The sequence below is a fragment of the Methanobrevibacter sp. genome (assembly GCF_015062985.1).
Lineage (GTDB): Archaea > Methanobacteriota > Methanobacteria > Methanobacteriales > Methanobacteriaceae > Methanocatella.
Map to the genome: position 1 here is coordinate 1 of NZ_SUTI01000014.1, position 44724 is coordinate 44724.

The window sequence follows — 44724 nt, forward strand, 5'->3', positions numbered from 1 at the left end:
TAAAATGTCCTTTGCTCAACCGGGTCATTGTCCCATTTTGACAAATTTAATATATTTGTTATGACCAACTTTTATATGAGCATTTGATACGAAAAGTGTCGGACAGAATTAAAAAAGTGTAGGATAAAATTACATGTCAAGTATGAGTAGCGTTGCCGGTTTGTCAAAATATATTAAAACATTGCCTGGAACTAAATATTCCATAATAGGAATGGCTTTAATCAGTTTTTTATTAGGAGCTGCTATTTTTTTAATTGATTTAACGCCCGGTATTGGATTTTTACAGGATTGCTTTTATGGTGGATTATATGGATTAACCGTCTTTGGAATTACTTCAATAATGAGCGGAGCCCTAAATCAGCAAGTCATTAGCGTTCTTCATGGAATCAACTTAAAAATAAAACATTCCATGTTTTTATCTGCACTTTCAATGACAATATTGGGAATTATAATAATCATGGGGGGTGTAATCTCCCAAATAATTCATAGTGACCTCTTCTTAAATTCAATGCTATTCGGCTGTGTGATAATCTATGGATTCAATACATTGGTTTTCTGGGCAACATCAAAAGTAAGATTTTCAATAGCCGCAACTGCCGGTTTAATCCAGCCTGCACTCATATTGGCAATGTACACACTTATAAAATTCTTATTTATAGATACAAGTTTTATCGGATCTACAATTCTTCAAATTACATTCAAAGCTATAGTTGCTGCAGTAATATTCGTAATGGCGATTTATGCATTCATTAAAATCATTGCATCCCCTTTCAGTAAAAATCTGGGGATTGGAGTTTTAGACTTATTGAGTTTATTTATTGCACACATGAATGAAGGTTCAAATTCCCTTGAAGGCCTATTTGAAAACATGAGCGAGGCAATTGATACCATCGTTACATTCATCAGTTTCAAGACTGAAAATGGAATAAAGGCGTTGTTCATTTCACCTTCAGTGCATCCCGGACCGTTAGGTGATCTTGGAGGTTCAAATATGCCGACTTTGCTTGCAAATAAATTTGATCATTTCACGATGGTTGCTCATGGCCCATCCACTCATGATTTCAATCCAATTGCCGTTTCTGAAATTGATAAAGTTGAACAATCCGTAAAAAGAGGTTTGGAAAGAATAGAATATTCAACAGATGCAAGCCGTTTTGTAAGGTACAATTCCGAAAAGGCGAATATTGGTGTTCAATTCTTCAATAAGGGAATGGTTATTCTCTCAACATTTGCTCCTGAAGCTGTGGATGACATAGAATTCGGTGTGGGTCTTACAATGATGGCTCAAAGCAGAAGCAGATGTAACGTTGAAGATTCCATAATTGTTGATTGTCACAATTCATTTTCTCCGGAAAGCGGAGAAGTGCTTCCCGGAAATTCAGAAGTATTCCAGTTAATCGATGTTATTGATACCATAAATCCCGACCAAAGCAAATATGACATTAAAGTGGGCTGCTTTGAAGACAACATGGAAACACTTGACAAACATGATGGAGTTGGTGAAAGCGGTATTAAAACAATGATTATTGAAGTGGACAACCAAAGAACCGCATATGTTCTTTTTGATTCAAATAATATGGAAATTGGATTCAGACAGGAAATAATTGATGCTGTAAGCGATCTGGATATTGATGAAATAGAAGTCATGACAACTGACACTCACACTGTCAATACAATTTCAAGGGGATATAATCCAATTGGAATTGTAAAAAGGCCCGAAATTATTGAATACGTTAGATTAAGTATCACAGAAGCGATTAAAGATTTAGAAAAAGTAGAAGTTGGAACTGGAACTGAAAAAATTAAAAATCTCAACACCTTCGGACCAAAAAATTCAACAGAATTGATTTCAACAATAAGCTCCGTTGTTGCTGTGAGTAAGATTATAGCTCCAGTTTTATTAATTACTGCATTGTTAATAGTATTTATATGGTTATTCTTTGGGGGACTATAAATACATTACAAATAATGTATATGCAATAACCCATGTAAAGAAGAATGGTGAAATTCCATCCCATAACCATTGGGAAAATCCAGAAATTTCATCACCAGCCATCTTTTGAGCGATTTGACCGATGAAATATAAGATAATTACTGCAATAAAGAATGCGAATATATCATTTTTAAATCCAAACCACCCTTTGGTTAAACCAGTTGATAAAAAAGCAGCGACAAGTGCTGCAACAATATGAATACTTGTAACTTTAATAGTTGTGTCCATTGATATCCTCCATAAAATTAAATATATTAATATAATTTTAGTTAGTTATAATATATTAAGGTATTGAAAAAAGGTGTTTGATAATGAAATCCATGTCTAATGTAGACATTTATGCAATAAGTGATGAATTAAATAGATTGTTAAGTGGCGCTAGAGTTGATAAATCATTCCAACCTACAAAGGATATTGTAGTTATGAGATTCCATGTTCCGGGAACCGGCAGAATAGATTTGGTAATGCAATGCGGATCCAGAATACATACAAGCCAATATCCACTTGAAAATCCTATCACTCCCCCTACTTTTCCGATGCTGCTGAGAAAAAGGATTAAGGGAGCTCACGTGGAAAGTATCAAGCAGCATAACTTTGACAGGGTTGTCGAGATTAAAGTTAAAAAAGACAAATATTACACCATAATAGTCGAATTATTTGACAAGGGAAACATAATCTTATTAGATGATGAGAATAACATCATTTTACCTTTAAAAAGAAAAAGAATGTCCGATAGAGACATAAGCTCTAAAAAAGAATATGCATTTCCTGAAGAAAGAGGAATTAATCCAATTAACGTTACTGAAGAGGAACTTAAAAGCTTATTTAATGAAACAGACAGCGATATAGTAAGAACTCTTGCAATGAATGGTCTTGGAAGTTTATATGCCGAAGAAATCATTTTCAGAACAAATGAAAAGATTGATTTGGATAAGAACACCCCAACTTCCCAACTAAGCGATGACCAGATATCCGGAATTTACAGCAGCCTCAAGGAACTGTTTAATGACCTGAAAGAAGGCAACGTCAAACCTCAAATTGTGAAAAATTCTTCCAAAGAGGACGTTGTGGCGCTTGATTTGATAAGTTATGCTGATTTCGAAAAGACATATTACGAAAACTTTAATGAAGCATGCGATGAGTTCTACTCCAAGAAAGTTAATACAAACATAAAAGATATAAAAGAGGCTGCCTGGAATAAGAAAGTAAATAAATTTGAAAAAAGATTGCGTTTACAACAAGAAACCCTCGATAATTTTGCAAAAACAATTGAAGATGGGCAACATAAAGGAGAAGTAATCTATTCTAATTACACTACCATAGAAAACATAGTTAATGTTGTAAACACAGCAAGAGGAAAGGACTATTCTTTTAAGGAAATTGGAAAAATATTGAAAGACGCGAAAAAGGAAGGTATGGAAGAAGCCCAAATTTTTGAATCCATTGATAAAATGGGCGTTTTAACTTTAAACATAGATTCCACCACATTGGTTATCGATCCTAAATTAACAATACCTGAAAATGCTGAAGTCTATTATGAAAAAGCTAAAAAGGCTAAAAGAAAAACAAAAGGCGCATTGATTGCAATAGAAAATACCAAAAAACAACTCGAAGACATCAAAGCCAAAAAGGATGTTGCCATGGAACGCGTTTCAATACCTAAAAAACGTGAAAAGAAGAGTCTCAAATGGTATGAAAAATTGAGATGGTTCATAACATCAGACAACGTTTTGGTTGTTGGAGGCCGAGATGCAAACAGTAACGAAAACATTGTGAAAAAATATTTAGAGCCAAATGATATTTATTTACATGCAGATATACATGGTGCAAGTTCTACTGCAGTAAAATTAAATGGCCAAAAATTAAATGACAATATCCTAAAAGAATCCGGGGAGTTTGCAGCTTCATTTTCATCTGCTTGGTCAATGGGTTTCACATCCCAAGACGTATTTTGGGTTCATCCCGACCAGGTTTCCAAAACACCTGAAGCAGGGGAATTTTTAGCCAAAGGATCATTCGTTATAAGAGGGCATCGTAACTTCATAAGGGGTGCTCGCGTAAAATTGGCTATTGGAATTGTTGATTATGAAGGAAAAAGAATAATGATTGGTCCAATTGATGCTCTTGAAGCACACTGCGATAATTTTGTCGTATTGAAACCTGGTTTTACAAAAAAAGAAGCGATAGCCAAAAAAATATTAAATAAAATAAATGAAGATGATCTATTAACTCTTGATGACATTATAAGGGTATTGCCGTCTGGGAAATGCGACATCGATGAAGAATATCATCAAAGAAAAAAATATGAAAAAAATTAATCCTGATAATTTTCAGGATTATATTCAAAATACTCGTCAGGATTCATCACTACAACATCAATGTTCGGATTAAACTGACTGACAAAATTGGCGAAAATTGCAGGATCCTGTTCAATAGGTGGAAATGTATTGTAATGCATAGGTATGACTACTTTTGGATTTAACCACATTGAAGCCAACGCTGCCTCAAAAGGACCCATAGTAAACTTATCACCGATAGGAACCATTGCCACATCAGGCTTGTAGATTGAACCTATAATATCTTTCATGTCCCCAAATAATCCCGTATCTCCTGCATGGAATATTTTTGTTCCGTCTTCAAAAGTAATTAGGAAACTTGCTGCAATTCCACCAGGAACTATTTCTTCCACCATATCAATGTCAGAAGAATGTTTCGCCTCAAGCATAGTGAATTTAATATTTCTAAAAATAAAAGACCCTCCAATATTAACACTAATGTTCCTAATTCCCTGTTTAGCTAAGAAGAGTGAAATCTCATGGATACATGCTATAGGAGCATTAGTACTATTTGAAATTTCCAATGCATCCCCAAAATGGTCTGAATGACCATGGGTGAGCAAAATAATGTCAGGATTTAATTCTTCAACAGGAACCTGACATGCAGGGTTATTGCTGATAAAAGGGTCAATTAATATTTTAACATCATCATCACTGATAATTTCAAATGCAGAATGACCAAGCCATCTTATTTCCATTTAAGCAACTCCTCCGGAAACACCCATGAGAATATTATCATCTAAATTAGATGCGATATTCCATGTTCTTTCAAAGTCAGCTCTGATATTTGAAATAGAGGTCCTGTCATTATATACTGCACCGTATTCCAAATCGTTTTCACCTTCTGAAATAATCATGGCATGTGTATCATCAGTGATTAAATTAACAGTATGAACTTTAGGAACTGTTTTAATGTGAACTCCTTGCCTTAAAAGAGAAGAGACTAAAAACATGTAAGACATATCAGAAACATCAAATTCATCAATGATTACTCTAGAATAAATTGTAGGAACTTGAGATAAGAATTTATCTGATAAAGTACTCAATGAAGGAATTTCAAGCATAATCTCTTTATTAACACCTGTTGCCAATTGATCAAAAGCTTCTTGAGAAGAAATTAAATTGCCATCAGCAATTACATAACTTCTAAGTGATTTTGGAACGGGTAAACTTTCGGGATTATTGATATCAATCCTGATATCTCTGTTTTCAGCAACATCTGGAGTTACTTCATTGTGAACAGGAATGATTTCTTCAACAACATTTGTATCATCTTGTAAAGCACGTTGAATATCATCGGTTTTGTCATTTTCAATAACAAAAGGAGGGATTTCCTCAACAATATACTCTGTTCTACGTTTTTTAGGGGACCTAGTAACTTTTAATGGTTTACCATAATTAGGGGTGAAAGTTAACTGTTTATCAAAATCGAAATCACTTTCTTCCCTTCGAACAACATTTAAAACTGCTTTAGGGTTATCTTCATATGATTCCCTGTAATAATCATCGGAATCGACACCACCTAAATCTTCAAGTACTAAGTCTTCATATTCCAAATCATCTTTATAATCATTAAAATCCCTACGGACTTTTAAAGGACCTTTTGAAGTATTCTCTTTCCTTTCAAAACCTTTAAATGATGGCGCATTAATTTCACCAGACTCTAAAATCTCTTTAAGTAAACTAGTAGTCTTATCTGCATTAGAATCGACGAAATAACTAACAATTAGAATAACACCAACAATTGAAATGATTAAACCGACTATTAAAAGAAGATCCAATAAGTTATAAACACTTGTCTCATATGCAATGAGAACACCTACTACAAATAAAATAAAACCTGAAACTAATTTTATTGTATTTCCCACGATTTCACCCTCATAAATTTATAATCACTCTTATTTAACTACTATATATTATTTAACTTACTATTTATAAACTTAATGGAAAAAAACACGATATTTAGTAGAAAAAAAATTACAGTAATACTTTTTTATAGAATAGTAATATTAATATATCAAAAAATCTAGAAGTATAATTGGTGAAAATCATGAAAGATATTAAAAAGATTATCAACGAAAATTCAGGTCAGGGCGCCGCTGAATACATTTTACTATTTGGCGGAGTATTAGTTATAGCATTGCTAGCATTGACCATCTACAGATCATATATGGAAACAAGCGATGTTAGTTTAAAAGCAAAGGACGACATCATAGATGTCAGAAACACCATACTCGACAACAGGACCCATGTTTAGAATGAAACTTGACAATAAAGGACAGGGAAGCGCTGAGCTAATCCTCATTGTTGGAGGAATAATTGTTGTAGTGCTTCTTGTAGGAAGTTATATCTCAGATATAACTGAAAAAACACAAAAAAATATTCAAAACCTATTAAAAATGGAAAAGGAACATCTTATAAACAAAATATGAAAATAGGGGGCCAAAACTCTCTATTTTCCAATTGATGAATAAAAAAAAAAGTTTCTATTTTTCAAGATTTAATGACATTCCCCTTTGATTGATTTCACCACGCCTAATTCGTGTTGAAGATATTGGAGTACCATCATATGCCAATACAAAACTAACGACAACAATATCTAAAGGATCCATACCCTTAGAAACCCTAATCTTGTTTATCTCGATTGCAGTGGGCTCAGTCTCTTCACTAACGACAATAGCTTCAAAATCACTGTCATAAATAGTAGTCCCATAAGGGTCGTTTAACGGAATGACTTCAAAATCTGATTTGTCGGCGAAAAAAGACTTTAAATTATCCATTCTTTCTTGACAGGAATCAATATCGCCTTTTAAACCTCCAAATTCATCAGAAGTTACGCCTATTTCTATTTTATTGCCGATATTAAAAGCAGTTTCCAGCAATTTCTTATGCCCATCATGAAACTTATCAAAAGTTCCTCCAACAGCAACCTTATCATATTTCTTAGAATTCATAATATTGTCCTAATAATTTCTAATAAATGATTTATCAAAACTATTATAAATGATTAGCTATGAAAAAAAGAGAAAATATAAATAATTAATTAAAATTTAAAAAAAAAATAAAGAAAAAATTAATTAGAATGAAAGACTTGAATAATAGCCGTGAAGACTATAAGAATTTGTATTCCAATTAACTATATTTCCAAATGAGTTTCTAGAACTTGTTGTATCACTTACTACCCATTTATTGTTTACCAATACTTGAGCCCATACATGACCGTAAGTACTTCCACTGCTGAATCTACATGTTCCGTGAACATATCTTGCAGGGAGTTTTGCAGCCCTATACAATGCTATGGATAAATGTGCTTGATCCACACAATTTCCTGATTTGGCATTCAAGGTACCTACTGCACCATGTTTGGTATCATAGTAGAAACTATATGATATGTAATCCCTTACATAATTGTAAATGGCTTTAGCCTTATCGTAATCACTGGTTAAACCTTTTGTTAATTTAGCGGCCAATTCTTTAATTTTGGCATTGGTAACTTGACAGTTAGTAGTTGCCGCAAGATATGGTGCTAAATTAGTAATTGTGTTTGTAGTACCGGTAGCAGATGAACTGTCCCCGCTAAGTGATTTGATAACCACATAGTTAGGCATGACATCTTCTGTTCCATAAAATGCTACAACACGAGCAAATGCATAAGTCAAAGCATTGTAACCTACAGTTCCAAGGTCAGATGATGCAGAATTAGGCATTACACCAGTTGAATCTATAGTTTTGATGACGCTTTTAGCAACAGAAAGATAATCGTATAAATTACCTGCGGAATATGCAGTATCAGGTTTTTTAGGATTTGCTACCTCTTCAATAGAAATAGCACTAGTTTTACCGGCTTTTAAATTAACAATTGCTTTAGAAGCCAAGTATACATATTGTGCAGTGGTCACAGTAGTAGATCCCACTGTTACGGAAGTTGGCAATTTATGATTCTTTTCAATATAGCTTTTTACAGTTTTGGATGCACTAATAATTTGACTAAGTGTAACTGTATTTAAAACATGAATCTTAGATGTACCACTAAATTTGCCATTTGCATATTTGATTGTATGGTCACCTTTAGATAGCACGCCCAAATTGAGTTTAGCAATACCGCTAGAATCTGTTTTTGCATTATAGGTTTTTCCATCGAGAGTAAATACAACATTAGTATTTTTCATCGGATTCTCTTTATAATCTAATAATTTAACTGAATAAGTAGCACTCTTTCCAGCAGTTACAGTAAGATCTTTACCTACAAATTTAGTTCCATTAACTATAACATATTTGCTTACAGTACTGGACTGGTAAAGTTTATTATCAAGAACAGCTGTAGTAGGATAATATCCGACCACCAAACCAATATTGAATGTTGCAACACCTTTGTCATCAGTTTGTTTGGTATATGTCACACCATGAATTGTGAACTTGACAGATACTCCTTTAAGAGGTTTTCCATTACTGTATTTTGCGGTAACCTTATAAGAAGAACCGTCTTTATACTCCATGATTAAATTACCAGCAGACAATTGTGCAGTTTGTTTGCTGACAGTTATCTTGTTAGAACCAGTATTGTAATACTGATTACCATTACCTGAAACTTGATAACTAACAGTAGATTGACCAGGTTTTAAGGTTGGTAAGGTTAAAGTTGCAACACCTTTTGAGTTTGTCTTTTCAGAGTAAGTTTTTCCATTGAGTGTGAACTTAACAAGTACGCTAGGAACAACTTTACCGTTCTTGTCTTTAACTGTAACAGAATACTTACCTTTGTCGCCCCAAGTTAATTTTACATCTGAAGATTGCACCTTACTTGTTGGATCTTGAACATATATTTTAGCAGAGGAAGAAGTTCCACCGAACAGATGGTCTCCGTTATATTTAAAGCTAATGGTATAGGTTCCTTTAGAAAGAACAGGAACTGTAAATGTTGCTCTTCCATCAGCATCAGTTTTAACTGCTACCTGTTTATTGTTAAAAGTAAAGTAAACAGTTTTTCCTTGAAGTATGGTGTTATGTTTAGATTTTAAGACAACAGAGTATGTATATTTTTTATTTGGTACTAAATAGGTGCTGTCCTTATGTTCAAGAACAGATCCATCTTTTTTAGATATAACCTTATTGGATGATTTTTCCATAGAATAAGGGTTGGTTGTTGTAATATCATAAGTACCAGGTGCTAAATTAACATTTAAATAAGCATAACCTTTTGCATCAGTAGTTTTTGTATAAGTTACGCCATGAACAGTCAATTTAACTGTTGTATTTGCTAATGCTTCATTATTTTTCCAATATTTTACAGAATACACGGATACATATCCATAGTATTTCTTAACATCACTTCCAGTGACAGATGATAAAACTTTTACTTTATCTGAAAGGTATGCGTTTTTATATTTGGAACTGCCCGCATATTTTACTGCAAAACTATAAGTTCCAATCGGAAGAGCAATAGTTTTCACTAAAGCAATACCGTTACTATTAGTTACCGCAGAATAAGTTTTTCCTTTAATAATGAAAGAGATTTTTTCATTTTTAATAGCTTTACCACTATCATCTTTCAAAGTTACTTTAAAATAAGTATTTGACTTGCCATAATGAGTGTCAGATACAGTTAACTTTGTTGATACTTTTGCAGTAGCTGCAAGAAAACTATCATTGCCATTTGAAGCGGATAAAACATCATTACCGCTTGAAGCATCAATAATTTTATCAGAGCCTACAGTAGTATTGGAAGATTGGACTTGCCCGTAAGAATTCTCAGCGCCGACTTTTAAAGAGTCTGCTGCGGAATTACTAACCAAATCATCATCATGAGAATTAACATTTATAGTCTCTGAGATAGAATCCTCACTAGAAACTTCTAATTTAGTTTCATCCAATAATGAACTAGCATTATCAGATATTAAATTTGAATCTTCTGTATTTGAAACTTCACTTAAATCTACTGCGCTTGCTGCCCCCATTAAACAAAAAATTAATAGCACAACAGAAATAAATAAAGCTCTATTTTTTATCGAAATTTTTCCACCTCTTGGTTCTCATTACGAAAATTTATACGAAAATATGATATATACTAAAAATTATAGTAATTCATAATGAGTGGATAAAGATATATAATTTTATCTTATATAAATGTTTTTAAAACTTTAATATTAAAAAAACGATTTAAAATGCAATAAATCAAGTAAAATAACTTTAAAACATATATAAATTGAAAATAAAAGAAAAATTATATTGAAATTAAATGATACAAGCTCAAATAGCTTGAATTTAAATTAGATAAAAAACAATCTCATAAAAAATAAAATTTTAATCCAAGAAACATTTATCTTCAAAATCAATGGAAATTCATATTTAACAGTGCAAATTGATTAAATATTATTTTGTTTAGAAAAAATTAATTAATTTGAAACAATTACATTAAAAATAAAGGCAGTATATTGAAAAATGAAAAATGATTAAAAAACCGAAAAAAGTTGATTGCATGTTATATGAAAAAAATATTTTTAAAAAAAACCATAAAAAAATGGATATTAAATTCGGATTGGCTTATCCGAACATTTATAGAACTGCAATGTCATCTTTAGGATACAATATACTTTATAATCAAATTAACGAAAGGGACAATACCCTATGTGAAAGAATAATTTTTCCAGATACAAAATCCTTGGAATCAAATACTCCAAGCAAATATTTTGACATATTAAGCTTTTCTCTTCAATTTGAAGAAGACTATTTTAACGTACTGGAAATGCTGAAAAATTCAGAAATCCCTCTGAAAAGAAAAGACCGGACAAAAGATGATCCGCTGATTATTGCAGGTGGACCGTGTGCAACAGCAAACCCTATGCCACTATCTGATTATATAGACATTTTCATAATCGGCGAAGGTGAAAACATAATCAATGAATTTCTAGACATCTATCTCGAATCAGATGATAGGAATCTGGAGAAGTTTTTAGCATTGCCCGGCATCTACATTCCAGAGTATGACAACATGACAAAAATAAATATTGTGGAGGATATGAATGATGCCTACCATATCACCCAGCCAATCATGAGCAAAAGCGATGATGAAAACTATCAAAGCATATTCAACAATACAATAATGCTGAATGTTTCAAGAGGATGCACAAGAGGATGCAGATTCTGCATGTCAAGTTATCTTTACAGACCCATGAGACAGGCAGACTATAAGAAGTTGATTGATGTCGCGATAAAAAATCGTGAAAATACAGGCCTGAACAAAATTACACTGATAGGTGCTGCAGTTTCAGATTACCATAATCTTGATAAATTGATTGACGGTTTGGAAAAAGAAGGTTTTCAAATTTCAACACCTTCACTTAGAATTGAATCAATAACCAAAGAAAATTTAGAAACTCTCAAAAGAAGTGGCCTTAAGACAATCACTATTGCACCCGAATCCATTGACCGATTGAGAAAAGTGATAAATAAGGAGATACTGGAAGAGCAAATTTTTACAGTAATAAAAAATGCTGTTGAATTGGATTTTAAGATCAAGTTATATTTCTTAATTGGCATTCCAGGAGAAACTTCAGATGACATTGAAGAGTTATGCAGCTACATGAAAAAGATAGCTGATATGCATTATAACATTAAAAATGTAAAATTTAGCATAAATCCCCTTATTCCGAAACCTCACACACCACTACAATGGGAACCCTATGATTTTAAGGATATAAAAAATAAAACCAGATATATTAAGAAGGAAATGAAGGGATATAACATTAAGTGTGAAAGTCCTAAAAAAGGAATGATTCAATATATATTGTCTTGTGGAAATAGAGGCATTGGTGCAATTATTGAAAAATCCTTAATAAAACAACCAACATTAAAGGAATGGAAAGAAGTAATGCCAAAATACACAATCGATGATGAATTGCCCTGGGACAATATTGATGTTGGTGTAAATAAAAGATTTTTAAAAATAGAAAACAAACGACTGAGAAATTTGAAACAAACACCATGGTGTGAAACACAACCGTGCTATAATTGCGGTGCCTGTGAAAAATAATTTCTAGAAAAAAATAAATTTACTATAATAATTATATAATAATATTAGAGAGGTAAAATTTATGATAAATCCAGCAAGCAGAACAAAATCAATCGAATTATCATTAATTAGAAAAATGTTTGAAGTGACAAACCCTGATGCAATAAACTTAGGGATTGGCGAACCTGATTTTGATGTTCCTGAAAACATTAAGGAAGCTATGAAAAAATCAATCGATGAGAATGATACTCATTATACTCCAAATAAAGGATACATTGAATTAAGGGAAGAGATTGTTAAAAAATTTAAAAATGAAAATGGAATTAACACCACTCCTGAAGATGTTATAGTTACTGTTGGAGCAAGCGAAGGATTATTCCTATGCGCTCAGGCATTTGTTGAAAAGGGAGATGAAGTCCTCCTTCCAAATCCAAGTTTCCTTTCATATGAAGCCTGCATAAAATTGGCCGACGGGAAAATAGTTCCTGTAGACTGTAAAATGGAAAATGAATTTAAATTAAAGGCAGAGGATGTTGAAGAAAAGATAACCGATAAAACAAAAGCGATTATTTTAAATTCACCTTCAAATCCGACAGGGGCAGTTATGGAAAAAGAAGACATAAAGGCAATAGCTGATTTATCAATGGATAAAAACTTCCTAATAATATCTGATGAGATATACGAAAAAATCATTTATGACAAAAAACATTATTCCCCAGCGAAATACAGTGACAATGTAATCACCCTGAACGGATTTTCAAAAACATATGCAATGACTGGCCTAAGAATAGGCTATTTGACTGCAAATGAAAATAACATTGAGGAATTGCTTAAGATTCATCAATATAACATCGCCTGTGCAACAACAACCGCACAAAGGGGAGCATACGAAGCATTAACCGGCCCTCAAGATGAAGTTAATAAAATGGTGGGAGAATTCCAGAAAAGACGTGATTTAATTGTAAGTCGCTTGAATGAAATGGGATATGAAACAGTGAATGCTGAAGGTGCATTTTACGTATTTCCAAAAATTGAGGATGAAAACTTTGTAATGAAAGCTGCCGAAGCCGGAGTGATAACTGTTCCGGGAGTTGCATTTGGATCAAACGGCAAAGGACATGTGCGCATGTCATATGCAAATTCTTATGAAAACATTGAAAAAGCAATGGATATTTTAGAAGAGCGTGTGGTTAATGGATAATTATAGGTATGATGGCGGGAAAAAAGCATCACTTGTAGCCATCGTTGCAAATTGCATCTTAACTGTCTTAAACGTTATAGTTGGAGTGATGTCCGGAAGTTATGCATTGGTTTCTGAAGGAGCGCATACATTATCTGATGTCACAACTTCAATTATTGCATTTGCCGGATTTAAGATAGGTCAAAAGCCTGCTGATGAAGAGCATCCTCTAGGTCATGGGCGAGCAGAAGCAATCAGCGGATTAGTTATAGTGCTGTTCTTAACTATGGTTGCTTATGAAATAATGACCGGTGCAATAGAAAAGATTATTAACCCGGCACTTATCACAATACCAGACATTTATGCGGCGATAATGGCCATATTTGGAATATTCATCAATTATGGAATCAGCAGCTACATTATCCAAATCGGGAAAGAAATCAACAGCCCTGCAATTGTTGCAGATGGCCAACACCAAAAGACAGATATTTTCTCATCAATAGCCGTTTTAGTTGGAGTAGTGGCTTCAAATATGGGATATCCAATACTTGATCCTATTGTAGGATTAATAATCGGATTGCTGATTTTGAAAACCGCTTTTGAAATTGGAAAAGAGAATATCGATAATATCATGGGTAAAGTTCCATCAGAAGACTTGATTAGAAGAATCGAAAGAATAGCTAATAATACTAAAGGAGCCCACAATGCTCACAACATTAAAGTGGATTATATGGGGGCTTATGCGACTGTAACACTACACATTCAAGTTAATGGAGATATGACAGTTGATGACGCGCATAAGATTATTCATGTAGTGCAGAACAACCTTATGAAAAAAATACCTATTATCAAATCAGCTACCGTTCATGCATGTCCGCTTGGATTAGACTATGACCATGACCAAGAAATAGATGAATAAAAAAAAAACAAAGCGCCGGGACGGGGATTTGAACCCCGGAGGTCATATGACCATCGGATTAGCAGTCCGACGCCGTACCAGGCTGGGCCATCCCGACAAATATAAAAACAAGATAATAAATTATATGTAAAAACTTATTTATAAACTTAATTATTTACTTAAATGGCATGTTCAAAAGTGGACTAATCTCAAAAATATAAGTGATCTAAAAAACTCAACTCCACCCCGGGATTCTACAAGCATTGAAATGTTAATAGTAAAGCTGCTCCCTTCCGGGCCTGACCCGTTCCTATATCGAAGATGACTTATTTTTACCCTCCAGTAAAAATTTCATCACCACCAATCCTGCAGGACGAGGTTTCTATGTTGTTTCTTCTAGGCTTACATTCTCTTAAAAAGCCGCCTTTTGAACTTCGACTGCACCAAAGGGGGTGTGTGCTTACAGAGGACCCCTAACCCTCCAGTCTAGCCAGTATTAATTTATAGATTTAATATTATATAAATGTTATCAATAACTCACTTACTAGAACTGAAAGCAATTACAGTAATAAAAATTAAAAGTAAATATTATTATTTTCTAGGAAAAGAAATTTTTACAGTAACCGATTTAAAAAAGAGTATAATAAAAAAAATAGGTAAAAAATTAATTAAATTGGAATAGCTCTTGAATAATATCTCCATCAGAGATTATACCAACTAATTTCTCATTTTCAACAACAGGAAGTTGATTTAAGATACCTAAAGAAGAAACACCTTCTTTCATTACATTAATTGCATCTTCAAGAGTATCCTCAGGAGAAACAGTTACAACAGGTTGAATCATTATCTCTTTTACAGATGTACCTAGTTCATATTTATCCAAAATTAAATTGTGACCCACATCAGTTGCAGTTATTATTCCAACAAGTTTATCGTCGTCAACTACTGGAAGGGAACTGATTTTATGTTTCATCAATTTTTCAAATGCGCATACCACATCAATATCTGAAGTTGCTGTTATGACATCAGTTGTCATTATCTCTTTCACTTTCTTGTTTAACATTATCTATGCCTCCGAATTTTTCTAGAATATCACTTACCATGATATCTATTGTTTCAGTTATGTCTACATTATTAATTATGCGAGCATCATTAATTTTAGCCTGTTCAACTAAAAATTTTTGGGTTTTTCTTATAGCTTCAAAATTATCCATATATCTCTCAAGCGGTCTTTTTACCCAAGGTTGCCTGCATCTTGAATAAAACCTTTGCTTATGGGATTCTTCATCATCAACAGTCAATGTGAAAACTATAATATTATTGTTCTCCATCAAGTCTTTTCTGATAAACCCCGGAACAACATGAACTCCTTCGATAATTGTACTTATTCCCTCTTTTGCTGATCTTTCGATAATGGCTTCAATACCTACATTAACTACATCAACATGACTGATAAATCCTTCAATAATTGGATCCTCCCTTAATGACGGAGTTCTAATGCTTTCATGGGCATCAAAACTGGACTTATGTATGACCGGACTCAACTCTTTAGAGACAATTTTGCGCATTACTTCACGAATCATGTCTGTACTAATGAGATTTTTCAATCTGAGCCGGTTAGCAAGTTCAAATGCCATGGATGATGTGCCTACTCCTGAAGCCCCACCAATTAAAATGATTAATGGCTTTTTGGAAAGTCTAAGGGACCTCCAATTTTTATATTTTATTGCAATGCTTGAATCAACATTCTCCAAATGATGTAAAACAACATCAGCCAAATCACGACTGGAGATTTCCTCAATATTTTTATTAATCAATTCATCTTCTATGTCACTAGCTAACTCATATGCTCTTTTAGACCCGATATATGCAACATTTAGTGAACGAGACATAATTCCTTTAGAAAAAGGCTCTCTGTATTTTTCACCATCAACATTACCAGTAACCCAAATCATGATATCCCCCTAAAAAGCATATTTGTATTTAAAATTAATGTTTAATAAAATTTGTTATTTATTTTTAAAAGAAAAAAAGATTAAATGAATGATTATTCATTTAATGAAATAATACTTATATCATAATTGGAGCCATCTTGAATGTCAATTAAAACAGCACCATTATCTTTAAGCATACCTGGATTTGCCACATCTGTAGTTTTACCAATTTTACCAAGTGATTTTGCTTCATGAATATGACCACAAAGGTTGATTTCCGGTTCAAATTCATGTATAGATTTTAAAATTCCAGGGCTTCCTACATGTTCACCGTTTGAGACTCTATCAGCATCAGTATTGAAAGGTGGAGCATGAGTAACTAAAATTCTTACTTTAGGAACATCAGCATTATATACATAATCATAATTAGCTAATAAATCATAAACTGCCCTATAAATTTTATCATCATCCATTTCACCAGGAGTATCGAATGGAGTAGGATTGGAACCTCCAAATCCGAATAATATAGCGTCACCATAAGCAACAATATTATTGTGTAGACAGAACGCTACATCATTAATGGCATTACAAATTCCATTAGGATCACAATTTCCCGGAATAGCTATTACATCAACATTACAGTCAGCTACTTTATTGATAAATGTTTCAACAAAGTCTAAAGGACCAAAATCTGTAATATCTCCGAGAATTAAGACTAAATCAATATCATTGTTATTTAAATAAGCATATAAATTTTCGTTTTCTTCACCATGCACATCACTAATAGCTAAAATTTTAGTCATAAAATCACCTTAATCTTCTAAAAAGAAAGATCCCATTTCTTTTAAACCTGCTTGTAGATCTTCCTTATCACCATGTAATTGAACAGTAACGTCATCATCAAATTCAATGATTAAACCGTTCCATTCTGCAATTTCCTGAACTCTTTCTTCAGCAAGAGGCACTCTTAAATTAATCCTACCAGTAGTTAATCCTGGAGGAGTATTGGCGAGGAATCTTGACTTGGAATTTGCAAATTCGAATACTTCTTCCCCTTGCATTACCTTTTTTAATAAATCAAGCCAATAGTCCGCGTACTCTTCGCCTTCCTCTTCAGCTATAACTAAAAGAGTTGCTTGAATATTATTTAAAGACATTTCAGCATTTGCCAGTCCATTAATCAAATCGGGATGGGATGGATCTCTTTTATAAGAACTAATTGAAGACCTGATTAAACCCATCTCCGGGTTAATTCCATTAGGGAGTTTATATCCTTTCTTATTTAAATCTGCAATAAGATGGTTTAGAACTAACCAATTCTGTTCAGATGGCAAACTCATAAATGTCCACCTATAATTTTTAAAGTAGTATGATTTATTTTAGCGTCAGCTTCTTTTAATTCATGCTCGATTTCATCAGTACTTTCATATGAATCTAAGAACAAAACATGGTGAGTTGAAGTACCAGCTATGTTTAAAATAGCTATTTCATCACTAGCTTTGAGTTCTCTTTTATCAATAGTTGCTTTAAATTGAACATAAGGTTCATATTCTTCTGGAAGGTCAGAATATTTAAATATTCCATCTAATGTTGCTACAAACATAATTACACCTCTTATATATTATAAGTTATTTTATTAAATTAATAATATATAAATATGATTACAAATTATTCGTATTATATGAAACAAAAAAAATTGTCGTAAAAAAATAGTTATCAAAAATGATAACTAATACCGAATTGTGTTTTCAATGCCTAAAAAATAAAAAAGAAAGGATTGAAAATCCTTAAATTTATTCACCTAATGCTTTTTTGATAGCAGGGGTTGCATCAATTTTTTGAGCATCGAAGGTTAATTCTTCAGCTGATAATCCCATAGCTAATCCGTATAATTGAGCTAAGTGGAATACAGGAAGTGCAAAGTCAGTTCCGTATCTTTCGTTTACTTCAGTTTGACCTTGGTCAAATTGTAAGTGACAGAATGGGCATACGTTAACAATTGCATCTACACCAGCAGCGGTCATGTGGTCGAGTTTTTCTTTAGTGAAACTAGTAGTTACATCTAAATCTCTGGATCTTAAACCTCCACCAGCACCACAACACATCATTTTGTCTTTGTAGTCAACTGATTTAGCACCAGTAATTTCTACAAGATCATCTAAGATGGATGGGTCTTCAGCATTTTCTTCAATACCAATAGTTTTGGTTGGTTTTAAGAAGTGGCAACCGTAGTGAACAGCAACATTTAAGTCTAAAGGTTTTTCAATTAATGAAGCTAATTTTTCGTAACCGACATCGTCTCTTAAGATTTGAGCGAAGTGTTTTACTTCAATAGTACCTTTGTATTCTCTTCCGATTTCAGCTAAGTTAGCATTGATTTCAGCTTTTTTCTCTTCATCTTCTTTTAACATGTGGTTACATTCGAATAATGAACCGAAACATCCGTTACATTCAGTCATGATGTCAGCACCTAAGTCTTCAGCAAGAGTTAAGTTACGAGCTGCAATGGTAGCCCAGGTTTCTTCATCAAAAGAACCGAATACACCAGGAGCAGGACAACATGATGCTCCTTCCATGTCTTTTAATTCAATATCTAATGCTTCAAATAATTTTCTGGTAGCTTTTTCAACACCAGGATAACGGTTGTTCATAATACAACCTAAGAAATATGCGATCTCCATATTATAACTCTCCTCATAAATCTATTCTTTTAATCCGCCGGTTGCTTCATCATAACCAATCAATTCATCGAAACCGGTAATTTTACAAATTTTCTGTACTTCTTCTAAAGCTTCAGGATAAGCGTGAGTTGTAGGTGGAATTTCTGGAAGTCCAATTTTAACTCTTAAAGCTTTAGTAGCATCGTTAATAGGTACACCGTGACCAGTATTCATTACAAATACACCAGTCATTTTGTGTGGTTTTGCCATGTATCCAGCGTGAGCTGCGATGTTACGTGCTTTTTTGATAATTTCCACAATTTTAACACTTCTGAGACATCTTTCTTGGCAAGTGTAACAGGTAGTACACATCCATAAAGCGTCATCAGTGATAACTTCTTCTTTTAATCCTAATAAACATTTTCTGACAATTTGTCTTACTTTGTAAGGAGTTCTTCTTCCAGATGGGCAACTTCCACTGCAGGTACCACATTGGAAACAGTGTTTAACAGTTTCAATTCCAGAATCAATGAACTCAGCAGTGAAATCTGGATCACGATTACAATCAGTTAATAATTCTGTATCAGTCAATAAAGTCATATTATCTCTCTCTTTATTATTTTCATCTATTTTTTCTTTAACATCTTCTTCAATGATTTCAACAGCCTCTACAACTTTTTCTTTGATCTCATGAAGTTTTTCAACTTGTTCATCTAAAGGTTTTCCTATAGATTCATCAACTTTTTCAATTGCTTCATCTAAAGGAATATCCTCTATTTTATGAAGTTCCTCATCAACTCCATCTGCTAAAGTTTCGATGTCAGTTATATCGTCTTTAGGTTCTTCTTTTACTGGTTCTTCTCTGGAAACAGTAGTTTTAGTACCTGAGACGACATCATCATTTACAATTTGTGAAGATGTAACTTCGACATCATTAGATGTGTTTGAAACATCAGCATTGATGTCTTTTACTTCTTTTTCATTATCTCCTGTAAATAAGGATTTAAGACGATTTATTATAGACATTGAAAACACACCTCGGATAATCATCGGACTATTCCCTCAAATCCTAATTATAATTCTTTAAAAGAACATATATAAAGGTTACTAAAAAATCAGATGGTGTAACCTAAATGATTACACAAAATAAAAAATTTTTATAAACCTAAAAAACAAAAAGTAATATAAAAATGAAAATAGGAAGACATAAATGATAAAAAAATTCGAAATTAAATCACATGATGGTCCTGGAAGAATCGGAAAAATAGACGGTGAACCTACACCAAGAATATTTTTTAAAAGGGACCTGAAAATTGCCCCGACTGAGGGATCAGCATATAACATTGACCGTGAAATTGCCGAATTCAACCTGAAAGAAACATTAAGATTGGCTGAAGCTAATGTTGATGACTGCGATATTGCAGTGATTCAAGGTTCAAAATACGTTGACTTGCGAATAGACTGCTTAAAACAACTGGAAGATATAGGATACAATGGTTTTATAATAGCAAATGGAGATGCATTGCTTACAAACCCAAAGGAATTGGTTGAATTAATCGTTTCACTTAAAAAAGAAGCTAAAAAATCAAGTTATTTCATATTCCCATTTACAGAACTTTCATTTATGCCTATTTTAACCTACATGGGAATCGATGGATTTCTAGCGGACAGCACAAATTACTACAGTCATTTAAATGTCCTGCAAACACCAACAAAAGCTTATGATTTGAATGAATATCCTATTTATGATGACATTTCCCAAAAGGACTTGGAAAAAAAGAATATTGAAAATATGGAATTTGTAATAAGGGAAATCCATGCACACATGAAAAACAGATCTCTGAGAAATCTTGTAGAGGAACGTTCAGGAACAACACCTCAAAACATCTCAACTTTAAAAATACTTGACAGGGAGCATATGGATTATCTTCTTGAATACACCCAATTATTTTAAGATTTCAAATGTTGAAATAATATTTTTGAATTCCCTTTCAGATTCTCCGGAAATATCCAGTGTTCTAAGTTCAAAAATGTAGATATCTCCTTTTTCAATGAAAACATAAGTATGGATGTCAAAGTTAATTTCAGGAGTGTCCATATTGGCATGAAGTTTAATGGCATCTTTACCCGCAATCTGTGTGAAATCTGAAGCGATTATTACACCACCATCATCAGAAATCGCATCCTCCATGAATATCTTATAGTCATCAAGGTTTGTTGCGGTCGGAAACATCACAGCATTAATCAAATTATCCTGACCTTTAGATAATGTTGCAATGCAGTCCGGATTGGATAAAATATCTGCCTTTTCCACATCCCATTCATTCGGGTATTCGAAAGTGATTCTGCCAGTGTTGAATGTTTTCATGGATTAATCCTCATTTTTGGGAGTAATTTCAATTGTTTCTGGCTCTTCTTCATCAATAGTGTCAATATATTTGGAGAATGGTTCAGGGAGTTTAGGCATCACTTCTTTTAGGATTTCAGCAGCATCAAGTTCTAAAGCCTGTCCCGCAAGCAACTGTTCAACGTCAAAGTCAAATTCGAATGGTTTTAGCAAATCATCTACTGGCACTCTTAAATTGATTTTTCTCTTATTCAATACCATTTTAAGAGTACTTGTGTTTCTAATCTGTTCATTCATGTCTTCAACAGTGCTTTTTATCTCATATGCTATAGCTTTGTTCTTCTCATTAACCTCATGTTTGGATTTTTCGATTGATTTTTCCAAACCTTCAACAAGCTCGGCATTTCTTCTATTGATGTTATCCCTTGCTTCATCAATGACAACATTGATGGCGTTTAGGATGGATTTGTTTAACTCCACATTATATGCCAGAATCATCTTGTTTTTATAATCAAGTTCCTTAAAAATAGCCACTCTTTCATCATCAATTTTGGTGATTTTTTTGTTTAACTCATGAATTTCATCTTTAGCTTTTATAAGTTCATCTTTATCACTGATTTGTTCTTTAAGAGAACCTACATCATCAAAGAATGAAACCTTAAGAGTTTGAATTTGGTCTTGTAAATTTGCAATTTCAGCATCTTTTGCTTCGATGGTATGATGAAATTCATCAAGTTTTGCATCTGAAAATTGATTATCCATCAATTTTTCATAATCTTTTTGGGATAAAACTTTAACTAAATCATCATCTTCAAAAGGATCTTCTTTCTTAAGACTAACTTGCTTTTGTTGAGATTCCTTTTCAACAGTGTTACCATCCTTATCTTTACTGGTGTATTTTTTTGTATACACCCTTACAGTTCTGAATTCCTCACTTTCCATTATTGACACCCACTCTATAATAATAAATAGATTAGTTTTATTTAAATAGTTAATGATTAAAAAAAGAAAAAAAGAGAAAAAATTATTTGATATCCTCTTTTTCTATCCATAATAACATTGCCTCTTCGACAGCTTTTGAATACCATCCAGTTTTAAAAAGCATCTTACTGGAGGCTAATCTTCGAAAATTCAAGTCAATGTCATTATTGATGCTGATAGTAACACGCTTGTTTTTAGACATACAATTAGATTGTGCATACTGGTTAATAAACGTTTTAGTGTTTTTTTAGAGCATTTTGATATGTGAATTTGAATATTGGAATATTAAAAAAGAATTATAACAGAGGAAGATTTCTGGCTTTAACTTTCTGCCGTAGGTTATCCAGATTGCCGGAAATAATGGAAATCTTTATGCCGTCCTGTTGTGTTGTGTAAACCCAGGCATCCTCAAATATGGCAATATCATAAAGCTTTTCAATTTCATTAAGTTCCGATAGAATCTCATCATGACTTCTGGTTCGGAATCCATTAATCTTAGCTATTGAGAGATAGAAAGGTCGGAATCTCGGATCCCCCTCCATTCCCCTTATAAACCATTTCATGGCAATATCCTTATCAACACCAACGCTGGATGCTGCTTTAAAAATTGATTTGTGATTTTCATAGGCGTCTAAAACTAGCAATGATTCATTTTTAAATTTATTAAACTTATAAATCCCGTATTTTAACTGTTCATGCCTTAATTTTGATTTTAAGGAATTGTTCCTTTCCTGCAAATTATTTAATACATCCATCAATATTAATTATGTGCTCAACATTAATAAACTTAGCATCATATAAAAAGCACTCGGCAAAATTCGCTGCCTGAAAAAATAAAAACATTTATATAATATTAAAATATAAGTATTATACGATATGAATTATATTTCAAGTCTTGTAATGAAGACATCAACCATTTTATAATCTCCAAAATGTAGGAATATGTTTCATTACGGAAGTAGAAAAATACTACTACTTCCACTCCCCCCTTTATTTTTATAAATACTGTTTTTAAATTAATTTTTCTAAGAAAACAGTAAGATTTATATATATATATATAAAAAATATTAAATAATAAACGATATGAATATAATTACATATCTTATTTTAAAAATCAGTCGACATTTTTAATCTCCAAAAATTAAAAAAAATCTCGAGAGAAGCAGTAACTAACCCGCTGCTTCCACTCCCCCTTTATTTTATAGAATCAAACATCATCAAGTATGCTTGGGTCTGCACCAGCAATTTCAACCAAATATTCTGCTTCAACAATGTGAAGTTTGGATGGAATTACAATACAATGCAAAGGACCTCCAAAGTCAAAATCAATGAGTTCCTTGATTTTGCCGGCCTTAACGCATACTTCTTTCGAACCAACACGGGCAATGCCCATCGCTAGGGAATCTTCAGTTATTAAGCCTTCCCTTTCCAAATCATCATGAATATTCATCAGATACTCAAGACCCTGATTAACGGTCATATAACGGTCTTTGTGAGCTTGGATATCAAGAAGAACCAGAGTATGCAAATCCATTTTCAGGTTTTCTTCAATAGCTTCATAAGGAGATTTTGGATAAAAATTATAATCCGGGAAAGGTATAGTGGTTACCTTACCGAACTTATATCCCTGAAGACCGGAAATTGCCGGGGCGGAAGACAGGATTGATGAGCCATGAATAACCTCATAGTCTATTCCTTTTTTGGAGCATTGCACTAAAAAATCACTGTGAGTTGTTGCAATTAATGGGTCTCCACCGGTGATTAATGCAACATCTTGAGTTTTAGCCTCTTCGATGAATTTGGATTCCTCTTCCACTTCTCCCCTAACCAGCACTTCAATTTTTTGACCGATCAGCTCTTCGATTGCCTCAAAACTGGAACCGAATAATCTTGATGTGAAGAATTCCGCATATATCTTATCAACATTTCTCAAACATTCCAAACCTTTTAGGGATATGTCCTTTTCATCAAATAATCCTAAACCCACTAAATAAAACATATATTATTATATAATAATTTAAACATAAAAAACTTTATGAAATGTGTAAAAGTTCCATTAAGAGAATTGAATGATACCCGTATAAAATTAATGGAAAAAGGCCTGATGAATATGGAATATAGGATAAAAGCCTGTGATGATTACGGATATATTCCAATAAATGAAAATATTGACGGCTATGAAATAGTTTGCATGCACCTGGAAGCCATGAAGAAAGTGCCCCACAATTTTTCCGAATTGCTTGAGGATGAACTGACAGATGAGGAAATAGAGAATTTGAGAACTTCATTCGATACTATCGGAGACATCGTGATTTTAGAAATTCCCGATGATTTGGTTGATAAAAACCAGATAATTGGTGATGCAGCACTTAAATTTACCAAAAGAAAAGCAATTTACATGAAAAAAAGTGCAGTAAAAGGAACAACACGCGTACGCGATCTGGAATTCCTGTCTGGGGTGGACGATTCAGTCACAATCCACAAGGAACATGGGGCAAGATTGAAGCTTGATGTTCGTGAAGTATACTTTTCACCAAGACTTGCAACCGAAAGAAAACGTGTTATGGAAAGCGTTTGCGACGGGGAAACTATTTTAGACATGTTCTGTGGAATAGGGCCATTTCCAATTGTAATAGCTAAAAATAAGAATGTTGACATAACTGCCGTTGACATTAACCAAGCAGCCATCAGATATCTGGACGAAAACATTAAATTAAACAAGCTGAAGGGGAATATCCGCACATACTGCGGAGACATTAGGGAAGTCAGCGAAAGCTTCAACACAAAATTTGATAGGATAATAATGAACTTGCCAGGCCTTGCATATACCTTCCTTGATGTTGCTTTCCATTTAATTGAAGACAATGGAATAATAAATTACTATGAATTTTCAGATTCATATGAGCAGGGAATAAACCGCCTGAAAGAAGCATGCGAAAAAGAAGGCAAACAGATAGAAATAATCAGTACACGCAAAGTCAAATCCACCTCCCCCGGCGAATGGCATGTCGCAATCGACGCCAGAATCACAAGTGAAAATATTGAAAACTAATCTTCAAATCCATAATTTAATCTGCACCCATATGGTTTAAGATTATCCATTAAACAATCAATTTTAATGCTACATAACCCTTTTAAGTTAGAATAAATAAATTATTAAATATAAGTTAAGAACAATATTCTAATCGGATTATTGAAATAATAAAACAATAAATTTCGTGATTACTTATGTATGAGCTAGTGGATGAAATTATAAACATAGACTATGAGGATTTAAGCACCTTTGAGTTTCCCTTAAATTACAGGTTTGGATTATGCGTTAATCTAAGAGATACAAAATATGAGTTTTTAGTGCATTTCAAAACCAACACCGATAAAGTTCTATGTTTAGGAGCAGGAGCTATGGGAAACGATTCCAAACATGACACCAGCAGACCTTTCTTTCACAGGCATGGATGGAAATTCGATGCATCCACAATCTGGTATAATGACCCTACAAGATACCTGAATTTAAAATCAAAAGGATCATGGGGTGTTGGAACAACAGAAGATTACTTCTTAAGAAATATTGGAAATATCGTCGTTCAACTCATTGAACGCCTGAACCTGAAACGTGAAAATTTAATCTTTTATGGAAGTTCAATGGGAGGTTTTACTTCACTTCAGCTTGCTACAATGGTTAGAGATTCAATTGCACTGGCAGACATCCCACAATTAGAATTTCAAAATCATGTGAGCTATAATAAAGTTAAGCCGTATTGCTTTCCGGGATTAAGCGATGAGGAAATCTGGGACAGATTCAAACACAGATTTGATGTTATCGAACTGATGAAAAAGGAAAATTACATTCCAAAAGCAACAATCGTTTTCAATTGCAGCAATAGGGACATTAACACCCAATACCTGGACTTCATCAAAAAAATTAATGAACTTCCGAAAATTAAGGACAAAAGCAACCATATGAAAATCGTATTCAACTACATCGATTCACATGAACCCCTTGGAAATGCTGAAAGCAGAAAGCTTGCCAACGGCATAACATCAAAAAATATGATGAGTTACTATGATGAACTTGAGGATTCAGAGATGTATAAGGAAAATCAGAGATTGAAAGCAGAAGTAAACATGCTGCGTTCATCAAGATCATGGAAAATGACAAAACCCCTTAGAAAGATAAGGTCAATTTTTAGAAGATAAAAAAATGAGGGAAATCCCCCTCTAATCAATTAAATAGGTTTAATAATTCCTTTTTCTGTTATGATACCTGTAACTAATTCACTTGGAGTTATATCAAAAGCAGGATTAATAACTTCAGTTCCTTCCGGACAGATTCTGGCTCCGCCATAATATCTTACCTCATCACCATCTCTTTCTTCGATTACAGTATCATAAATGGATATTTCATTATCAAAAGTGGAATAAGGTGCAGCAACATAGAATGGAATATCATGATGTTTGGCGGCTAAAGCAACCATAAATGAACCGACCTTATTTACAACACCACCTTTAGCAATCCTATCCGCTCCGATTACAACTTTATCAATGACGCCCTGTGACATAAGATATCCTGATGCAACATCCGGAATCAGTTTAACCGGAATATTCTCTTGTTGCATTTCCCAAACGCTTAAGCTAGCCCCTTGGCCTCTCGGACGGGTTTCATCACAGATAACATTAATATTTTTTCCTTGTTCGTGTGCTGCTCTAAATACTCCAAGAGCTGTTCCATAGTCGACACAGGCAAGAGCGCCCGCATTACAATGAGTCAAAATTGTGTCACCATCATCAATTACTTCAGCACCGTATTTTCCGATGGCTCTGTTGGTTGCCATGTCTTCCTCATACATTTTTAAAGCCTCGGACAAGGCATCATCTTCACTATTTAAGACCCTGTCAACAGCCCAAAACAGATTTACTGCAGTAGGCCTTGCTGCTTTAATTTCTTCTGCAGCTTTATCCAAATCTACACCTTGAATATCGGCCAGTGCCATACCAAAAGCGGCGGATACCCCGATAGCTGGAGCTCCACGCACAGTCATATTCTTAATTGCAGTAATTACATCCTGATAATTATCACAATAAACATAAGTCAATTCATCAGGAAGTTTTCTTTGATCAATAAGCTTTAATTTGTTATCTTCCCATTCAAGTGTTTTCATGTTAACACCATATAAAAAAAGTTTAAAAATATTGAAAGCATAATTAACGTTAGTTTCTAATTTATTTTATTGTATAAAAAATACAATTAAAGGTTTTATAATTATGCTTTCCCGTCTAATTTAATATCCAAAATGGATTGATTAGAGATGTATTAGAAATACATCTATTTTATATTTATACCCTAATCATTTATAAATCTTACTTAAAACCAATAAGAAAACATAATTATTTAGTAATACTAAAAATAATTATGCGTTTTCAGTCATAATAGGCACTACTTGTTTTTTACGTGAAACAACACCCTCAAGTAAAACAGTATTGTCCTCTAATTTAACTCCATATGCTTTTTCAACTAAGCTTGAGTCTTTTCCAAGTGCAATTACTTGTGAATTGCTGTTAACAATATCAGTTATTAAAAGCATGAACAAATCAAGGTCTTCCTCTTCTATAATTTTATTCATTCCCTCTTCCAAATCATCTTTTAATGCCATGACATCTGAAATGTCTGCAGTGTTGACTTGGTTTACAATTGATTTTACATCTTTAAAGTCAATCTGTTTAGCATCAAGGGATAAAATTTCATCAATTGAAAAGCTGCTTAAATCAGTTCCTGCCTTAAGCATTTCTAAACCGTATTCCTCATAGTCTATTTCTGCGAGTTCTGCAAGTTTTTCAACAGCGGCTTTGTCGTCTTCAGTGGTTGTTGGAGATTTTAAAAGCAAAGTATCTGAAATGATAGCTGATAACATTAATGTTGCTATCTCTTTAGTGATTTCAACATTGTTTTCTTCATATAATTTACATAAGATAGTTTCAGTACATCCTACCGGTTCAAATCTTAAAAATAATGGATAGGAAGTTTCTAAAGCTAATTTATGATGGTCGACAACTTTTAAAATATTAGCATTTTCCAAATTGTCCACAGATTCCGCTGGAGAGTTATGATCTACCAAAATAACATTTGCACCATCTTCAACACTTTCCAAAAGTTCCGGTGCATCCATATCCAAATATTCTAAAATGAATTCAGTCTCTTTATTTATATTTCCTAATCTGTAAGCTTTAGCATCAGCATTTCCCAATTCATTTTCCAAGTTAGTCATTACTAAACTGGAAGTAATTGAATCACTATCCGGACTTTTATGTCCAAAAACATAAGTTTCAACCATATTATCGTTTTCCTCTAAATTTTATATCAGTTAAAATTATCTTTTTCATCTCTATTTAATGTTGTGATGGAAGCAGATTTTAAAGCTAACTCCTAAATTCTTTAAGTTATTTCTCAAAAAATAATACTTTCTTTTTAATTTCCCGATTTTGGTAGTGACTGAAAGTGAGTCATATTGAGCTTGCCTATAATTACATGAGATAAGATGTCAAAGATTAATACAAATAATCATGATACTTTTTTATTATGAAATAAAGATATTTAACTATAACCCGATTTAAAATGCAACAGATTAAAATTTAAATTTGAAATCAAACATAATTATTAATAATACTAATAAAGAAAATAGGGATTGAAATGGAATTAATAAAAGAATATAATGAAAAAGAATTATAACTGTCACTGGAAAAATCGATACAACTACCGCACCAGATTTTGAAAATGAAATAATGGATGAAATAAACAACTTTGATTCATTAATTTTAAATTTAACAGATTTGGAATACATTTCCAGTGCAGGATTAAGGGTTTTAATTATTACAGAAAAAAAATTAAAAGCAGAGGGCATTCCTTTTGTCATTAAAGTCAATGACACTATAAAAGAGATTCTTGTAATGTCCGGTTTCGATAAACTCTTAAATATCGAGTAAAAATAAGAAAATGAGAATGAAACTTCGTTTACATTCTTATTCTATTAAAATAATAAAAAAAAATTATTTAGTAATGACTTTGTGGAGTCATTCCTAAATGATGATCTTCACTTTTTTTACCTGGTATTCCATATGCATCTGCCCTACATTGAGTGCATGCTCTGAATACTGGAATAATCTCTTCAACTTGTTCCCTGATACTTTCCATCATGGAACAGTCAGGTCTTTCAAGGTCTTTCATTTTTCCCAATGGGATTAAAGGTAAAACATTCATTAAAGCTGCTCCGCGTTTTTCAACTTCACGAGCAATATCAACAATGTGTTCATCATTTACTCCAGGAATCAGGACTGAATTAACTTTAACCACCAAATCATTAGCCGCTGCTTTTTCAACACCATCCAATTGATTTTTAATTAAAATTTCTACAGCTTCACGACCTTTGTAGACTTTTCCTTCGTATTTAATGAAAGAATAAATTTTTTCGGCAATTTCCGGATCGACTGCATTAATTGTAACTGTGACAGAGTTTACTCCAAGTTCTGCAAGCTTATCTGCATATTTTGGAAGTAAAAGACCATTTGTACTCATACATTTAATTAAATCAGGCTGTTCACTAGCTAACTTTTCGAAAAATTCAAATGTTTCCTCATTAGCTAAGGAATCACCCGGTCCAGCCACACCGACAACAGAAATAGGACCTTCTGCAGTAACGTCATTAATATGAGTGATTGCATCGTCAGGTTTCATAATGCAGCTTGTTACACCTGGCCTGTCCTCTTCATTGTTAATATCCCTTGTACAGAAGTTACAAAAGATATTACACTTTGGTGCAACTGGTACATGTGCTCTACCGACTTTATCATGCATTTTTTCATTAAAACATGGATGTGCTCTTGTAATATGTGCAAATCTTGAACCTTTATGTTCATTCATAATACTACCCCTCCTTAAAATATAACTCCTGTTATTTTGTATTGATACGAACAAATATATAAACCTTTCTATTTGCCATTATTTAGTTCATCAATATATTCATGAGCTTTTTCAATCCATGCATCCTTAATTAACTCATCAGTAGCTACAACAGTTACAATATCCTCAGTAGACAAGTCTTTAATAATTTTAAATCCTTCAGGCAAAATTCTGAAGATTGCATCATAAACACGCCTTTGTAAATTAGAATGAGGGTCATCGACAACTTCAGATTTTAAACTGGTGTAATCTCCTTTAATCTCAAGTTGATACCTGTTCGGTTGATAAATTTCATCCCTTGAAAATTGCCTCCATAACAATTTCAATATGTTAGGAAGATAATTCTCATTATCAATCAAAATTGTAGTTACATCATTTTCTTTATTATAAGTTAAATTGGCCACATCCTCAAACAAAATAGCATTGGAGGTTTTTCTCATTTTAATGGCCAATACGAAAACAGGGTCATCCGGGTTAACATAAGCTTTCAAATCATCAACAGCTGATCCCAAGACCAAGTCTTGGAAGATTTGTTTAATGATGATTTCATAAACTTCTGCGCCCCTCTCATCATAGCATTCAACTAACATCTAACCAACCCTTTAATATGTTTATTTATCATCATGTCTGTGTCCCATTCCGGATACTAATAGAGCTGCGCCCACAGCACCGATATGTTGAGAATATTCAGGAACAATGACTTCAATTCCACCTAAAGTTTCACTCACAGCTTCAACAAGACCGGAAATCAAACTTGTTCCACCTACTTGAATTAAAGGTTCACGGATATCAATTTCCTGCAATTGTTGTTCATAAACCTGTTCAGATACTGAATGACATGCCGCAGCTGCAACATCTGCCTTGGAACCTCCTGCTGCAAGTGTTGTAACAAGGTCCTGAATACCGAATACAATACAGTAAGAGTTTAGCATAGCTTTTCTCCAGTCACCCTGTACTGCAAGAGGACCTAATTCAGTGATGTCCACATCTAACCTACGGGAAGTCATATCCAAGAATCTTCCGGATGCTCCTGCACAGATACCACCCATGGTAAAGTTATCCGGAATACCATTGTTAACGGTAATTACCTTGTTATCCATACCTCCAATATCAAGCACTGTTGCTTCGCCTTTTTGACAATCGGCTAGATAAACTGCACCTTTTGCATTGACGGACAACTCTTCCTGAATGAGTTCAGCAGCAAATTCCTGACCCATTGTGAATCTGCCGTAACCGGTTGTTCCAATACCATCCACATCATCCCATCCATAATCAGTGTTGGAAAATGCTTCGGCAGCTGCTGTTTTAGCAGACTCAATGATGTCTTTGGTAGCAGTCCAACCTGTTCCAATCACCTGGTTATTTTCCATGAGAACCGCTTTTGTAGTTGTTGAACCGGAGTCTAAACCAAGAGTAAGGCCTTCTTGTTTTTCACGGGCAAGAATACTTCTACGAGTTACAGTAGTAGCCAATGCTTCCATACGAATAAACAATTCATCAGCTTTTGTTCTTTCAGTGAAAGAATAGGTAACTACTGGGATACGTGTATTATTCTGGATAAATCTCCTAACTTCATTTCTCACCAGTGCCGCTTCAGCACATCTGAAGCATGTTGCAATGAATACTGCATCAGGCTTGGACCTGCCTTCAACAATAGCCATAGCTCTTGCAATCATTAATTTCAAACTTGAACTTTGAGCTGAAAATCCAAATTTCTCATAAGATTCATCAATGTAATCTAAATCAATTTCAGGAAGAACAATTTCAGCACCAAACTTATTTGCTGCCTTTTCGATTTCTTTTTGAATTCCACTATATTCTGTTCCACATGAAACTAAAGCAATTTTAACCATATTATTATTCCTCCTCAACAGTTTCTTCAAGAGAATCTACAAACTCGTTAATTTGATTTACCATAACATAGGTTTCATCCTGATTGGTTGGGTATGTTAGTTCCAATACAGGAATTCCTTTGTTTCTGAGCAAGAATATTGATAATTCATTAGTTCTTGCACATCCGATACAACCGAAACCATATGGAGCACCATCAACAACAATAGCTGCTTCTGCTTCATCTATAAGAGGTCCGATAATTGCCATTCTTCCACGAACACCGGAAGGCACTTCAATTGCAGCATATTTAAGTCCTTTAATAGGATCTTCTTCAGTAATATTCATCGGTGGAGAATCAATCTCCGGGTCTTTGATTTTTTGCCTAATTTGTTTTTGTAAAACTAAAGGAGTATGACCTTTTCTTTCAAGTAAATCTGCTAATATTAATGAATTTGGAGGATAAAGAGCTATTTTAACCATATTTTCACCTATTCCTTATTTTCTAAACATTCATTCATGATTTTTTTAAATTCGTCAACATCAACCGGTTTTTTCTCTTCAATTTCCACTTCTTTAGGATTTTCTAAAGCTTCAGAAACAAAACCAAGTATTCTATATTCCTTTTCCATTTGATGGAAACCTTCTCTAGGACCAAACCTATGACCCCTACACCTTCTAGGATCACCTGGAGCGAATCCTCTTTCTTTTGTGAAAATGTGGTTCGGATCTAGTTTTCTTATCTTTTCAATAGCTTTGTAAACATGCTCACTTTTTCCACTAATCATAGAGCCATAACAAGTGTTCTTTATTGTGAGTGGTAAACCAAGCATATGAAACTCACTAACAATCTGCTGTTCACTTACATGGGCTCCCGGTCCGATGAAAATCATACGGGTAATTACATCCGGATCCCAATCTTCTGTACCTAAATCAGGACTCATGGTTAGATTCTGTGACATATACTACAACTCCTTCTTTTAATTTTTCAAGATAATCATAATCAGAAGTGATTTCTCCAATTATATTTGTCGCTTCAAAGGTTTCCGCTGTTGGTCCAAATTCAATATTGTCCTCAAATCTGATACCTATTAAACCAGCACTTTTTGAAGCCATGTTAGTAATACCGATTTGACCTCTAATAACTTTATCAACAGGGTTATTTTCAGGAACTAAACCTTTAGCTGCCTTTTTATCTCCTTCAAAAATAACAATGTGCATACCGGGTACTGAAAAGTGAACCTTAATCTGACCTACAGGATTTTCTAAAAGACCAGACAACAGTTTGAAGTACCTTACAGACCTTGGAGCATTATCCACAAATTTAATTGTACAAATCTCCTCTTTTTTAACAGCTTTGGTAATTACTCTTCCTTCTTTTAGGATATCAATCGTATGCTTAGGAATTTGTTCGACAACAATGGCGTCATCGTCAACCATTCCGTCTATCATATGTTCAACGCCGACTGCAGACAATAATTCAGTAGCTTCACTTTGAGTTTTATTCAATAGCATTAACCTTTGCTGTTCTGATTTTACAGTTATAAAATCATTTTCTTTAGCAATGTCAATAATTTCCATACCGTTTACAATCTTTCCAACAGTAGTATGATTTGGAGATAAAACTCTGTTTTCACGGTAAATGAAAAGCTTTCCTACACCCACACCATTGTTTCTGACAGTGATGGTTCCTCTATTTCTCTTGGTTGTGTGTTCTTTCGGTTTCTCAAGACCTGCCAAATCATAAAAACCAACAAAAGATTCACTGTCATATGATACTTTAATTCTGCCGTCTTTAATTAAAGAGAACAGATGTTCAACTCCCACTGGGGAATCATCATCAATATCAAATGATATGTATGTGTATAGTTCATTTCCTTCTCCCAAAACAATGCTTAAATCTGATACGGAATAACTATCAGTAGTTGTGCTTCTTTCAATAATAGGTTCAATGCCTAAAACTGAATCGTCATCAGTAAGATTCTCCAATGTTTTCCTACCCCCGATAACACGGGCAAAAATACCTTTATTATGCGGAGGAACACTATAAACATTAGTAGTATTCTCTTTAAGCATAATTAAATGAGTGGACTCATTACTAAAACTGGATAAACTTAAAACAACATCCCCCTCATAATACTTATGCTCATCATGGGTAGGTTCCAAATCAGTGACAATAGGACCGATAGCTACTTCAGTAGGAGTAGACCACCTTATATCCAAATCTACAAACTCTTCATATTGATTCTTCCATACATCAACAAGAGGTTGCGCATCTTCAGACTCATCTAATTCAATGATTATGGATCCCTTATTTGTTTTAATTTTATACTTGTTTATGTTTTTTTCAAGCTCTTTTTTACCTTTAATTAAACAAACAATACTACCAGGAGTATATGGTGCATTTGTCTCAACAATCACATCCTGAATTGTTGAACCATCCGCAACATCTATTTCTTCTCCATTGATTTTAATTAACATACAATCTCCTAATAAGAATTTTTAATATTATATATTTATTATTTTATTATATATTAAAATTATTTATTTAATTTTGAAAAGCTTTATTAACACATAATTATAACAATTATATTGGGGGTAAAAAATGACTATCACTAAAAAAAATATATTTTCATTACTAATCATTTTAATCATGTGCGTAGGAGCCATTTCTGCAGTTAGCGCATATACCGGAACCGGATTTTCACATAACATACCAAGTTCCAAGTACCATGATTTATCCGCTTCAGATATTCTAAGCAAATACCCTGACAGCGAATGCCATGTGGAAGAGACTGCAATATGTACCAGCGTTGTGGATGGGGATACCATTTATCTGGACAATGGTAAAAAAGTCCGTTTAGTTGGGGTCAATACTCCTGAAAGAGGCGTTGACGGATATATTACATCAAAGAATTTTGTTCAAAAATTATGCCTGAACAAAAAAGTCGGATTGGATATCGATGATTCCAAACACACCGACCGATATGGCAGGACACTGGCTGTCGTGATTGTTGATGGAAAGAATGTCAATGAAATGCTTTTAAAAGAAGGCCTTGCCGAAATCATGTATATGCCGCCAAGTGAATTTTATCCATACAACTGGGCAAATGACAACACACCCACCTCCAGTTATCAAAGTTCAGATACAAGCAGTTCGGCTACCTCTTCACACAGTTCATCCGACTCCGGAAGTTACGTTGGAAATTCAAATTCCGGAAAATTCCATTATGCATCCTGCGGCAGTGTTGGAAAAATGTCCGATAAAAATAAGGTGTTCTTTTCAAGCAGAGCGGATGCTATAAATCAAGGATATGTGCCATGTAAACGATGCAATCCCTAATAACTTAATTCATTAAAAAATAGGAAAAAAGAGTTACCTGAAAATAAAAACAGGGTTTACATCTTGATTAAATACTTCAGCCTGTTCATTTTTATAATTCAGGTAAAGTGAATTTGAATCTGTTACCTCACCAACAACCGCGGCTTCGATTGAATATCTTGAAAGGTATTCCTTAATGTAGTCACAGTATTCTTCAGATGCAGTGAATACAAAACCTGATCCCGGGTAAGACCTAAGCCAATCCACCCATTCAACGCTTTCATTTCTAGGAATATCCTCGAGGTTGACTACCGCACCTTTTCCGGAAGTTTCCAAAAGCATTTCCAAAGTTCCTAAAATCCCCGGGTTTGAGATATCCTTTCCGGATTTTATATAATCATGTTCGGCCAGGTACTGGACTGCAGTAATCTGGTCACGGACAATTTGTGCATCCTTATCGTAAGTAGTATCCCAATTAAGGCTAAACATTTCATGAGGCTTGCCGTCAAGGTCTATTGCAACAATCACCTTATCTCCGACTTCTGCACCGAAACTTGTTATAATCTTATCCTTTTGGGCAATTCCTACAATGGCCACTCCCAAAGAATCAACTTCACCATCAGGATGCAGGTGTCCTCCAACCATTGGAACGCCAAATTTTAAGCATCCGTCTTTAATTCCATTCAATAAATCTTCGTAAATGGCATCATTACTTATTGACATTATGTTAACCATTGCCAATGGTTTGCCTCCCATTGCGGCAATATCATTCACATTCACCAAAACTGAGCAATATCCTGCCCAATAAGGATTTACATTCATAATATCGCCCCAGATTCCATCAGCAGCAAGCAATAAAACCTGATTATTTCCTATGTCAATGGCTGAGGCATCATCACCAATGTCTATTACCACATCACCTGAAACATTATATGATTCTTTTAAAAGGGATATTACATTATCAATAGAACTTTTACGTGACACTCCTTTAAATTCTTGAATTTCCCGAACAAGATTTTCAAAATCCAAATTTTCACAACCTAGTTAAATTATATAGTTAATTTTGTATTTACAATTAATATTATTTATTATTTCAACAATTTTCTCTTTGACTTCCTCGATATCCTGATAATCACAGGATTCCTGTTTGTCATTGAAGATTATCTTTTTAATATCTTGGCCAACGATGTCATCAAAACCACTTTCAACCTCAAAGATGATTGAATCCTTAGCCTTAAATCCATCTTCGACAATCTTATCCAAATCCCCATCAGTTATTCCGATTATAGGTATATCAAATCTATAAAGAATATCAGAAGATATCAAAGTAGTATCATCACCAACAGTAACTACAAGGGAAGACAGCCTGTACTTATAAACATCCTCACCGGCGTGATCTAAAAATGAAACGATGAAATCTTCAGGCTTGTCGTTTGAAATTACTCGGGGAGTTACTTTAGCATGCCTTAAAAGCCCGGTCTTTATAATTGCACTGTCCAAATCAACTTCCCCCAGCTTTTCAAGGCCATGACTTTTAAGCTCGCCTCCGACAATATCGACAATATGATTATCCTTTGCAATCAGAGTGAGCTTATCCGAATTTGTTTTACCGATGACCACACTGTTGACCATTATGTTCTCTCCAGGACTTACTCCATGAACAATCCTTTGATTAACGCCTGCATCATCCTGTCTGATATGATTGTCATAAACATCATCAGGATATACTATGGCCAAACCTAATTTCTCTGATAATTCTTTGACAAGTTCCAAATCATTATTCCATGGAATAATGCTGCCGTCAGCCTCCCCTGGCCTTTCAATTTGAATTACCGGAACATTATTTTCACCAATCTTATCAACATAATGATTATAGACCTTATATCCAAAAACCTGTCCTGTCACATCGGATTTGCCATAATTAAGTAAGAAAATCACATCAACATTATCATCATAGAATATCTTTAAGGAATCGCTTGGAACCAACTTTTTTGTGATATCGATGATATTTTCCAAACCTGCATCTATTACTGCAGTTCTGCCCATTGTTCCGCCCAATCTTACCGAAACATCCCCATAATCCTTAATCAATTCTATTAATTTTAAAGCATAACCTGTATCTATAATGTTTGGGCCGTGGACTACAATACCTATCCTCATTTTTCCACCCTGATTCTTTTTTTATAAATTCTTGACCCGCAAATTTCACAATCGTCAAAAGGATAATCTTCACCATATTCCTTCTTGCATCCTTCACAAACCTTTTTCCAATTGTAAATCTCTTTAATTCCCTCAGTTATAATGCCTGAATATGGAATATCCATTATTTTTAAAGTGTTTTGAATAGTGTAATCATCACTAATCACTTTAACGTTCTTGCCTTCCTTTGAAAACATGTATGCTAAAGCAATCAATTTTGTATCGGGTTTTGACAATCTTAAAATATCACCGGAATCAGATATAATATCATTCACACAATTTATATACTCCGATTGTACATCTTGTATAATCAGCTTCCCCTCATCAATTGCCATGTCAAAAACCAGTCTTGATTCGAAATCCTTGATTTCGGCAGTGATTTCGGGAACTGTAAAATTATTGTTCGAAATAATTTTAAAGCCGTTGATAAAAGCAGATGCGTCCAATACATAAACAATTTCCATATGATTATTTTTAATCTTATAAACTAATAAATTTTAGTTATTTTATTTGAGTTGAAATCGGCCAATAATCTGGAATAAAGTTGGGATATTTATGGAATAATCCATAAAGGGAATTAGAATCAGTATTGGTTGAATTTGGGATATATCTGGAAAAATCTATTTAAATTTAGATGAAACAATCTGATATTATACAAAATTCATTTAATTCACAAAGATTTAAATGAATAAAAAAATGGAGGAAAGAAAAAAATGAATAGTCCTGGAAGCCTTAATAATGATATCAAATTTCTTGCAAAATCAGAGATTCGTCTAAAAATACTAAGTGAATTATACAACCACCCAAACAATGTACGGGGCATAGTCAATAAGACAAAAATCACTTACAGCTCCGTTTCAAGCAATATGGCTAAATTAGAGCAGAATAACCACATCAAAAAAATAAAAAACAAATACCATATCAATCCGATGACAGTTATTTACTTTAAAACCCTGATGGACTTTAAGAACAGCATCGAACTGATTAGTGCATACAACACATTCTGGGGAAAACATAACATAAAACAGTTAAACCTCGAATCAATAAAATCCATCACTGATTTAAAAGAATCCAAATTGATTGAAACAACTCCTCTCGACATATATAGAACCCATAATGTCATTAAAGAACAATTAATTAAATCCAATTCCATCAAAGCTATTTTTCCGTATTTGCACCCCGATTATCCTCAACTGATAGAAAATATTTTGAAAAATGACGGGAATGTGGAATTGATAATTCCAAAGGATATAAACAAGGCTTTGATGGCTCAAATCAATGAAAAAATAAGAAGAACTGCACTAAAGGAAAAAAGATTAAAAATCAATTCTGCAAAAGATGATTTAAAAATATATTTGACAATTTGTGATGAATCAATGAGTCTCGGATTGTTTAAAAACGACGGCAGCTTTGATCAAAACAGGATTGTGATTTCTGAAAATGAAAAGTCCAGAAACTGGGCATTGAATTTATTTGAAAGTATAAAGGAGGGGGCATAACATGACCAATTCAAAAACAAAAAACGAGTTGAGCAAAGAATTTAAGGATGTGAAATACATTTTAACCTCAGGCATGAGAACAAAATTATTATTGTCACTATATGAGTATCCAAAAAATTTAGAGGACCTACGAAATGAACTGATAAAACCTTCAGCAACAATACTGCACGGACTTAAAGAATTGGAAACAATAAATCTTGTTAAAAAAGTTCAAAAACACTACAACCTCACATCAAACGGGTATCTGCTAACCACAAATCTGATAAAGCTAATAGAAAACTGGAACTCAATAAATAAAAGTAAAAAATTTTGGAACAGCCACAATCTATCAGACATTCCTGAAGAAATGTTGAAGAACATTTATCTTTTAAAAGATGCCGAATATGTCAATTCAACAACAAGCAATCTGTCCAATGCATTTAACAACTACATCAAATTAATTTCAAATGCAAAACGCCTAAAGATACTTCTTCCGATTTATTCAGAAAATCACTTTGAACACCTGATTAAACAATTGAACGAAAATAAACTTGAACATCTCGAATTGATTGTGAGTAAGGATATATTAAATTCAATTGAAAAAAATGAATTGTTGGCAAACTCCCTATTAAAAAACGACAAAGTCCATATAACAACACTAGACATGAACCTGAAAATCTTTTTAACACTATCCGATGAATTCATGTCATTGACCCTATTTTTCAAGGACGGGCACTACGACGACTCCCAGATATTGATTGGAAAAGACAAAAACGCTTTAAAATGGGCATTTAATCTATTTTCGATCATTTGAGGGATGAGTTTGTTATGAAGACTAATAAAAAACATTTAGGAATATGGCAGATAAAAAATAAGGAATTAATTAATTTGATAATTGGAAGAAAAGGTGGGGAGACTACAACTAAAATTATTGACAAAATATTAATTAAACCTTACAATATTAACCAATTATCAAAAATGTTGAATTTAGACTATAAAACAATTACATACCACATTGAAATCATTTATGAGCTCAAATATGTGGAAAAAGAGGAGTTTAAAAATTCCACATTATATTATCCGAGCAATAAATTATTTAATTGCTTAGATGAATATAATTTAATAAAAGAATTTATTAAAAATGAATAAGTAGGTATGTAAAATGAAAAGTGAAACATCTACACAACATCAAAAAGAATCCTCGAAAGACATCACATGCGGAATAATCACATTAAGCGACAGCAGAAAATCAAAAAAACTGGATTTGTCCGGCCAATTTATGGCTGAAGAAATTGAAGCAAGATATACATTAAAATCAAGAGACCTAATCCCTGATGAAAGGGATGAACTGATAAAATCAATAGAGAACATGATTTCATTAAATATCGATGTTATTCTAACAACAGGGGGAACCGGACTGGATCCTCGAGACATAACTGTTGAAACTGTTGAATCACTTTTCGAAAAAAAATTAGACGGCTTTGGAGAAATGTTTAGGGCAAAATCTTATGAGGAAATCGGTGCGGCAGCATTACTTTCAAGAGCTACAGCCGGAATCTACAAAAAAACAGTGATATTTTCCATGCCTGGCTCACCTAATGCTGTTAAAACCGCATTCAGCATAATAATTGATGAACTACCTCACTTTGTCCACCATGTGAAAAAATGATGAAATTGATTTTCATCATCTTTTTCTTTTTTTAATTTAGAAAAATTCATCAACAGAAATGAGGGGCTCTAATTTTATTCCGTTTTTTTTGAATTCTTCAATGGCACCCTCTTGGCGGTCAACAACAACAAAAGCCCTTTTTACATTACCGCCATTATCCTGAATGGCCTTAATGGCCTTTAAAAGAGACCCACCGGTTGTTGACACATCTTCAACAACAATAACATTGTCCCCTTCTAAAAGTTCACCTTCAATCAATTTAGAAGTACCATAACCCTTCTTTTCTTTCCTAATCATTAATAAAGGCAATTTTGATTCAAGTGAAACAGCAGTGGCTATTGGAACAGCACCTAAAGCAGGCCCTGCAACTTTATCAATGTCCTCTCCACTAATTTTTTCTGTGATTAATTTTGAAATTGTGGATAAAATTTCAGGCTCCGTAATTGCTTTTTTCATGTTGATATAATAATTGCTTTTCTTTCCGGAGGATAAAGTAAAGTCCCCTTCAAGAAAAACCCCATTTTCCTTTAATAAATCAATTAAAAACTCTTTTGTAGTCATTAGATATCATCTTCACCTTTAAGTAAAATTTTATCCCCGATGGCTTTTACAAGTTCCATCGGAACGATATTTTCACTGGATTTAATCTGTTCGGAAAATCCTGATTTTTTGATTACAATATCAGTTACTTCAAAAGTATCCTTGTCAAAGATAGCGTCTGCAACTTTTCCTACGATTTGGATTTCAGCATCAAGAACTTCTTTACCAATTAATTCATCTTTTATTCTCATAAAAAACACCTATTTCTTATATTGTATTTTCAATTTAAAATATATTTCTCATTTACTTGTATAATCAATATAACAAATTGTATTAAATATAACCAATATAATAACAATATTGATTTAATGGTGAAGATATGGAAGACGAATTTTTAACCGTCCGCCAGTTAAATTCTCAAATTGATAGGATATTAAAAAGAAACCCTACTTTGAGAAATGTTAAAGTGCGTGGCGAAATTTCAAATTTTAAGACTGTCAGAGGAAACAGTTATTTTACCTTGAAAGATGAGGATTCCCAAATTAAAGTTACACTATATTACAATTACCAAAAATTCGTCGAATTTAAACCAGAAGATGGGATGACTGTAATTATCAAAGGTAGCATCGCTGGATATGTTAAAAATGGAGAATATAGATTATATGCTCATAGAATGACCGAAGACGGTATTGGAGATTTGAATAGAAAATTCGAACAACTTAAGTTAAAACTTAAAAATGAAGGATTGTTCGATGAAAGCCACAAAAAAGAAATACCAAAGTTTCCTAAAAAAATTGGAGTGATAACTTCACAAACCGGTGCCGTCATAAGAGATATAATAACCACAATTAACAGACGGTATCCTCTATGCGAAATACTAGTTTTTTCAACATTGGTTCAAGGTGACAATGCCGCTCCTCAAATTGTACAAAAAATTAAATATGCACAAAATTTTAATCTGGATACTTTGATTGTTGGAAGAGGTGGTGGAAGCATTGAAGATTTGTGGGCATTCAATGAAGAGATTGTTGCTCGTGAAATTTACGCATGTGAAACTCCAGTCATCAGTGCGGTAGGCCATGAAATCGATTTCACAATAACTGATTTTGTAGCTGATAAACGAGCCGCCACACCAACTGCTGCGGCAGAAATTGCAGTACCTGATAAAAAAGAAATCGAATACAAAATTAATCAACTTTCAAATAGAATTAATAAACAAATCATCAATCAATTAAATCAAAATAAGACAAGACTGAATCATATTTCTCGAAAGCAGATTATACAGAATCCTGAATCAATATATCAAATTAAAAATATGACCTTAGACAATTTAATTAGTAAAATTGATTTCATTTCTAAAAACATTTTAACAGAAAATAAAGCTAAACTAATTACATTGGAAAATTCTCCAGTTTTTAAAAGACCAAAATCAATTTATGAAACTGAAGAAATGAAACTAAACAAGCTAATGAACAAACTGCAATACACATCAAAAAACATAGTATCACAAAACAAAAACAAACTAAACAGACTGGAAAATAGCCCAATACTCAAAAATCCAAAAAATTTATATCAAAATAAAGAAATGAAACTAGATAACCTAATAAACAAACTGCAATACACATCAAAAAACATAGTATCACAAAACAAAAACAAACTATTCATATTAGAAAGCAACCCAATACTCAAAAATCCTGAAAAGATAACTCAACCTAAAAAAGAATCATATTTAAGAAATATTGAAAAATTAGAAATCCTAAACCCTCTTTTAACATTAAAAAGAGGTTATGCAATAGCGAAATCTAGTGACAAAGTAATATCTTCTTCAAAAGATGTTAAAACCGGAGATGAGCTTGATATTGAATTTAATGATGGAACAATAAATACAAAGGTGATATAATGGAAAATTTAAGTTTTGAAGAAAGTTTAGAAAAATTAGAAGAAATCGTGAACAAATTAGAAAATGGAAATGTGCCTTTAGATGATGCAATCGAAGAATTTAACAATGCAATGAAATTAGTAAAAGTATGTAATGACAAATTAAATCATGCGGAAGAAGCCATTGCAAAAATAGTTCAGGATAATGGAGATATAGTGGACTTTAATATTAATGAATAAATGTTAAAAAAAGAGAAAAAAAGAAAATTAAAGACTAATGGCATCAGCATCGAAAACATCAATGATGAGATCTGTTTCCACTAAATCTTGAATATTTTCACCAAATCTGATGAAATGATCTGTTTGCAAATGTGAACCCAAGATTTCTTTAGATTCCCATTGTTCTACAAATAACAATGTGCCATCTGCAGTGTTTGAATATAAATTATAATCTACATTCCCATCTTCTTTTTTAGTGTTTTCAATTAAATCTTGTGCAAATTCTACAATTTTTGCACATGCATCTTCATCTTTAGGAATTGCTTTTGCTAAAACTAAAATCATTTAAATCACCTTCAAGGTCTATACTGAATGGAGAAATAGAGTTAAATATTAGAAAATTATGACCACTAACATAATTTCCGTAATATTTAACTAATGTTGAAATTAAATATCCTTGAGGTATGCCAAGGATATCTAAAAATACAACAATTTATTAATAGAGCAGTATAAAATCGTTACTCAACATTCAACATTATTTCTCAAATTGTGGAATTCCAGTAATACGGAGTCCTCCATAATGGGATCTATACTTGATGTTTAATCCGATTAACAATGGAGTGATTTTTTCAATTATTCTTGATTTTTCTAATATTCCGCAGTCGATCGCTTGAATACCTGGAAGTTTATTTATGAGTTCAATCGCTATTTCTTTAGCTTCCTTATCATCACCTGCAATTAAACAATCACAGTCTATTTCATTTGGAATATTAGACAAGTGGGAATTACTAATATTACAGAATGCACATATAACTTTTGCGCCAGTTCCATCAAGGATTTTAGCAGTCCTTTCTGCAGCAGATCCTTCCATTAAATCAATGAAACGGAAAGGTTTTCCGCCGATAGCTGTTTCAAGAGGAACAGTTGCATCAAGAACAATTTTATCAGTACAAAATTCTTTAATTCCTTCAAGTGTAGGTTTTTGAGCTGCAAGAGGCACGGTGAGAATTAAGATATCTCCTGCTTTTGCCGCATCTTCATTAGCCATACCTACAATATTCAAATCATAATCTTTAAGTTCTTCAATTGTTTCTTCAACGATACTTAAAGCTTTTTCTTCTTTACGGGATCCAACAATTACTTCAACACCTTCAATTGCAAATCTCTTTGCAATTCCAAGTCCTTGTGGACCGGTTCCGCCAATAACTGCAACTTTCATTAATATCACCTTAAAAAAAGAGAAAAAATATGTAATGATTGGAATCATTACATAAAACGTGTTTAGTCGAGATCTAACATTA

General features: G+C 33.3%; 50 protein-coding genes, 1 tRNA gene and 1 other RNA gene. 18 read left to right on the plus strand and 34 right to left on the minus strand.

What is annotated here, in order from left to right; translation table 11 throughout:
- Positions 1-133 precede the first annotated feature (133 nt).
- The gene (locus E7Z77_RS07030; protein ID WP_292752007.1) at positions 134-1954 is read left to right on the plus strand and encodes a DUF2070 family protein; all 1821 of its coding nucleotides are present in this window, start codon (positions 134-136) and stop codon (positions 1952-1954) included.
- On the opposite strand, the gene E7Z77_RS07035 is transcribed toward E7Z77_RS07030, so the two are convergent.
- Positions 1949-2221: a hypothetical protein gene (locus E7Z77_RS07035; protein WP_292752010.1), complete on the minus strand. Its 273-nt coding sequence runs from the start codon at positions 2219-2221 to the stop codon at positions 1949-1951. The genes E7Z77_RS07030 and E7Z77_RS07035 overlap by 6 nt on opposite strands.
- A gap of 83 nt (positions 2222-2304) precedes the next feature.
- Between E7Z77_RS07035 and rqcH the strand changes: the two genes are divergently transcribed.
- The gene (gene rqcH / locus E7Z77_RS07040) at positions 2305-4311 is read left to right on the plus strand and encodes a ribosome rescue protein RqcH (RefSeq protein WP_292752012.1); all 2007 of its coding nucleotides are present in this window, start codon (positions 2305-2307) and stop codon (positions 4309-4311) included.
- On the opposite strand, the gene E7Z77_RS07045 is transcribed toward rqcH, so the two are convergent.
- Positions 4308-5027 carry a metal-dependent hydrolase gene (locus E7Z77_RS07045; RefSeq protein WP_292752015.1) on the minus strand — a complete coding sequence of 240 codons (720 nt, stop codon included), beginning with the start codon at positions 5025-5027 and terminating at the stop codon, positions 4308-4310. The two genes, rqcH and E7Z77_RS07045, sit on opposite strands and share 4 nt — an antisense overlap.
- The gene (locus tag E7Z77_RS07050) at positions 5028-6197 is read right to left on the minus strand and encodes a hypothetical protein (RefSeq protein ID WP_292752017.1); all 1170 of its coding nucleotides are present in this window, start codon (positions 6195-6197) and stop codon (positions 5028-5030) included.
- A gap of 182 nt (positions 6198-6379) precedes the next feature.
- Between E7Z77_RS07050 and E7Z77_RS07055 the strand changes: the two genes are divergently transcribed.
- The gene (locus tag E7Z77_RS07055; protein WP_292752020.1) at positions 6380-6586 is read left to right on the plus strand and encodes a class III signal peptide-containing protein; all 207 of its coding nucleotides are present in this window, start codon (positions 6380-6382) and stop codon (positions 6584-6586) included.
- 1 nt (position 6587) lies between these two features.
- Positions 6588-6761, plus strand: a complete 174-nt coding sequence (locus E7Z77_RS07060; protein ID WP_292752023.1) for a class III signal peptide-containing protein — start codon at positions 6588-6590, stop codon at positions 6759-6761.
- 54 nt (positions 6762-6815) lie between these two features.
- Here the strand turns inward: E7Z77_RS07060 and E7Z77_RS07065 are convergent, their stop codons facing one another.
- Together E7Z77_RS07065 and E7Z77_RS07070 are read right to left on the minus strand one after the other, a co-directional pair.
- Complete coding sequence (locus tag E7Z77_RS07065; protein WP_292752026.1) at positions 6816-7283, minus strand: phosphopantetheine adenylyltransferase; 468 nt, start codon at positions 7281-7283, stop codon at positions 6816-6818.
- A 123-nt stretch (positions 7284-7406) separates the two neighbouring features.
- Complete coding sequence (locus tag E7Z77_RS07070) at positions 7407-10283, minus strand: Ig-like domain-containing protein (protein ID WP_292752028.1); 2877 nt, start codon at positions 10281-10283, stop codon at positions 7407-7409.
- 521 nt (positions 10284-10804) lie between these two features.
- Between E7Z77_RS07070 and E7Z77_RS07075 the strand changes: the two genes are divergently transcribed.
- The 3 genes from E7Z77_RS07075 to E7Z77_RS07085 all read left to right on the plus strand — a co-directional run bounded on the left by E7Z77_RS07075 (position 10805) and on the right by E7Z77_RS07085 (position 14436).
- Positions 10805-12358 (plus strand): radical SAM protein, encoded by a 1554-nt coding sequence (locus tag E7Z77_RS07075; RefSeq protein WP_292752031.1) that lies wholly within the window; start codon positions 10805-10807, stop codon positions 12356-12358.
- Between the two features lie 61 nt (positions 12359-12419).
- The gene (locus tag E7Z77_RS07080) at positions 12420-13538 is read left to right on the plus strand and encodes a pyridoxal phosphate-dependent aminotransferase (protein ID WP_292752034.1); all 1119 of its coding nucleotides are present in this window, start codon (positions 12420-12422) and stop codon (positions 13536-13538) included.
- On the plus strand, positions 13531-14436 hold the full coding sequence (locus tag E7Z77_RS07085) for a cation diffusion facilitator family transporter (RefSeq protein WP_292752037.1): 906 nt from the start codon (positions 13531-13533) through the stop codon (positions 14434-14436). The genes E7Z77_RS07080 and E7Z77_RS07085 overlap by 8 nt, the downstream gene beginning before the upstream one ends.
- Positions 14437-14449: 13 nt before the next feature.
- Here the strand turns inward: E7Z77_RS07085 and E7Z77_RS07090 are convergent.
- From E7Z77_RS07090 to hdrC, 9 genes are all read right to left on the minus strand, one after another.
- Positions 14450-14533 (minus strand) — tRNA-Ser (locus E7Z77_RS07090).
- Between the two features lie 62 nt (positions 14534-14595).
- An RNA gene (gene ffs, locus E7Z77_RS07095) (signal recognition particle sRNA) lies at positions 14596-14912 on the minus strand.
- Positions 14913-15079: 167 nt separating this feature from the next.
- On the minus strand, positions 15080-15481 hold the full coding sequence (locus E7Z77_RS07100) for a CBS domain-containing protein (protein WP_292752148.1): 402 nt from the start codon (positions 15479-15481) through the stop codon (positions 15080-15082).
- Positions 15441-16370, minus strand: coding sequence for a 2-phosphoglycerate kinase (locus E7Z77_RS07105; RefSeq protein ID WP_292752040.1), 930 nt, complete (start codon positions 16368-16370; stop codon positions 15441-15443). The genes E7Z77_RS07100 and E7Z77_RS07105 overlap by 41 nt, the downstream gene beginning before the upstream one ends.
- A 92-nt stretch (positions 16371-16462) precedes the next feature.
- On the minus strand, positions 16463-17152 hold the full coding sequence (locus E7Z77_RS07110; RefSeq protein ID WP_292752043.1) for a metallophosphoesterase: 690 nt from the start codon (positions 17150-17152) through the stop codon (positions 16463-16465).
- Between the two features lie 9 nt (positions 17153-17161).
- The gene (locus E7Z77_RS07115) at positions 17162-17689 is read right to left on the minus strand and encodes a DUF2096 domain-containing protein (protein ID WP_292752046.1); all 528 of its coding nucleotides are present in this window, start codon (positions 17687-17689) and stop codon (positions 17162-17164) included.
- Entirely contained in the window at positions 17686-17952 is a 267-nt protein-coding gene (locus tag E7Z77_RS07120) for a DUF749 domain-containing protein (protein WP_292752048.1), read from the minus strand. Before E7Z77_RS07120 ends, E7Z77_RS07115 begins: the two co-directional genes overlap by 4 nt.
- A 190-nt stretch (positions 17953-18142) precedes the next feature.
- Positions 18143-19030, minus strand: coding sequence for a CoB--CoM heterodisulfide reductase subunit B (gene hdrB / locus E7Z77_RS07125; protein ID WP_292752051.1), 888 nt, complete (start codon positions 19028-19030; stop codon positions 18143-18145).
- Positions 19031-19051: 21 nt separating this feature from the next.
- Positions 19052-20035 carry a CoB--CoM heterodisulfide reductase subunit C gene (gene hdrC, locus E7Z77_RS07130; RefSeq protein WP_292752054.1) on the minus strand — a complete coding sequence of 328 codons (984 nt, stop codon included), beginning with the start codon at positions 20033-20035 and terminating at the stop codon, positions 19052-19054.
- A gap of 184 nt (positions 20036-20219) precedes the next feature.
- On the opposite strand from hdrC, the gene E7Z77_RS07135 reads away from it, so the two are divergent.
- Positions 20220-20963, plus strand: a complete 744-nt coding sequence (locus E7Z77_RS07135; protein ID WP_292752056.1) for an archaeosine tRNA-ribosyltransferase — start codon at positions 20220-20222, stop codon at positions 20961-20963.
- Here E7Z77_RS07135 and E7Z77_RS07140 read toward each other — a convergent pair.
- From E7Z77_RS07140 to dph5, 5 genes are all read right to left on the minus strand, one after another.
- A complete protein-coding gene (locus E7Z77_RS07140) occupies positions 20955-21377 on the minus strand; it encodes a hypothetical protein (protein WP_292752059.1) in 423 nt (140 codons plus the stop codon). The genes E7Z77_RS07135 and E7Z77_RS07140 overlap by 9 nt on opposite strands.
- Before the next feature lie 3 nt (positions 21378-21380).
- Entirely contained in the window at positions 21381-22298 is a 918-nt protein-coding gene (locus tag E7Z77_RS07145) for a hypothetical protein (protein WP_292752061.1), read from the minus strand.
- Positions 22299-22380: 82 nt separating this feature from the next.
- Positions 22381-22539, minus strand: coding sequence for a hypothetical protein (locus E7Z77_RS07150; protein WP_292752063.1), 159 nt, complete (start codon positions 22537-22539; stop codon positions 22381-22383).
- A 94-nt stretch (positions 22540-22633) separates the two neighbouring features.
- A complete protein-coding gene (locus E7Z77_RS07155; RefSeq protein WP_292752066.1) occupies positions 22634-23092 on the minus strand; it encodes a hypothetical protein in 459 nt (152 codons plus the stop codon).
- A 452-nt stretch (positions 23093-23544) separates the two neighbouring features.
- Positions 23545-24336 carry a diphthine synthase gene (dph5, locus tag E7Z77_RS07160; protein WP_292752069.1) on the minus strand — a complete coding sequence of 264 codons (792 nt, stop codon included), beginning with the start codon at positions 24334-24336 and terminating at the stop codon, positions 23545-23547.
- A 36-nt stretch (positions 24337-24372) separates the two neighbouring features.
- On the opposite strand from dph5, the gene E7Z77_RS07165 reads away from it, so the two are divergent.
- Both E7Z77_RS07165 and E7Z77_RS07170 read left to right on the plus strand, forming a co-directional pair.
- Positions 24373-25389: a class I SAM-dependent methyltransferase family protein gene (locus tag E7Z77_RS07165; RefSeq protein ID WP_292752072.1), complete on the plus strand. Its 1017-nt coding sequence runs from the start codon at positions 24373-24375 to the stop codon at positions 25387-25389.
- Between the two features lie 176 nt (positions 25390-25565).
- Positions 25566-26534 (plus strand): hypothetical protein, encoded by a 969-nt coding sequence (locus E7Z77_RS07170; protein ID WP_292752076.1) that lies wholly within the window; start codon positions 25566-25568, stop codon positions 26532-26534.
- A 29-nt stretch (positions 26535-26563) separates the two neighbouring features.
- Here E7Z77_RS07170 and mtnA read toward each other — a convergent pair whose 3' ends face one another.
- Both mtnA and E7Z77_RS07180 read right to left on the minus strand, forming a co-directional pair.
- Entirely contained in the window at positions 26564-27496 is a 933-nt protein-coding gene (mtnA, locus tag E7Z77_RS07175) for an S-methyl-5-thioribose-1-phosphate isomerase (protein ID WP_292752078.1), read from the minus strand.
- A 249-nt stretch (positions 27497-27745) separates the two neighbouring features.
- A complete protein-coding gene (locus E7Z77_RS07180) occupies positions 27746-28666 on the minus strand; it encodes a manganese-dependent inorganic pyrophosphatase (protein WP_292752081.1) in 921 nt (306 codons plus the stop codon).
- A gap of 448 nt (positions 28667-29114) precedes the next feature.
- Here E7Z77_RS07180 and E7Z77_RS07185 point away from each other — a divergent pair, with 448 nt between their 5' ends.
- Positions 29115-29315, plus strand: coding sequence for an STAS domain-containing protein (locus E7Z77_RS07185; RefSeq protein ID WP_292752085.1), 201 nt, complete (start codon positions 29115-29117; stop codon positions 29313-29315).
- A gap of 67 nt (positions 29316-29382) precedes the next feature.
- Here the strand turns inward: E7Z77_RS07185 and E7Z77_RS07190 are convergent, their stop codons facing one another.
- The 6 genes from E7Z77_RS07190 to E7Z77_RS07215 form a co-directional block, all read right to left on the minus strand.
- Positions 29383-30249 (minus strand): radical SAM protein, encoded by an 867-nt coding sequence (locus tag E7Z77_RS07190; RefSeq protein ID WP_292752088.1) that lies wholly within the window; start codon positions 30247-30249, stop codon positions 29383-29385.
- Positions 30250-30317: 68 nt separating this feature from the next.
- Positions 30318-30878 (minus strand): methanogenesis marker 17 protein, encoded by a 561-nt coding sequence (locus tag E7Z77_RS07195; RefSeq protein WP_292752092.1) that lies wholly within the window; start codon positions 30876-30878, stop codon positions 30318-30320.
- Between the two features lie 21 nt (positions 30879-30899).
- A complete protein-coding gene (locus E7Z77_RS07200) occupies positions 30900-32141 on the minus strand; it encodes a methanogenesis marker 15 protein (protein ID WP_292752095.1) in 1242 nt (413 codons plus the stop codon).
- Positions 32142-32145: 4 nt separating this feature from the next.
- Positions 32146-32601, minus strand: a complete 456-nt coding sequence (locus E7Z77_RS07205) for a methanogenesis marker 5 protein (protein WP_292752097.1) — start codon at positions 32599-32601, stop codon at positions 32146-32148.
- An 8-nt stretch (positions 32602-32609) separates the two neighbouring features.
- A complete protein-coding gene (locus E7Z77_RS07210; protein WP_292752100.1) occupies positions 32610-33080 on the minus strand; it encodes a methanogenesis marker 6 protein in 471 nt (156 codons plus the stop codon).
- The gene (locus tag E7Z77_RS07215) at positions 33052-34599 is read right to left on the minus strand and encodes a methanogenesis marker 3 protein (protein ID WP_292752103.1); all 1548 of its coding nucleotides are present in this window, start codon (positions 34597-34599) and stop codon (positions 33052-33054) included. Before E7Z77_RS07215 ends, E7Z77_RS07210 begins: the two co-directional genes overlap by 29 nt.
- Before the next feature lie 124 nt (positions 34600-34723).
- Here E7Z77_RS07215 and E7Z77_RS07220 point away from each other — a divergent pair, with 124 nt between their 5' ends.
- A complete protein-coding gene (locus E7Z77_RS07220) occupies positions 34724-35461 on the plus strand; it encodes a thermonuclease family protein (protein WP_292752106.1) in 738 nt (245 codons plus the stop codon).
- Positions 35462-35494: 33 nt separating this feature from the next.
- Here E7Z77_RS07220 and E7Z77_RS07225 read toward each other — a convergent pair whose 3' ends face one another.
- From E7Z77_RS07225 to E7Z77_RS07235, 3 genes are read right to left on the minus strand one after another with little or no spacing between them, the layout of a single operon-like run.
- A complete protein-coding gene (locus E7Z77_RS07225; RefSeq protein WP_292752109.1) occupies positions 35495-36469 on the minus strand; it encodes a methanogenesis marker 2 protein in 975 nt (324 codons plus the stop codon).
- Between the two features lie 15 nt (positions 36470-36484).
- Complete coding sequence (locus E7Z77_RS07230) at positions 36485-37600, minus strand: DUF2117 domain-containing protein (RefSeq protein ID WP_292752113.1); 1116 nt, start codon at positions 37598-37600, stop codon at positions 36485-36487.
- A complete protein-coding gene (locus E7Z77_RS07235; RefSeq protein WP_292752116.1) occupies positions 37597-38103 on the minus strand; it encodes a type II toxin-antitoxin system VapC family toxin in 507 nt (168 codons plus the stop codon). The genes E7Z77_RS07230 and E7Z77_RS07235 overlap by 4 nt, the downstream gene beginning before the upstream one ends.
- Positions 38104-38352: 249 nt before the next feature.
- On the opposite strand from E7Z77_RS07235, the gene E7Z77_RS07240 reads away from it, so the two are divergent.
- Genes E7Z77_RS07240 through E7Z77_RS07255 form a run of 4 tightly spaced genes read left to right on the plus strand, consistent with a single transcriptional unit; the run spans position 38353 to position 40786 of the window.
- Positions 38353-39138 carry a transcriptional regulator FilR1 domain-containing protein gene (locus E7Z77_RS07240; RefSeq protein ID WP_292752118.1) on the plus strand — a complete coding sequence of 262 codons (786 nt, stop codon included), beginning with the start codon at positions 38353-38355 and terminating at the stop codon, positions 39136-39138.
- Position 39139: 1 nt separating this feature from the next.
- The gene (locus E7Z77_RS07245) at positions 39140-39931 is read left to right on the plus strand and encodes a transcriptional regulator FilR1 domain-containing protein (protein WP_292752121.1); all 792 of its coding nucleotides are present in this window, start codon (positions 39140-39142) and stop codon (positions 39929-39931) included.
- Between the two features lie 14 nt (positions 39932-39945).
- Entirely contained in the window at positions 39946-40266 is a 321-nt protein-coding gene (locus E7Z77_RS07250; RefSeq protein ID WP_292752125.1) for a winged helix-turn-helix domain-containing protein, read from the plus strand.
- Between the two features lie 13 nt (positions 40267-40279).
- Entirely contained in the window at positions 40280-40786 is a 507-nt protein-coding gene (locus E7Z77_RS07255) for a MogA/MoaB family molybdenum cofactor biosynthesis protein (RefSeq protein WP_292752128.1), read from the plus strand.
- Between the two features lie 36 nt (positions 40787-40822).
- On the opposite strand, the gene pyrE is transcribed toward E7Z77_RS07255, so the two are convergent.
- Both pyrE and E7Z77_RS07265 read right to left on the minus strand, forming a co-directional pair.
- Positions 40823-41347: an orotate phosphoribosyltransferase gene (gene pyrE, locus E7Z77_RS07260; RefSeq protein ID WP_292752131.1), complete on the minus strand. Its 525-nt coding sequence runs from the start codon at positions 41345-41347 to the stop codon at positions 40823-40825.
- Positions 41347-41577, minus strand: a complete 231-nt coding sequence (locus E7Z77_RS07265) for a PRC-barrel domain-containing protein (RefSeq protein ID WP_292752133.1) — start codon at positions 41575-41577, stop codon at positions 41347-41349. Before E7Z77_RS07265 ends, pyrE begins: the two co-directional genes overlap by 1 nt.
- Positions 41578-41705: 128 nt before the next feature.
- Between E7Z77_RS07265 and xseA the strand changes: the two genes are divergently transcribed.
- Positions 41706-43226 carry an exodeoxyribonuclease VII large subunit gene (xseA, locus tag E7Z77_RS07270; protein ID WP_292752136.1) on the plus strand — a complete coding sequence of 507 codons (1521 nt, stop codon included), beginning with the start codon at positions 41706-41708 and terminating at the stop codon, positions 43224-43226.
- On the plus strand, positions 43226-43444 hold the full coding sequence (locus E7Z77_RS07275; protein WP_292752139.1) for an exodeoxyribonuclease VII small subunit: 219 nt from the start codon (positions 43226-43228) through the stop codon (positions 43442-43444). The genes xseA and E7Z77_RS07275 overlap by 1 nt, the downstream gene beginning before the upstream one ends.
- 27 nt (positions 43445-43471) lie before the next feature.
- On the opposite strand, the gene E7Z77_RS07280 is transcribed toward E7Z77_RS07275, so the two are convergent.
- Together E7Z77_RS07280 and npdG are read right to left on the minus strand one after the other, a co-directional pair.
- Positions 43472-43768, minus strand: a complete 297-nt coding sequence (locus E7Z77_RS07280; protein ID WP_292752142.1) for a putative quinol monooxygenase — start codon at positions 43766-43768, stop codon at positions 43472-43474.
- A gap of 190 nt (positions 43769-43958) precedes the next feature.
- Positions 43959-44642, minus strand: coding sequence for an NADPH-dependent F420 reductase (gene npdG, locus E7Z77_RS07285; RefSeq protein WP_292752145.1), 684 nt, complete (start codon positions 44640-44642; stop codon positions 43959-43961).
- Positions 44643-44724: the final 82 nt, after the last annotated feature.

Coding starts and splice junctions, on each gene's coding strand:
- pyrE (WP_292752131.1), bottom strand. CDS start 41,347: ATGACTACAAAAGAGTTTTTAATTGATTTATTAAAGGAAAATGGGGTT.
- E7Z77_RS07065 (WP_292752026.1), bottom strand. CDS start 7,283: ATGAATTCTAAGAAATATGATAAGGTTGCTGTTGGAGGAACTTTTGAT.
- E7Z77_RS07185 (WP_292752085.1), top strand. CDS start 29,115: ATGGATGAAATAAACAACTTTGATTCATTAATTTTAAATTTAACAGAT.
- E7Z77_RS07115 (WP_292752046.1), bottom strand. CDS start 17,689: ATGAGTTTGCCATCTGAACAGAATTGGTTAGTTCTAAACCATCTTATT.
- E7Z77_RS07135 (WP_292752056.1), top strand. CDS start 20,220: ATGATAAAAAAATTCGAAATTAAATCACATGATGGTCCTGGAAGAATC.
- E7Z77_RS07220 (WP_292752106.1), top strand. CDS start 34,724: ATGACTATCACTAAAAAAAATATATTTTCATTACTAATCATTTTAATC.
- E7Z77_RS07280 (WP_292752142.1), bottom strand. CDS start 43,768: ATGATTTTAGTTTTAGCAAAAGCAATTCCTAAAGATGAAGATGCATGT.
- E7Z77_RS07245 (WP_292752121.1), top strand. CDS start 39,140: ATGACCAATTCAAAAACAAAAAACGAGTTGAGCAAAGAATTTAAGGAT.
- hdrB (WP_292752051.1), bottom strand. CDS start 19,030: ATGGAGATCGCATATTTCTTAGGTTGTATTATGAACAACCGTTATCCT.
- E7Z77_RS07105 (WP_292752040.1), bottom strand. CDS start 16,370: ATGATTTGGGTTACTGGTAATGTTGATGGTGAAAAATACAGAGAGCCT.
- E7Z77_RS07240 (WP_292752118.1), top strand. CDS start 38,353: ATGAATAGTCCTGGAAGCCTTAATAATGATATCAAATTTCTTGCAAAA.
- E7Z77_RS07165 (WP_292752072.1), top strand. CDS start 24,373: ATGAAATGTGTAAAAGTTCCATTAAGAGAATTGAATGATACCCGTATA.
- hdrC (WP_292752054.1), bottom strand. CDS start 20,035: ATGTCTATAATAAATCGTCTTAAATCCTTATTTACAGGAGATAATGAA.
- E7Z77_RS07150 (WP_292752063.1), bottom strand. CDS start 22,539: ATGTCTAAAAACAAGCGTGTTACTATCAGCATCAATAATGACATTGAC.
- E7Z77_RS07250 (WP_292752125.1), top strand. CDS start 39,946: ATGAAGACTAATAAAAAACATTTAGGAATATGGCAGATAAAAAATAAG.
- E7Z77_RS07200 (WP_292752095.1), bottom strand. CDS start 32,141: ATGGTTAAAATTGCTTTAGTTTCATGTGGAACAGAATATAGTGGAATT.
- E7Z77_RS07035 (WP_292752010.1), bottom strand. CDS start 2,221: ATGGACACAACTATTAAAGTTACAAGTATTCATATTGTTGCAGCACTT.
- E7Z77_RS07265 (WP_292752133.1), bottom strand. CDS start 41,577: ATGAGAATAAAAGATGAATTAATTGGTAAAGAAGTTCTTGATGCTGAA.
- E7Z77_RS07120 (WP_292752048.1), bottom strand. CDS start 17,952: ATGTTTGTAGCAACATTAGATGGAATATTTAAATATTCTGACCTTCCA.
- E7Z77_RS07195 (WP_292752092.1), bottom strand. CDS start 30,878: ATGTTAGTTGAATGCTATGATGAGAGGGGCGCAGAAGTTTATGAAATC.
- E7Z77_RS07275 (WP_292752139.1), top strand. CDS start 43,226: ATGGAAAATTTAAGTTTTGAAGAAAGTTTAGAAAAATTAGAAGAAATC.
- E7Z77_RS07235 (WP_292752116.1), bottom strand. CDS start 38,103: ATGGAAATTGTTTATGTATTGGACGCATCTGCTTTTATCAACGGCTTT.
- E7Z77_RS07070 (WP_292752028.1), bottom strand. CDS start 10,283: ATGGGGGCAGCAAGCGCAGTAGATTTAAGTGAAGTTTCAAATACAGAA.
- dph5 (WP_292752069.1), bottom strand. CDS start 24,336: ATGTTTTATTTAGTGGGTTTAGGATTATTTGATGAAAAGGACATATCC.
- E7Z77_RS07030 (WP_292752007.1), top strand. CDS start 134: ATGTCAAGTATGAGTAGCGTTGCCGGTTTGTCAAAATATATTAAAACA.
- mtnA (WP_292752078.1), bottom strand. CDS start 27,496: ATGAAAACACTTGAATGGGAAGATAACAAATTAAAGCTTATTGATCAA.
- E7Z77_RS07170 (WP_292752076.1), top strand. CDS start 25,566: ATGTATGAGCTAGTGGATGAAATTATAAACATAGACTATGAGGATTTA.
- E7Z77_RS07155 (WP_292752066.1), bottom strand. CDS start 23,092: ATGGATGTATTAAATAATTTGCAGGAAAGGAACAATTCCTTAAAATCA.
- E7Z77_RS07180 (WP_292752081.1), bottom strand. CDS start 28,666: ATGGTTGAAACTTATGTTTTTGGACATAAAAGTCCGGATAGTGATTCA.
- E7Z77_RS07190 (WP_292752088.1), bottom strand. CDS start 30,249: ATGAATGAACATAAAGGTTCAAGATTTGCACATATTACAAGAGCACAT.
- E7Z77_RS07055 (WP_292752020.1), top strand. CDS start 6,380: ATGAAAGATATTAAAAAGATTATCAACGAAAATTCAGGTCAGGGCGCC.
- E7Z77_RS07205 (WP_292752097.1), bottom strand. CDS start 32,601: ATGGTTAAAATAGCTCTTTATCCTCCAAATTCATTAATATTAGCAGAT.
- E7Z77_RS07045 (WP_292752015.1), bottom strand. CDS start 5,027: ATGGAAATAAGATGGCTTGGTCATTCTGCATTTGAAATTATCAGTGAT.
- E7Z77_RS07255 (WP_292752128.1), top strand. CDS start 40,280: ATGAAAAGTGAAACATCTACACAACATCAAAAAGAATCCTCGAAAGAC.
- E7Z77_RS07080 (WP_292752034.1), top strand. CDS start 12,420: ATGATAAATCCAGCAAGCAGAACAAAATCAATCGAATTATCATTAATT.
- E7Z77_RS07230 (WP_292752113.1), bottom strand. CDS start 37,600: ATGAGGATAGGTATTGTAGTCCACGGCCCAAACATTATAGATACAGGT.
- E7Z77_RS07215 (WP_292752103.1), bottom strand. CDS start 34,599: ATGTTAATTAAAATCAATGGAGAAGAAATAGATGTTGCGGATGGTTCA.
- E7Z77_RS07110 (WP_292752043.1), bottom strand. CDS start 17,152: ATGACTAAAATTTTAGCTATTAGTGATGTGCATGGTGAAGAAAACGAA.
- E7Z77_RS07140 (WP_292752059.1), bottom strand. CDS start 21,377: ATGAAAACATTCAACACTGGCAGAATCACTTTCGAATACCCGAATGAA.
- E7Z77_RS07210 (WP_292752100.1), bottom strand. CDS start 33,080: ATGTCACAGAATCTAACCATGAGTCCTGATTTAGGTACAGAAGATTGG.
- npdG (WP_292752145.1), bottom strand. CDS start 44,642: ATGAAAGTTGCAGTTATTGGCGGAACCGGTCCACAAGGACTTGGAATT.
- E7Z77_RS07085 (WP_292752037.1), top strand. CDS start 13,531: ATGGATAATTATAGGTATGATGGCGGGAAAAAAGCATCACTTGTAGCC.
- E7Z77_RS07060 (WP_292752023.1), top strand. CDS start 6,588: ATGAAACTTGACAATAAAGGACAGGGAAGCGCTGAGCTAATCCTCATT.
- E7Z77_RS07075 (WP_292752031.1), top strand. CDS start 10,805: ATGTTATATGAAAAAAATATTTTTAAAAAAAACCATAAAAAAATGGAT.
- xseA (WP_292752136.1), top strand. CDS start 41,706: ATGGAAGACGAATTTTTAACCGTCCGCCAGTTAAATTCTCAAATTGAT.
- E7Z77_RS07145 (WP_292752061.1), bottom strand. CDS start 22,298: ATGGAAAGTGAGGAATTCAGAACTGTAAGGGTGTATACAAAAAAATAC.
- rqcH (WP_292752012.1), top strand. CDS start 2,305: ATGAAATCCATGTCTAATGTAGACATTTATGCAATAAGTGATGAATTA.